This is a genomic window from Enterobacter genomosp. O (assembly GCF_001022965.1).
Lineage (GTDB): Bacteria > Pseudomonadota > Gammaproteobacteria > Enterobacterales > Enterobacteriaceae > Enterobacter > Enterobacter cloacae_L.
The window spans coordinates 1-57,398 of the sequence record NZ_LECZ01000026.1; the positions used below are offsets into that span (position 1 = coordinate 1).

Annotated in this window: 55 protein-coding genes (1 of these 55 running past the window's edge); 36 read left to right on the plus strand and 19 right to left on the minus strand. The window is 55.3% G+C overall.

The window, feature by feature from the left end; genetic code table 11:
- From ABR39_RS26090 to mdtD, 3 genes are all read left to right on the plus strand, one after another.
- Nucleotides 1-215: hypothetical protein (locus ABR39_RS26090; RefSeq protein ID WP_131701696.1), on the plus strand; the 215-nt coding region annotated here is incomplete at its 5' end.
- A gap of 170 nt (nt 216-385) precedes the next feature.
- Nucleotides 386-1,093, plus strand: coding sequence for a FadR/GntR family transcriptional regulator (locus ABR39_RS13790; protein ID WP_047347397.1), 708 nt, complete (start codon nt 386-388; stop codon nt 1,091-1,093).
- Nucleotides 1,090-2,523 (plus strand): multidrug transporter subunit MdtD, encoded by a 1,434-nt coding sequence (gene mdtD / locus ABR39_RS13795; RefSeq protein WP_047347398.1) that lies wholly within the window; start codon nt 1,090-1,092, stop codon nt 2,521-2,523. Before ABR39_RS13790 ends, mdtD begins: the two co-directional genes overlap by 4 nt.
- Here the strand turns inward: mdtD and rbsR are convergent.
- From rbsR to kup, 7 genes are all read right to left on the minus strand, one after another.
- Nucleotides 2,489-3,481 (minus strand): ribose operon transcriptional repressor RbsR, encoded by a 993-nt coding sequence (rbsR, locus tag ABR39_RS13800; protein ID WP_123156789.1) that lies wholly within the window; start codon nt 3,479-3,481, stop codon nt 2,489-2,491. The two genes, mdtD and rbsR, sit on opposite strands and share 35 nt — an antisense overlap.
- A 3-nt stretch (nt 3,482-3,484) precedes the next feature.
- On the minus strand, nt 3,485-4,414 hold the full coding sequence (rbsK, locus tag ABR39_RS13805; protein ID WP_047348153.1) for a ribokinase: 930 nt from the start codon (nt 4,412-4,414) through the stop codon (nt 3,485-3,487).
- A gap of 106 nt (nt 4,415-4,520) precedes the next feature.
- Nucleotides 4,521-5,411 (minus strand): ribose ABC transporter substrate-binding protein RbsB, encoded by an 891-nt coding sequence (gene rbsB, locus ABR39_RS13810; RefSeq protein WP_047347400.1) that lies wholly within the window; start codon nt 5,409-5,411, stop codon nt 4,521-4,523.
- A 27-nt stretch (nt 5,412-5,438) separates the two neighbouring features.
- Nucleotides 5,439-6,404, minus strand: a complete 966-nt coding sequence (rbsC, locus tag ABR39_RS13815) for a ribose ABC transporter permease (protein ID WP_047347401.1) — start codon at nt 6,402-6,404, stop codon at nt 5,439-5,441.
- A 4-nt stretch (nt 6,405-6,408) separates the two neighbouring features.
- Nucleotides 6,409-7,914 carry a ribose ABC transporter ATP-binding protein RbsA gene (gene rbsA, locus ABR39_RS13820; RefSeq protein WP_047347402.1) on the minus strand — a complete coding sequence of 502 codons (1,506 nt, stop codon included), beginning with the start codon at nt 7,912-7,914 and terminating at the stop codon, nt 6,409-6,411.
- A gap of 7 nt (nt 7,915-7,921) precedes the next feature.
- A complete protein-coding gene (rbsD, locus tag ABR39_RS13825; protein WP_047347403.1) occupies nt 7,922-8,341 on the minus strand; it encodes a D-ribose pyranase in 420 nt (139 codons plus the stop codon).
- 194 nt (nt 8,342-8,535) lie between these two features.
- Entirely contained in the window at nt 8,536-10,404 is a 1,869-nt protein-coding gene (kup, locus tag ABR39_RS13830) for a low affinity potassium transporter Kup (protein ID WP_047347404.1), read from the minus strand.
- Between the two features lie 222 nt (nt 10,405-10,626).
- Between kup and ravA the strand changes: the two genes are divergently transcribed.
- Together ravA and viaA are read left to right on the plus strand one after the other, a co-directional pair.
- Entirely contained in the window at nt 10,627-12,123 is a 1,497-nt protein-coding gene (ravA, locus tag ABR39_RS13835) for an ATPase RavA (protein ID WP_047347405.1), read from the plus strand.
- Nucleotides 12,117-13,568: an ATPase RavA stimulator ViaA gene (gene viaA / locus ABR39_RS13840; protein ID WP_047347406.1), complete on the plus strand. Its 1,452-nt coding sequence runs from the start codon at nt 12,117-12,119 to the stop codon at nt 13,566-13,568. Before ravA ends, viaA begins: the two co-directional genes overlap by 7 nt.
- On the opposite strand, the gene asnA is transcribed toward viaA, so the two are convergent.
- Nucleotides 13,569-14,561 (minus strand): aspartate--ammonia ligase, encoded by a 993-nt coding sequence (asnA, locus tag ABR39_RS13845; protein WP_047347407.1) that lies wholly within the window; start codon nt 14,559-14,561, stop codon nt 13,569-13,571.
- A gap of 151 nt (nt 14,562-14,712) precedes the next feature.
- Between asnA and asnC the strand changes: the two genes are divergently transcribed.
- The 20 genes from asnC (at nt 14,713) to phoU (ending at nt 34,694) form a co-directional block, all read left to right on the plus strand.
- Nucleotides 14,713-15,171: a transcriptional regulator AsnC gene (gene asnC, locus ABR39_RS13850; protein WP_008500198.1), complete on the plus strand. Its 459-nt coding sequence runs from the start codon at nt 14,713-14,715 to the stop codon at nt 15,169-15,171.
- A 90-nt stretch (nt 15,172-15,261) separates the two neighbouring features.
- On the plus strand, nt 15,262-15,711 hold the full coding sequence (mioC, locus tag ABR39_RS13855) for an FMN-binding protein MioC (RefSeq protein WP_047347408.1): 450 nt from the start codon (nt 15,262-15,264) through the stop codon (nt 15,709-15,711).
- A 374-nt stretch (nt 15,712-16,085) separates the two neighbouring features.
- A complete protein-coding gene (gene mnmG / locus ABR39_RS13860) occupies nt 16,086-17,975 on the plus strand; it encodes a tRNA uridine-5-carboxymethylaminomethyl(34) synthesis enzyme MnmG (protein ID WP_047347409.1) in 1,890 nt (629 codons plus the stop codon).
- Nucleotides 17,976-18,082: 107 nt separating this feature from the next.
- Entirely contained in the window at nt 18,083-18,706 is a 624-nt protein-coding gene (gene rsmG / locus ABR39_RS13865; RefSeq protein WP_047348154.1) for a 16S rRNA (guanine(527)-N(7))-methyltransferase RsmG, read from the plus strand.
- A 616-nt stretch (nt 18,707-19,322) separates the two neighbouring features.
- Nucleotides 19,323-19,703, plus strand: coding sequence for a F0F1 ATP synthase subunit I (gene atpI / locus ABR39_RS13870; RefSeq protein WP_008500194.1), 381 nt, complete (start codon nt 19,323-19,325; stop codon nt 19,701-19,703).
- Between the two features lie 8 nt (nt 19,704-19,711).
- Nucleotides 19,712-20,527 carry a F0F1 ATP synthase subunit A gene (gene atpB / locus ABR39_RS13875; RefSeq protein ID WP_023309789.1) on the plus strand — a complete coding sequence of 272 codons (816 nt, stop codon included), beginning with the start codon at nt 19,712-19,714 and terminating at the stop codon, nt 20,525-20,527.
- 49 nt (nt 20,528-20,576) lie between these two features.
- Nucleotides 20,577-20,816 (plus strand): F0F1 ATP synthase subunit C, encoded by a 240-nt coding sequence (gene atpE, locus ABR39_RS13880; protein ID WP_000429386.1) that lies wholly within the window; start codon nt 20,577-20,579, stop codon nt 20,814-20,816.
- A 48-nt stretch (nt 20,817-20,864) separates the two neighbouring features.
- The gene (atpF, locus tag ABR39_RS13885) at nt 20,865-21,335 is read left to right on the plus strand and encodes a F0F1 ATP synthase subunit B (RefSeq protein WP_014072436.1); all 471 of its coding nucleotides are present in this window, start codon (nt 20,865-20,867) and stop codon (nt 21,333-21,335) included.
- 14 nt (nt 21,336-21,349) lie between these two features.
- The gene (gene atpH, locus ABR39_RS13890) at nt 21,350-21,883 is read left to right on the plus strand and encodes a F0F1 ATP synthase subunit delta (RefSeq protein ID WP_047347410.1); all 534 of its coding nucleotides are present in this window, start codon (nt 21,350-21,352) and stop codon (nt 21,881-21,883) included.
- A gap of 12 nt (nt 21,884-21,895) precedes the next feature.
- Nucleotides 21,896-23,437: a F0F1 ATP synthase subunit alpha gene (atpA, locus tag ABR39_RS13895; protein ID WP_003862367.1), complete on the plus strand. Its 1,542-nt coding sequence runs from the start codon at nt 21,896-21,898 to the stop codon at nt 23,435-23,437.
- A 51-nt stretch (nt 23,438-23,488) separates the two neighbouring features.
- Entirely contained in the window at nt 23,489-24,352 is an 864-nt protein-coding gene (gene atpG, locus ABR39_RS13900; protein WP_008500191.1) for a F0F1 ATP synthase subunit gamma, read from the plus strand.
- Between the two features lie 31 nt (nt 24,353-24,383).
- Complete coding sequence (gene atpD / locus ABR39_RS13905; protein ID WP_006177559.1) at nt 24,384-25,766, plus strand: F0F1 ATP synthase subunit beta; 1,383 nt, start codon at nt 24,384-24,386, stop codon at nt 25,764-25,766.
- 20 nt (nt 25,767-25,786) lie between these two features.
- Complete coding sequence (locus ABR39_RS13910; protein ID WP_006177560.1) at nt 25,787-26,206, plus strand: F0F1 ATP synthase subunit epsilon; 420 nt, start codon at nt 25,787-25,789, stop codon at nt 26,204-26,206.
- Between the two features lie 138 nt (nt 26,207-26,344).
- Nucleotides 26,345-27,715: a bifunctional UDP-N-acetylglucosamine diphosphorylase/glucosamine-1-phosphate N-acetyltransferase GlmU gene (gene glmU / locus ABR39_RS13915; protein ID WP_047347411.1), complete on the plus strand. Its 1,371-nt coding sequence runs from the start codon at nt 26,345-26,347 to the stop codon at nt 27,713-27,715.
- 237 nt (nt 27,716-27,952) lie between these two features.
- Nucleotides 27,953-29,782, plus strand: a complete 1,830-nt coding sequence (gene glmS / locus ABR39_RS13920) for a glutamine--fructose-6-phosphate transaminase (isomerizing) (RefSeq protein WP_047347412.1) — start codon at nt 27,953-27,955, stop codon at nt 29,780-29,782.
- Between the two features lie 320 nt (nt 29,783-30,102).
- Entirely contained in the window at nt 30,103-31,143 is a 1,041-nt protein-coding gene (gene pstS, locus ABR39_RS13925; RefSeq protein ID WP_008500186.1) for a phosphate ABC transporter substrate-binding protein PstS, read from the plus strand.
- A 128-nt stretch (nt 31,144-31,271) separates the two neighbouring features.
- Complete coding sequence (pstC, locus tag ABR39_RS13930) at nt 31,272-32,231, plus strand: phosphate ABC transporter permease PstC (RefSeq protein ID WP_047347413.1); 960 nt, start codon at nt 31,272-31,274, stop codon at nt 32,229-32,231.
- Entirely contained in the window at nt 32,231-33,121 is an 891-nt protein-coding gene (pstA, locus tag ABR39_RS13935) for a phosphate ABC transporter permease PstA (protein WP_047347414.1), read from the plus strand. Before pstC ends, pstA begins: the two co-directional genes overlap by 1 nt.
- Before the next feature lie 47 nt (nt 33,122-33,168).
- Nucleotides 33,169-33,942, plus strand: coding sequence for a phosphate ABC transporter ATP-binding protein PstB (pstB, locus tag ABR39_RS13940; RefSeq protein ID WP_008500183.1), 774 nt, complete (start codon nt 33,169-33,171; stop codon nt 33,940-33,942).
- A 26-nt stretch (nt 33,943-33,968) separates the two neighbouring features.
- Nucleotides 33,969-34,694 (plus strand): phosphate signaling complex protein PhoU, encoded by a 726-nt coding sequence (phoU, locus tag ABR39_RS13945; RefSeq protein WP_008500182.1) that lies wholly within the window; start codon nt 33,969-33,971, stop codon nt 34,692-34,694.
- 90 nt (nt 34,695-34,784) lie between these two features.
- Here phoU and yieH read toward each other — a convergent pair whose 3' ends face one another.
- Nucleotides 34,785-35,450 carry a 6-phosphogluconate phosphatase gene (gene yieH, locus ABR39_RS13950; RefSeq protein ID WP_047347415.1) on the minus strand — a complete coding sequence of 222 codons (666 nt, stop codon included), beginning with the start codon at nt 35,448-35,450 and terminating at the stop codon, nt 34,785-34,787.
- A 165-nt stretch (nt 35,451-35,615) separates the two neighbouring features.
- Between yieH and adeP the strand changes: the two genes are divergently transcribed.
- Nucleotides 35,616-36,953, plus strand: coding sequence for an adenine permease AdeP (adeP, locus tag ABR39_RS13955; protein WP_165587288.1), 1,338 nt, complete (start codon nt 35,616-35,618; stop codon nt 36,951-36,953).
- Nucleotides 36,954-37,046: 93 nt separating this feature from the next.
- Here the strand turns inward: adeP and ABR39_RS13960 are convergent, their stop codons facing one another.
- From ABR39_RS13960 to rpmH, 9 genes are all read right to left on the minus strand, one after another.
- Nucleotides 37,047-37,613: an NADPH-dependent FMN reductase gene (locus tag ABR39_RS13960; RefSeq protein ID WP_014833835.1), complete on the minus strand. Its 567-nt coding sequence runs from the start codon at nt 37,611-37,613 to the stop codon at nt 37,047-37,049.
- A gap of 36 nt (nt 37,614-37,649) precedes the next feature.
- Complete coding sequence (locus tag ABR39_RS13965; protein WP_047347417.1) at nt 37,650-38,396, minus strand: 4'-phosphopantetheinyl transferase family protein; 747 nt, start codon at nt 38,394-38,396, stop codon at nt 37,650-37,652.
- Between the two features lie 122 nt (nt 38,397-38,518).
- Nucleotides 38,519-39,490 (minus strand): HTH-type transcriptional regulator YidZ, encoded by a 972-nt coding sequence (gene yidZ, locus ABR39_RS13970; RefSeq protein ID WP_047347418.1) that lies wholly within the window; start codon nt 39,488-39,490, stop codon nt 38,519-38,521.
- Entirely contained in the window at nt 39,459-40,634 is a 1,176-nt protein-coding gene (locus ABR39_RS13975) for an MFS transporter (protein WP_047347419.1), read from the minus strand. Before ABR39_RS13975 ends, yidZ begins: the two co-directional genes overlap by 32 nt.
- Before the next feature lie 111 nt (nt 40,635-40,745).
- Entirely contained in the window at nt 40,746-42,110 is a 1,365-nt protein-coding gene (mnmE, locus tag ABR39_RS13980) for a tRNA uridine-5-carboxymethylaminomethyl(34) synthesis GTPase MnmE (protein WP_047347420.1), read from the minus strand.
- A gap of 72 nt (nt 42,111-42,182) precedes the next feature.
- Nucleotides 42,183-43,826, minus strand: a complete 1,644-nt coding sequence (yidC, locus tag ABR39_RS13985) for a membrane protein insertase YidC (protein ID WP_047347421.1) — start codon at nt 43,824-43,826, stop codon at nt 42,183-42,185.
- Between the two features lie 2 nt (nt 43,827-43,828).
- The gene (gene yidD / locus ABR39_RS24880; protein ID WP_001307474.1) at nt 43,829-44,086 is read right to left on the minus strand and encodes a membrane protein insertion efficiency factor YidD; all 258 of its coding nucleotides are present in this window, start codon (nt 44,084-44,086) and stop codon (nt 43,829-43,831) included.
- Nucleotides 44,050-44,409 (minus strand): ribonuclease P protein component, encoded by a 360-nt coding sequence (gene rnpA / locus ABR39_RS13990; protein WP_032640303.1) that lies wholly within the window; start codon nt 44,407-44,409, stop codon nt 44,050-44,052. Before rnpA ends, yidD begins: the two co-directional genes overlap by 37 nt.
- 16 nt (nt 44,410-44,425) lie before the next feature.
- Complete coding sequence (rpmH, locus tag ABR39_RS24175; protein ID WP_000831330.1) at nt 44,426-44,566, minus strand: 50S ribosomal protein L34; 141 nt, start codon at nt 44,564-44,566, stop codon at nt 44,426-44,428.
- Between the two features lie 637 nt (nt 44,567-45,203).
- On the opposite strand from rpmH, the gene dnaA reads away from it, so the two are divergent.
- From dnaA to gyrB, 4 genes are read left to right on the plus strand one after another with little or no spacing between them, the layout of a single operon-like run.
- Nucleotides 45,204-46,598, plus strand: coding sequence for a chromosomal replication initiator protein DnaA (gene dnaA, locus ABR39_RS13995; protein ID WP_047347422.1), 1,395 nt, complete (start codon nt 45,204-45,206; stop codon nt 46,596-46,598).
- 4 nt (nt 46,599-46,602) lie between these two features.
- A complete protein-coding gene (dnaN, locus tag ABR39_RS14000; RefSeq protein ID WP_010426557.1) occupies nt 46,603-47,703 on the plus strand; it encodes a DNA polymerase III subunit beta in 1,101 nt (366 codons plus the stop codon).
- On the plus strand, nt 47,703-48,776 hold the full coding sequence (gene recF / locus ABR39_RS14005; RefSeq protein WP_047347423.1) for a DNA replication/repair protein RecF: 1,074 nt from the start codon (nt 47,703-47,705) through the stop codon (nt 48,774-48,776). Before dnaN ends, recF begins: the two co-directional genes overlap by 1 nt.
- A gap of 28 nt (nt 48,777-48,804) precedes the next feature.
- The gene (gene gyrB / locus ABR39_RS14010) at nt 48,805-51,216 is read left to right on the plus strand and encodes a DNA topoisomerase (ATP-hydrolyzing) subunit B (RefSeq protein ID WP_047347424.1); all 2,412 of its coding nucleotides are present in this window, start codon (nt 48,805-48,807) and stop codon (nt 51,214-51,216) included.
- Between the two features lie 32 nt (nt 51,217-51,248).
- Here gyrB and ABR39_RS14015 read toward each other — a convergent pair whose 3' ends face one another.
- Nucleotides 51,249-52,184, minus strand: coding sequence for a LysR family transcriptional regulator (locus ABR39_RS14015; protein ID WP_047347425.1), 936 nt, complete (start codon nt 52,182-52,184; stop codon nt 51,249-51,251).
- 110 nt (nt 52,185-52,294) lie between these two features.
- Between ABR39_RS14015 and ABR39_RS14020 the strand changes: the two genes are divergently transcribed.
- From ABR39_RS14020 to dgoD, 6 genes are all read left to right on the plus strand, one after another.
- Nucleotides 52,295-53,320: a zinc-dependent alcohol dehydrogenase family protein gene (locus ABR39_RS14020; RefSeq protein WP_047347426.1), complete on the plus strand. Its 1,026-nt coding sequence runs from the start codon at nt 52,295-52,297 to the stop codon at nt 53,318-53,320.
- Between the two features lie 114 nt (nt 53,321-53,434).
- Nucleotides 53,435-54,247 (plus strand): sugar-phosphatase, encoded by an 813-nt coding sequence (gene yidA / locus ABR39_RS14025; protein WP_047347427.1) that lies wholly within the window; start codon nt 53,435-53,437, stop codon nt 54,245-54,247.
- Between the two features lie 226 nt (nt 54,248-54,473).
- Nucleotides 54,474-55,163 carry a D-galactonate utilization transcriptional regulator DgoR gene (gene dgoR, locus ABR39_RS14030; RefSeq protein ID WP_003861109.1) on the plus strand — a complete coding sequence of 230 codons (690 nt, stop codon included), beginning with the start codon at nt 54,474-54,476 and terminating at the stop codon, nt 55,161-55,163.
- The gene (locus ABR39_RS14035; protein WP_047347428.1) at nt 55,160-56,038 is read left to right on the plus strand and encodes a 2-dehydro-3-deoxygalactonokinase; all 879 of its coding nucleotides are present in this window, start codon (nt 55,160-55,162) and stop codon (nt 56,036-56,038) included. Before dgoR ends, ABR39_RS14035 begins: the two co-directional genes overlap by 4 nt.
- Nucleotides 56,022-56,639 carry a 2-dehydro-3-deoxy-6-phosphogalactonate aldolase gene (locus ABR39_RS14040; protein WP_047347429.1) on the plus strand — a complete coding sequence of 206 codons (618 nt, stop codon included), beginning with the start codon at nt 56,022-56,024 and terminating at the stop codon, nt 56,637-56,639. The genes ABR39_RS14035 and ABR39_RS14040 overlap by 17 nt, the downstream gene beginning before the upstream one ends.
- On the plus strand, nt 56,636-57,398 hold the 5' portion of the coding sequence (dgoD, locus tag ABR39_RS14045) for a galactonate dehydratase (protein ID WP_047347430.1). Its footprint extends 386 nt past the window's final position; the window shows 763 of its 1,149 coding nt (coding positions 1-763); it begins with the start codon at nt 56,636-56,638; its stop codon lies beyond the right edge, outside the window. Before ABR39_RS14040 ends, dgoD begins: the two co-directional genes overlap by 4 nt.

The following is a 57,398-nucleotide window of genomic DNA, read 5'->3' on the forward strand; positions in this document are numbered from 1 at the left end:
TATTGTCCGAAGACATTAAGAATCCATGTCACTTTGAGTGCCCACACAGATTGTCTGATAAATTGTTAAAGAGCAGTGCCGCTTCGCTTTTCGCTGCGGCGCGGGGTGTGCATATTACGCTTTCCCGCTTCAGAGTCAAGCGTTTATTTTCGCTTTTCTCTGCTGACCCGGCGGCGTGTGTGCCGTTGTTCCGTGTCAGTGGAGGCGCATTATAGGGAGTTATTCCGGTGTGACAAGAGGAAATTTAAAAAAAGTTTCTATCCGTGTTTTTTTTCACCAATAGCGGTGAAATCAAGCTACAAATTGTTCTATTTGATGTATCTGCAACCACAATCACATACGAGATGGCATAATTATCAGCATGAATCATTAAGGAATAAAAGCGATGCCATTAAGCGCACAACAGCTGGCCGCCCAAAAAAACCTGTCGTATGTGCTGGCAGAAAAGCTGGCTCAGCGAATTTTAGCGGGTAAATATGCCCCGGGCAGCATCCTGCCGGGTGAAATGGAGCTGGGTGAGCAGTTTGGGGTGAGCCGTACCGCCGTGCGCGAAGCGGTCAAAACCCTAACGGCAAAAGGTATGGTGCTTCCACGTCCTCGTATTGGCACACGCGTGATGCCCCAAAGTAACTGGAATTTTCTCGATCAGGAGCTGCTCTCCTGGTGGATGACGGAAGATAACTTTCATCAGGTCGTCGATCACTTTCTGGTAATGCGCAGCAGCCTTGAACCACAGGCATGTCTTCTCGCCGCCACGCTTGGTACGGCAGAGCAGAAAGCGCAGCTTAACGCGTTGATGGAAGAGATGGTGTTCCTGAAAAAACACTTCAACCGTGAACGCTGGGTTGAAGTCGATATGGCCTGGCATGAACATATCTATATGATGAGCGCCAACCCGTTCCTCACCTCTTTTGCCTCTTTATTCCATTCGGTGTACCACACCTACTTTACCTCTATTACACAAGACGAAGTGGTAAAACTGGATTTGCATCAGGCGATAGTGGATGCGATTCAGGAAAGCGACGGGCAGCGAGCCCTGAATGCGTGCCAGGCATTGCTGGCCGCACCAAACCACCAGCAGGTAAATAAATGACAACGAAAAAAGCGCGCAGCATGGCCGGATTGCCGTGGATTGCAGCCATGGCGTTTTTTATGCAGGCACTGGATGCCACCATCCTCAACACAGCGCTTCCCGCTATTGCGCAAAGCCTTAACCGCTCCCCGCTGGCAATGCAGTCCGCCATTATCAGCTATACCCTGACGGTCGCGATGTTAATCCCGGTCAGCGGCTGGCTGGCCGACCGCTTCGGCACCCGCAGAGTTTTCATGCTGGCCGTGACGCTCTTTACGCTCGGTTCGCTGGCCTGTGCGCTCTCTTCATCCCTGACGGAGCTGGTAATCTTCCGCGTATTACAGGGCATTGGCGGCGCGATGATGATGCCCGTGGCGCGTCTTGCATTGCTGCGAGCCTACCCCAGAAGCGAACTGCTTCCCGTGCTTAACTTCGTCACTATGCCGGGTCTGGTCGGCCCGATACTCGGCCCGGTACTCGGTGGCGTGTTTGTCACCTGGGCAAGCTGGCACTGGATCTTCCTGATTAATATTCCGATTGGCGTTGCGGGGCTTCTATACGCCCGCAAATATATGCCGAACTTCACCACGCCAAGGCGCAGCTTCGACATGGGCGGCTTTTTCCTGTTTGGCCTGAGCCTGGTTCTGTTCTCCAGCGGGATGGAATTGTTCGGTGAGAAAATCGTGGCGACATGGCTGGCCCTGTCCGTCATCCTCAGCGGAATTCTGCTGTTCCTTCTTTATATACGTCACGCGCGCCGTCACCCGACGCCGTTAATCTCCCTCGGGCTATTTAACACCCGAACGTTTTCAGTCGGGATTGCGGGCAACATTGCGTCACGTCTGGGGACGGGTTGCGTACCGTTCCTGATGCCGTTGATGCTGCAGGTGGGTTTCGGCTATCCGGCCCTGATAGCTGGCTGCATGATGGCGCCCACGGCAATGGGCTCAATTCTGGCCAAATCAACCGTTACGCAAGTACTGCGCTGGTTTGGCTATCGTAAGACGCTGGTTGGCGTGACGGTCTTTATCGGTTTGATGATTGCGCAATTCTCGCTGCAATCCGCCTCGCTTCCCGTCTGGATGCTGATCCTGCCGTTGTTTGTTCTGGGCATGGCGATGTCGACGCAGTTCACATCAATGAACACCATCACCCTCGCCGATCTGACTGACGAGAATGCCAGTAGCGGCAACAGCGTGCTGGCAGTAACGCAGCAGCTGTCGATCAGTTTAGGAGTTGCAGTAAGTGCAGCGGTGCTGCGTTTTTATGAAGGCTTTGACAGCGCGAATACCGTTGAGCAGTTCCACTATACCTTTATTACCATGGGTGCGCTCACCGTGGTTTCGGCGCTGGTCTTTATGCTGTTAAAACCGAAAGATGGGCGCAACCTGATCAAAGAACGCCACAAAGCAAAGGCTAAACCGAACCCCGTTCCATCAGAACAGGAGTAAGCTGCAGACGTTGCTGCTGAAGCGTGGGCTGCGCCATACGGTGAATCAGTACATCGATGGCCAGCTCGCCCAGTTCATCCTTCGGCTGATGGATGGTGGTCAGCGGCGGCGTCATGTAGCTTGCCAGCTCAATATCATCGTATCCGATCACCGCCATATCGTCCGGCACGCGCAGGCCTGCCTGGTACAACGCCTGATAGGCACCAAACGCCATCGCATCGTTACCGATAAAGACCGCCTGCGGGCGCTGCGCTTGCGCCAGCAGTGTCTGCATTGCCTCGAAGCCACCGTTAAATTCGAAATCGCCGGTGATTCGGTAGCCTTCTGGAATGGCAAGCCCCGCCCGCGCCATCGCCGACAGATATCCCTCCAGACGCAAACGCGCGGGGGTTTTATCGAGCGGACCGGTAATACAGGCGATGCGGGTATGGCCTTTATCAATCAGATACTGGGTTGCCATGTCCCCACCCAGCAGGGAGTTATCCTGAATAAGATCGCTGGTGCCGTCGAAGGGCGCCCAGTCCATCATCACCGTAGGAATAGAAGGATAGCGCTGAATAATCTCTTTTGAGGGCTGATGCGTTTCGGTGCAGAGCAGCAGTAACCCGTCGACGCGTTTTTGCATCAGCGTTTCCAGGTTACGGTTCATGCGCTGCTCGTCCCCTTCGGTATTGCACAGCACCAGGCTGTAGCCACGCTCGAAGCAGCTGCGCTCTACGCCACGAACCAGCTCAGAATAAAAGGGGTTGGTACTGGCGGTGATGAGCATGCCGATGGTACGCGTCTGGTTCAGCTTGAGGCTGCGCGCCAGCGCCGACGGCGCATAGTTGAGATCTTTAACTGCCGCTTCGACCTTCTCCCGAATCGCCTCGCTGACGAAGCGGTCGTTATTAATCACGTGAGAGACTGTCGAGGTAGAAACACCCGCCAGGCGGGCGACATCTTTCATTGTGGCCAAGCGTTACCCCTGCTGACTTAAGAATTCATCGATCTCTTTACGCCACGGAACGGAAGGCTGGGCACCTTTGCGCGTCACCGCAATCGCCGCGGCAGCGTGCGCGAAGCGGATCGCATCATCCATTCTCTTGCCTTCCAGCAGCGCGGTCACCAGAGCACCATTGAAGGTATCTCCCGCCGCGATGGTATCAATCGCCTTCACCTTAAAGCCCGGCACGCGACGGCCTTCACCGTTTACGCTTGCCCACACCCCACGGCTGCCCAGGGTGATAATCACGGTATCGATGCCTTTATCGTGCAGCGCTTTTGCCGCACGCGCCGCGTCGTCATCATTTTCAACACGAATGCCCGTCAGCTTTTCTGCTTCGGTTTCGTTAGGCGTGATGATGTCCACCAGCGCCAGCAATTCGTCTGATAATACACGGGCAGGCGCAGGATTAAGTACGACGGTGGTATGATTTTGATGCGCAATTTTGGCGGCGGCCAGCACGCTTTCGACCGGCGATTCCAGCTGCATCAGTAGCGCTTCGGCATTCGCAATACACTCACGCTGCGCTTCAACACGTTCGGTGGTTAATGCGGCGTTGGCGCCTGCATGAATACCGATGACATTCTCACCTTCCGCATTGACGAAAATCAGCGCAACGCCGGTCGATTCCCCTGAAACAACGCTGACCGGTGCGATATCAATGTTATCGCTGGCGAGCTGTTTGCGCACTCGCTCACCGGTATCGTCATCCCCCGTGCAGGCGATAAACGCGATATTCGCCCCGCTGCGCCCGGCTGCGACGGCCTGGTTGGCACCTTTACCGCCGAAGGCCACCTGATACTGGTTACCCGTGACGGTTTCGCCCGGCGTCGGGAACGATTCAAGGTTAAGAATGTGATCGGCATTGATACTGCCAAGGACGACGAGGTTGCCTGCGGTTTTCATGGTTGGGTTGTCCATCTGAGAGCGCCACCGGTGTTACCCGGTGGCGTATGCCACACTTTTCTTTATTGGTGTCCCTCAGGCAGCCAGCGACTGCCTGAATCGCCTTTTACTGCTTAATAACCAACTTCAGGTCAACAGGGTATTTGGCCTGAACTTTTTCGCCCTTCAGCACTTTGTCGGCAGTTTGCACGCCAGTCGCGCCAATCTGCTCAGGCAGCTGAGCGATGGTCGCAGCCAGTTTGCCATCATTTACCGCTTTTTCACCATCCGGCGTGCCGTCAAATCCGACAACCATCACATCAGATTTACCTGCAGTCTGCAGGGCACGCAGCGCGCCCAGCGCCATTTCGTCGTTCTGCGCGAACACAGCCTGCACGTCAGGGTGTGCGGTCAGCAGGTTCTGCATGACGTTCAGACCTTTAGTACGGTCGAAGTCTGCTGGCTGGCTCGCCAGCACGTTGAATTTGTGCGCCGCCACAGCCTGCTGGAAGCCTTCGCCACGCTCGCGGGCTGCAGACGTACCGGCAATCCCCTGCAGTTCGATAACTTTCGCGCCTTCGCCTGCTTTCTTCGCGATGTAATCACCGGCGATTTTGCCGCCCAGCACGTTATCAGACGCAATGTGGCTCACGACTTCGCCTTTCGTTGCCTGACGGTCCAGGGTGATTACCGGGATCTTCGCCTGGTTTGCCATTTTAACGGCGTTACCGACGGCGTCAGAGTCGGTTGGGTTGATCAGCAGAATTTTGGTACCACGAACGGTTAAGTCCTGAACGTTAGCCAGCTCTTTCGCCGGGTTGTTCTGTGAATCCAGTACCACCAGGTTGTAGCCCAGCTTGTCCGCTTCTTTCTGCGCACCGTCCTTCAGGGAGACGAAGAACGGGTTGTTCAGGGTAGAGACAACCAGCGCGATGGTGTCTTTCGCCATGGCGTTAGCACTTACGGTTGCGCTCAGCGCGACAGCAGAAACCAGGGTAGCCAGTTTTTTCATGTTCATATCTAAGATGTCCTGTAGTGTCGTCAGTTACTGTTTTTTGTTGTCTACCAGTACCGCCAGCAAAATCACCACTGCCTTAACGATCATCTGGTAATAGGAGGAAACACCTAACAAATTCAAACCATTATTCAGGAAACCGAGAATCAGTGCGCCGATCAATGTCCCAACAATGCGACCTTTACCGCCCGCAAGGCTCGTACCGCCCAGAACCACTGCCGCAATGGCATCCAGCTCATAACCCGTACCCGCCGTTGGCTGCGCGGAGGAGAGGCGCGCCACTTCGATAATGCCCGCCAGAGACGCCAGCAGACCGCACAGCGAGTAAACGATAATTTTGACTTTATTAACGCTAATCCCGGACAGTCGCGTTGCCGCTTCGTTACCGCCCAGCGCATAGATATAACGACCCAGACGGGTGTGATGCAGCATGTACCACGCCGCCAGGAAGACGATAGCCATGATCCAGACCGGCGTAGGGACACCCAGCGGACGACCGATACCGAACCAGCCAAACAGATCGGCGTTGTCGGTAAAGCCCGTGTTCACCGGGCTGCCGTTGGTATAAACCATGGTCACACCGCGCAGCAACAGCATCATCACCAGCGTTGCGATGAACGCCTGAACGCGGCCTTTCGCTACAATCACGCCGGTCACGGCACCGATTGCTGCCCCAGCAGCCAGCGCTGCAGCCACTGCCACCAGCGCGTTGACTTCAACTCCGACAAGGGAAGCGGCGATCGCACCGGTGAGCGCCAGCAGGGAACCGACGGACAGATCGATCCCTGAGGTCAGAATCACCAGCGTCATCCCGACCGCCATAATGGCGTTCACGGACGTCTGCTGCAGGATGTTGAACAGGTTATTAACGGTGAAAAAATTCGGGCTCATGGTCGACACAATCGCGATCAGCACCAGCAGGGCAATCAGCGATTTTTGTTCCATCAGCCATGCCTTTGTGAAATAGCGGCGACCAGAAACAGCCTGGGTAGTCATCTTCTTACTCCTGATTCACGCGATTAAGCTTGCCCACAGCGGCAGCCATCAGAACTTCCTGGGTGGCCTGCTCGCGAGTGAATTCACCGCCGAGATGCCCTTCATGCATGACGATAATGCGATCGCTCATGCCTAATACTTCTGGCATCTCGGAAGAGACCAGAATGATGCTCAGGCCGTCGGCCTTGAACTGGTTAATCAGCTGATAGATCTCTTTCTTCGCGCCCACGTCTACGCCGCGTGTTGGCTCGTCGAGGATCAGGACTTTCGGGCGCGTCATCAGCCCGCGCGCAATGGCCACTTTCTGCTGATTACCACCGGACAACAGGCCAATCGCCTGCTCCATCGACGGGGTTTTGACGTTAAAGAGACGGATAAAATCGCTGACCGCCTGCTGCTCATCTTTATGCTTCAGGCTCCCGCCGCTGCGGCTGAAATAGCGCAGCGCCGTAAGCGACATGTTCTCTTTTACCGACATCCCCAGCACTAAGCCGTCGCGCTTGCGGTCTTCGGAGATATAGACGATGCCGTTCGCCAGGCCATCCTGCGGCGAGCGAGTCACCACTTCATGACCGTCGAGGGTGACATACCCGCTGGATCGCGGCAGCGCACCGTAAAGCACCTTCATCAGCTCGGTACGGCCGGCGCCCATCAGGCCCGCCACACCCAGGATCTCGCCCTGGCGCAGGGTAAAGGTCACGTCGTTCACGCCCGGACCGCAGAGATTGTCCACCTTCAGGCGGATATCGCCCGGCGCTTTGTCCAGGTGCGGGTATTGATCTTCAAGCTTACGCCCCACCATCATTTCGATAAGCGTATCTTCGGTCAGCGTGGCCACTTCACGCTCGGCAATAAACTGCCCGTCGCGGAAGACGGTGACGTCGTCGCAAATTTCGAAGATCTCTTTCATGCGGTGAGAGATATAGACAATCCCGCGCCCCTGCGATTTCAGCTCGCGGATGACGCGGAACAGGGATTCGGTTTCGGTATCGGTCAGGGCGTCAGTCGGTTCATCCATAATGATGACCTTCGACTCAAAGCTTAGCACCTTCGCGATTTCCACCATCTGCTGATCGCCAATCGAGAGATCGCCGACCAGGCGGTCGCTCTTAAAGCGCAGGTTCAGCTTCGCCAGCAGCTTGTCCGCTTCGGCATACATGGTTTTCCAGTCAATTTTGCCGAACCGGTTTACGAACTCGCGGCCGAGGAAGATGTTCTCCGCAATGGTAAGCTGCGGGATCAGGTTCAGCTCCTGGTGGATAATGCCAATACCGGCTTCCTGAGAAGATTTCGGGCCGTTGAAGGTGGTCTCTTTACCCAGCCAGACGAGTGAGCCGGCATCGCGTTGATAGATACCGGTCAGCACTTTCATCATGGTGGATTTGCCGGCGCCGTTCTCACCCACCAGCGCCATCACGCGCCCGGAGTAGACGTTCAGCGCCGCACCGGAGAGGGCTTTTACGCCCGGGAACGACTTATCGATCCCTTTGAGTTGCAGTAATGCGTCCATGATGGCCTCAGAAGGTGACGCCAGCACAGAGAATAATATTCGCATACGGGGAACACTCCCCGCTGCGAATCACCGCCTGACTGTCTGCGGTTTGTTGTTTGAATTGTTCGTGCGTTGTGTAACGAATTTCTATGGTGTTTCCCTGGTGTTGTTGCAGCTGCTCAAGGTGGCTGAGCAACGTTTCGTGGAGTTGCGGATTATGTTGTTTGATTTCCGCTGCGAGAATGGCCGCCTCAACCTGCATCTCCGCGGTCACCACGTCCAGTACCTGCATAAACGAGGGTACGCCCTGCGTTAACGCCATATCGATACGGGCTGTGCTGCGCGGAACCGGTAAGCCTGCATCGCAAACCACCAGCGTATCGGTATGCCCAAGACGGGAAATAACCGATGAGATTTCTGAGTTGAGTACCGTGCCTTTCTTCATTTTCTTGCTCCACTAGCGAAACGTTTCGCTGATGTCAGTTTAATCTCAAGAATGTTCAGAAAACCATCATGACGTAACAGATTTGTGATCGACGTCGAAACGTTTCGCTAAGTGAAATGCAGAGTAAATTTAGGCGGGGATATTGAGTATGAGTAGGCCGGGTAAGCGAAGCGCCACCCGGCATATTAAGGAGCTTAAATCTCGACCTGCGTCCCCAGCTCAATCACGCGGTTAGGCGGGATCTCAAACTGATCAGGCGCGCGCAGGGCGTTACGCTGCAGGATAAGGTACAGCTTGCCGCGCAGGCGCAGATACCACGGGCGCTTGCCGATAATCAGCGACTCGTGGGACATAAAGAATGACGTCTCCATCATCCGGCAGCTCAGCCCTTCCAGGCCGCAGCGGTGGAACACCTCTTCCACGTTCGGCGTTTCACGCCAGCCGTAGCTCGCCACCACGCGCCAGAATGTCGGCGACAGCTGCTCGATTTGCACGCGGCGCACGTTGTGAACATACGGCGCATCTTCGGTGCGCAGCGTCAGCAGAATGACGCGTTCATGCAGGACCTTGTTGTGCTTGAGGTTATGCATCAGCGCAAACGGGATCACGTTCAGGGCACGAGACATATACACCGCGGTGCCGGGCACGCGGACCGGTGGTGATTTCTCCAGAGAAGCGATCATCGCCTCGAGAGAATTACCGTGCTCATGCATGCGGCGCAGCAGGCGGAAACGCTCGCTTTTCCATGTGGTCATGACGATAAACATCACCAGACCCAGCGTCAGCGGCAGCCAGCCCCCGGAGACAATCTTGTCGAGGTTCGCCGAGAACAGCGGCACGTCGATGCACAGGAAGCCCACCAGAATCATCGCCACGAGGAATTTATTCCAGTGCCAGTTTCGGTACGCCACCGTGGTGGAGAGAAGCGATGTCAGCACCATCGTACCGGTTACCGCAATGCCGTACGCCGCCGCCAGGTTGCTGGAGTGCTCGAAGCTGACGATAACAATGACAACAGCGAAATAGAGCAGCCAGTTAATGAACGGGATGTAGATCTGGCCCGACTCCATCTCTGAGGTATGGATGATGCGCATCGGTGAGAGGTAACCCAGACGCACGGCCTGGCGCGTCAGAGAGAACACGCCGGAAATCACCGCCTGGGAGGCAATAACGGTCGCCAGCGTTGCCAGAATCAGCATCGGCACCAGCGCCCAGTCAGGCGCCAGCAGGAAGAACGGGTTCTTAATCGCTTCCGGGCTTTTGAGCAACAGCGCGCCCTGACCAAAGTAATTCAGCACCAGCGACGGCAGCACCACAATAAACCATGCCACGCGGATAGGCAGTTTCCCGAAGTGGCCCATATCAGCATACAGCGCTTCAACCCCGGTGATGGAGAGCACGACCGCACCCAGCGCCACGAAGGAAACCACTTTGTACTCAAGGAAGAAATGCACTGCCCAGTAAGGGTTCAGCGCGTGGAGCACTTCCGGGTTCGCGATAATGCTGCGCAAACCAAGCGCCGCGAGGATCAGGAACCAGGCCAGCATAATCGGTGCAAACAGTTTGCCCACCAGCCCAGTACCGTGCTTCTGGATCATAAACAGCAGCGTCAGGACAATAATGGCCAGAGGAACAACCCAGGAATCAAGCTGCGGGGCAATAATCTCCAGCCCCTCTATCGCCGAGAGCACCGAAATAGCAGGCGTTATCACCACTTCCCCGTAGAAGAAGCTGCCGCCAATCAGGCCGATAATGACCAGCACGGACGTCATTCTGGCTGAGGTATTGCGTCCTGCCAGGGACATCAGGGTCAGGATACCGCCTTCGCCCGCGTTATCAGCACGCATCACGAAAGAGAGATATTTAACGGAAACCACCAGGATCAGCAGCCAGAAGATGAGTGACAGGAAGCCAAATACGGCGTCACGTTCAACACCAAAGCCAAACTGGCCGGACAGACATTCACGAAGCGTATAAAGCGGGCTGGTGCCGATATCACCGTAGACAACCCCGATCGCCGCAAGCGTTATTGCGGGTAATGATTGCTTATTATCAGTGCTCATAGACTAGTCTTTTCGTTTAAATAACAAATGTGTGCCTAGTCCCTTGGCCCACAAAAAGCGCACAGTATGCACGATTCATTGCAAAATCGTACCCCTAAATGCAACCGCATTAATGTAGCGCAAAGAAAATTGCGCCGCACTTCAGTCTATTACCAGCCCTGACTGAAACGTCTATACTCGCTTCAATTGGCCGCCACGACGGCGAAAGGATGCAAAACTATTATGGCTCACTCACATTTATTAGCAGAAAGAATTTCCCGCCTCAGCAGCGCGCTGGAGAAAGGCCTTTTCGAGCGTAGCCACGCCATTCGCCTCTGTTTACTGGCGGCGTTGAGCGGTGAAAGCGTATTTTTGCTGGGCCCACCGGGCATTGCCAAAAGCCTGATTGCCCGCAGGTTAAAGTTTGCGTTTCAGAACGCCCGCGCCTTCGAATACCTCATGACCCGGTTTTCTACCCCGGAAGAAGTTTTTGGCCCGCTCTCTATTCAGGCGCTGAAAGACGAAGGGCGCTATGAGCGTTTGACGGCGGGGTATTTGCCTGAGGCAGAGATTGTTTTTCTCGATGAGATCTGGAAAGCGGGGCCGGCTATTCTGAACACCCTGCTCACGGCGATAAACGAACGGCGCTTCCGCAACGGCGCCAGCGAAGAGAAAATCCCGATGCGCCTGCTGGTGGCCGCGTCAAACGAACTGCCTGAAGCCGACAGCAGCCTGGAAGCGCTGTATGACCGCATGCTGATCCGCCTGTGGCTGGACAAAGTACAGGATAAATCCAACTTCCGCTCTATGCTGGTCAGCCAGCAGGATGAAAGTGAAAACCCGGTATCCGCTTCGCTGCAGGTCACGGATGAGGAGTATCACCAGTGGCAGCAGGATATTGGCAAAATCAAATTGCCGGACGCGGTCTTCGAGCTGATCTATCAGCTGCGCCAGCAGCTCGATCTGCTGCCTTCCGCGCCCTATGTCTCCGATCGCCGCTGGAAAAAGGCGATCCGCCTGCTGCAGGCCAGCGCCCTGTTCAGCGGGCGCGATGCCGTAGCGCCAATCGATCTGATCCTGCTGAAAGATTGCCTCTGGCACGACGCGGAAGGCATGAACCTGATGCAGCAGCAGCTTGATGTTTTGATGACCGGACACGCCTGGGGGCAGCAGGCGATGCTCAACCAGCTGGGGGCGATTGCCCAGCGGCGCATTCAGCTCCAGCAGCAGCAAAGCGATAAAACCGCGCTGAAAGTGAATCGCCTCGGGGGAATGTTCGCCCGCAAACCGCACTATGAATTACCCGCTGAACTGACCAGTCCGACGCTGACGCTGTTGCTCCAGCAACCGCTCAAACTTCATGATATGCAGGTGGTGCACGTTTCCATTGAGCGCGAGGCACTGGCGCAGTGGCTGGATAAAGGCGGTGAGATCCGTGGAAAGCTCAACGGCATCGGTTTTGCGCAGCCGCTGAATATGGAAGTGGACAGCAGCCAGCACCTGGTGATCCGCGACGTAAGCCTGCAGGGCTCGCGTCTTGCTCTGCCGGGAACCGCTTCCGACAGCGTTCCCGAAGTGATTAAGCAGCAGCTGGAAGCGCTGGACACAGAATGGCACCAGCAGCACACCCGCTTTAGCGAGCAGCAAAAATGCCTCTTTATTCATAGCGACTGGTTAGGTCGCATCGAAGCCAGCCTGCAGGATGTAAGCGCACAGATTAAACAGGCGCGTCAATGCTAACCCTGGATACACTTAACGTTATGCTGGCCGTCAGCGAGGAAGGGTTGATCGAAGAGGTGGTCATAACCCTTCTGGCTTCGCCGCAGCTGGCAGCCTTCTTTGAAAAATTCCCGAAGCTTAAAAAAGCGATGACGGACGATCTGCCGCGCTGGCGGGAAAATCTGCGCCAGCGGTTCAAAGAGACCGAGGTTCCGCCAGAGTTAACGGAAGAGGTGGCCTGCTATCAGCAGTGCCAGCGGCTCTCCACCTCGCAGTTTATCGTCCAGCTTCCGCAAACCCTGACGCTGCTCGACAAGGTCCACTCTCCGTTTGCCAGCCAGGCCCGGGCGCTGGTCACGGATAACGCCACGTTTACCCCCGCATTGCATACCCTATTTCTACAGCGCTGGCGCCTGAGCCTGGTGGTTCAGGCCACGACGCTAAACCAGCAGCTGCTGGATGAAGAGCGCGAACAGCTGCTCAGTGAAGTTCAGGAGCGCATGACCTTAAGCGGCCAGCTCGAACAGGTGCTGGTGGAAAATGAGAACGCCGCAGGGCGTCTCTGGGACATGAGCGCCGGCCAGCTTCGCCGCGGGGATTATCAGCTGATCGTCAAGTACGGCGATTTTCTGGCGCAGCAGCCCGAGCTGATGAAGCTTGCAGAACAATTGGGGCGATCAAGGGAGGCAAAGTCGGTCCCAAAGAAAGATGCCCCAATGGAAACCTTCCGCACCCTGGTGCGCGAACCGGCTACCGTGCCCGAACAGGTCGACGGGCTCCAGCAGAGCGATGACATTTTGCGCCTTCTGCCCACGGAGCTGAGCACGCTCGGGATGACCGAGCTGGAATATGAGTTTTACCGTCGACTGGTGGAAAAGCAGCTCCTCACCTACCGGCTGCACGGCGAAGCCTGGCGCGAGAAGCTCAGCCAGCGGCCGGTTATTCATCAGGATTTTGATGAACAGCCGCGTGGGCCATTCATTGTTTGCGTGGATACGTCCGGATCGATGGGCGGGTTTAACGAACAGTGTGCAAAGGCGTTCTGCCTGGCGCTGATGCGCGTGGCGCTCGCCGATCGCCGTCGCTGCTATATCATGCTTTTCTCCAGCGAGGTAGTGGGCTATGAGCTAACCAACCAGCAGGGGCTCGAACAGGCGATCCGCTTTTTAAGCCAGCGTTTTCGCGGCGGTACCGATCTGGCCAGCTGTTTTCGCAGCATCGTTGAGCGGATGCAGGGGGGAGACTGGTACGACGCTGATGCGGTGGTGATTTCTGATTTTATTGCCCAGCGGCTGCCGGATGACGTAGTAAATAAAGTGAAGGAGCTGCAGCGGGTGCATCAGCACCGTTTCCATGCGGTGGCGATGTCCGCCCATGGAAAACCCGGCATCATGCGCATCTTCGATCATATCTGGCGCTTTGATACCGGGTTGCGTAGCCGCCTGCTCAGACGCTGGCAGCGTTAATTACAAAAGAGAGCCAACGCTTTCGCGCACCTGCTGCGGCCAGACACCACACTGAACCTGGCCGATATGCGGCAGCTGAAGCAGCAGCATGGTCAGTCGGGACTGGCCGATACCGCCGCCGATGGTCTGCGGCATTTCCCCGCGCAGCAGCGCCTGGTGCCACTCTAGTTTGAGACGATCTTCATCGCCGGTGACCGCCAGCTGGCGCTTCAGCGCGTCAGCATCCACGCGGATCCCCATAGAAGAAAGTTCGAATGCGTCTTCCAGTACCGGGTTCCAGACCAGAATATCGCCGTTCAGACCGGCATAGTCGCGCTCGCCCAGCGTGCTCCAGTCATCATAATCCGGTGCACGAACGTCGTGGCGTTTGCCATCAGACAGCTTGCCGCCGATACCCATCAGGAACACTGCCCCCAGCTCTTTGGCGATCGCACGTTCACGACCTTTGGCATCCAGATCCGGGAAACGGCTCAGCAGCTCCTGGCTGTGCACAAAGTGGATCGATTCCGGCAGGAACGGTGCCAGACCAAACTCTTTGCTTACTGCCGCTTCGGTAGCTTTGATCCCGGCGTAAATCGCCTCAACGGTAGCTTTCAGCGTACCCACGTGACGCTCGCCATCCCCCATTACGCGCTCCCAGTCCCACTGGTCAACGTAAACGGAGTGAATCGGAGACAGGCGGTCTTCGTCGGGGCGAAGAGCTTTCATGTGCGTGTAGAGCCCTTCGCCCGCGCTGAAGTCGTGTTGTCCCAGGGTTTGACGCTTCCATTTCGCAAGGGAGTGAACCACTTCGAACTGGGCGTCTGGCAATGTTTTCACTTTTACCTGTACCGCTTTTTCGCATCCAGAGAGGTTATCCTGCGTCCCATCACCCACGCGGCTGAGAATAGGTGCCTGAACTTCAATCAGACCCAGCTTGTCTTCCAGCTGGCGGGAAAAATGGGATTTAACGAAACTGATCTGGCGTTGTTTTGCGATGTAAGCGGTTTTCATTATTTATACTCCTGCGTCCTGTTGGTATTGATTAAGCAACAGAAATGGCACCTGATTCAATAACCCATCAACAAAAAGCCGCCTTCACTTTTGATTCGATAAAATTAGGCGCTAGAATAGAGTGATTCATTAATCTTCATAAGAAAAAGCTATGGAAAATTATCAGATCGACAATCTCGACCGCGGCATTCTGGAGGCGTTAATGGCCAATGCCCGTACCGCCTACGCCGAACTGGCGAAACAGTTTGGCGTCAGCCCGGGAACCATTCACGTTCGCGTAGAGAAGATGAAGCAGGCGGGGATCATTACCGGTGCACGCATTGACGTCAGCCCTAAGCAGCTGGGTTACGACGTCTGCTGCTTCATCGGCATCATTCTAAAAAGCGCAAAAGACTACCCTTCCGCCCTGGCGAAGCTAAACGCGCTGGATGAAGTCACCGAGGCGTACTACACCACCGGGCACTACAGCATCTTTATTAAGGTCATGTGCCGATCCATCGACGCACTCCAGCAGGTACTTATCAACAAGATCCAAACAATCGATGAAATTCAGTCCACCGAGACGCTGATCTCCCTGCAAAACCCGATCATGCGTACCATCCGCCCGTGATCGGGCAAATTCATTCCCACATTTTCCACAGGTAGATCCCAGCTCGTTCACAGCGTACAATGGCCATCTCTTTATCTGGACGAGCGATCAATGGCGGACATTACCCTTATCAGCGGCAGCACCCTTGGCGGTGCGGAATACGTAGCGGAACATCTGGCTGAAAAGCTGGAAGATGCGGGCTTTTCCACACAAACCCTGCACGGCCCGTTGCTTGAAGATCTCCCGACTGACGGGGTCTGGCTGCTGATCACCTCCACGCACGGCGCGGGCGATCTGCCGGATAATCTGCAACCTTTATACGACGAACTGCTGGAACAGCAGCCCGACCTGTCAAACGTCCGTTTTGGCGCAGTGGGGATCGGCAGCCGCGAATATGACACTTTTTGCGGGGCAATAGAGAAAGTCGAAGCCGCTGTCACCTCTTGCGGAGCAAAACAGCTGGGTGAAACGCTCAAGATCAACATCCTCGATCATGACATTCCGGAGGATCCGGCCGAGATCTGGGTCGCGGAATGGAAAAATTTACTCAAAAACGATTAAAGATCGCGCGAACGGATGTGGATAACTCTGGTTAAAAGCTCGTATTAACCCGTAGTTATCCAAAGAACAACTGTTGTTTAGTTTTTGCCCTGTGCATAAAGTCGCGATCTGATCCCAGCTTATACTGTCCAGGATCACCGATCATTCACAGCAAACGATCCTTTCTAACCGTATGATCTTCTTTATGAGATCGGACTTATCCACACAGGTTCGCGATCCTAATAAGAGATCACAATAGAACAGATCTCTAAATAAAAAGATCTTCTTTTTAATAGCCCAGGATCCCAATGCTTTCTCGAAAGACTAAAGTTGAGTAGAATCCACGGCCCGGGCTTCAATCCATTTTCATACCGCTTTACGCGAGGCAGACCACCATGTTTTATCAGGATCCTTTTGACGTCATCATCATTGGCGGGGGTCATGCAGGCACTGAGGCCGCAATGGCCGCAGCGCGTATGGGTCAGCAGACCCTGCTTTTGACACACAATATCGACACGCTGGGACAAATGTCCTGTAATCCGGCGATTGGCGGCATTGGGAAAGGACACCTGGTAAAAGAAGTGGATGCACTTGGCGGCCTGATGGCGAAAGCGATCGATCATGCAGGCATCCAGTTTAGGATACTAAACGCGAGTAAAGGGCCTGCTGTTCGTGCGACCCGTGCACAGGCAGACCGCGTGCTTTACCGCCAGGCTGTGCGCACTGCGCTGGAGAACCAGCCGAACCTGATGATCTTCCAGCAGGCTGTTGAAGATCTTATCGTCGAGAACGATCGCGTCGTGGGTGCCGTGACCCAGATGGGTCTCAAGTTCCGCGCAAAAGCAGTTGTGCTGACCGTCGGGACATTCCTGGACGGAAAAATTCATATCGGTCTGGATAACTACAGCGGTGGCCGCGCTGGCGATCCGCCGTCTATTCCACTGTCTCGCCGTCTGCGCGAACTGCCGCTGCGCGTTAGCCGCCTGAAAACAGGCACGCCTCCGCGTATTGATGCGCGCACCATTGATTTCAGCGTGCTGGCGCAACAGCACGGCGATAACCCAATGCCGGTCTTCTCGTTTATGGGCAATGCGGCGCAGCATCCGCAGCAGGTGCCGTGCTACATCACGCACACCAACGAGAAAACCCATGACGTGATCCGCAATAACCTCGATCGTAGCCCAATGTACGCAGGGGTGATCGAAGGGATCGGACCACGCTACTGTCCGTCGATCGAAGACAAAGTTATGCGCTTTGCCGATCGTAACCAGCACCAGATCTTCCTGGAGCCGGAAGGGCTGACGTCCAACGAAATTTACCCGAACGGTATCTCCACCAGCCTGCCGTTCGACGTGCAGATGCAAATAGTTCGCTCAATGCAGGGGATGGAGAATGCGAAAATCGTTCGCCCTGGCTACGCTATTGAGTACGATTTCTTCGATCCGCGTGACCTGAAGCCGACCCTCGAGTGCAAATTCATCCACGGTCTGTTCTTCGCGGGTCAGATTAACGGCACCACCGGTTACGAAGAAGCGGCTGCACAGGGCCTGCTTGCCGGTCTGAACGCCGCACGTTTCTCAGCCGAGAAAGAGGGCTGGGCACCAGGCCGTTCTCAGGCGTATCTGGGCGTGCTGGTTGATGACCTCTGCACCCTGGGGACCAAAGAACCGTACCGCATGTTTACCTCTCGCGCGGAATATCGCCTGATGCTGCGCGAAGATAACGCCGACCTGCGCCTGACCGAAATGGGGCGTGAGCTGGGTCTGGTTGATGACGAGCGCTGGGCGCGCTTCAACGAGAAGCTGGAGCGTATTGAACAGGAACGTCAGCGCCTGAAAACGACATGGGTGAATCCACAGGCGGAAACCGCAGCTGAAGTGAACGCTCACTTGACTGCACCGCTCTCGCGTGAAGCCAGCGGTGAAGATTTGCTGCGTCGTCCTGAAGTTACCTACGAGAATCTGGTGAAACTGAGCGCATTCGCGCCGGGCCTGGAAGACGCTGAAGCGGCAGAGCAGGTTGAGATCCAGGTGAAATACGAAGGCTACATCGCGCGTCAGCAGGATGAGATTGAAAAACAGCAGCGCAACGAAAACACGCTGCTGCCGGAACTGCTGGACTACCGTCAGGTAACGGGCCTTTCCAATGAAGTAATCGCCAAGCTTAACGATCATAAACCGGTGTCGATCGGCCAGGCGTCCCGCATCTCGGGCGTTACCCCAGCGGCGATTTCGATCCTGCTGGTTTGGCTGAAAAAGCAAGGTATGTTGCGCCGCAGCGCGTAATTGACATTGTTTTTGGCGGGTGGCGCTTCGCTGACCCGCCCTACTTATTCGTAGGCCCGGTAAGCGGCAGCGCCATCGGGCGAAAAATCTCTAAACAGGTACCCACCGTGCTCAATAAACTCTCTCGTCTGCTGGATCAGGCAGGTATTTCGCTCACCGATCACCAGAAAAATCAGCTGGTGGCCTATGTCGATATGCTGAACAAATGGAACAAAGCGTACAACCTGACGTCGGTACGCGACCCCAACGAGATGCTGATTCGCCATATTCTCGATAGCATCGTGGTTGCGCCGTATCTGAAAGGTGAGCGTTTTATCGACGTGGGGACGGGCCCTGGTCTGCCGGGCGTTCCGCTGTCGATTGTTCGCCCTGAGAGTCATTTCACGCTGCTGGACAGCCTTGGCAAGCGCGTACGCTTTTTACGTCAGGTGCAGCATGAGCTGAAGCTTGAGAACATCACGCCCGTGCAGAGCAGGGTAGAGGAGTTCCCGGCGGAGCCGCCGTTTGACGGTGTTATCAGCCGCGCGTTTGCTTCACTCAATGATATGGTGAGCTGGTGTAAGCATTTACCCGCAGAGAATGGCCGCTTTTATGCGCTGAAAGGGCAGCTGCCAGGCGATGAAATTGAACAGCTTCCGGACGGTTTTGTTGTTGAATCCATCGAGAAATTAAACATTCCTCAGCTCGATGGGGAACGTCATCTGGTGATAATTAAGCCAAACAATTTTTAAAAATTTAATAAAAAATGTGGAATTTGTGCTGTTCTTACCATGTTAAAAAACAGCACAACTACCGGGGTTTTACCGGTGAGCTTTTAACCTCTTTTTCACTAAGGTTTTTCTTACGGTTAACGTAGCGCCTGTTATTTACCGTGAAGATAGTCATCTGTGAAAATATAAGTCTGCTAAAAGTGGGATGCAGCAACCAGAATGCAATGTTAATTATTTATTAAGAATGTCAATAAAAGGTTTTTATTGTGTACCGGGCTGTTTTGAAAATAGTTACGACGTTTTGCGTTTAATTTCATAAAGATAAAATTATGCGATTTGCGTCTTTGATAAATACAACCTTATCGCAAATGTGTGTTTTGTGATCTCGTGCACGCTTTATCGTCAACGTTTTCGCGCTGTTTGCAGTTTTGGTCGAAGGTTTGCGCTTTCAGCGAAAGTTAAAAAATAGCGGTGGGGAAAAATATTTAAACATTTATTCACCTTTTCGCTACTTAATGTTTGAAATCACGGGTGCGCACCGTATAATTTGACCGCTTTTTGATGCTTGACTCTGAGCCTTAAAGGACGTTTTATACGACACGCGGCATACCTCGAAGGGAGCAGGAGTAAAAACGTGATGTCTGTGTCGCTCTTGAGTAGAAACGTTGCTCGTAAGCTTCTGTTCATTCAGTTTCTGGCTGTGATAGCAAGTGGACTGCTGTTTAGCCTCAAAGACCCCTTCTGGGGCATCTCCGCCGTGTGCGGGGGTTTGGCGGTTGTGCTGCCAAACGTGTTGTTTATGATTTTTGCCTGGCGTCATCAGGCGCATACACCCGCCAAAGGCCGCGTGGCCTGGTCCTTCGCCCTCGGCGAAGTGTGTAAGGTGTTGCTGACCTTTGCTCTACTGGTGATGGCGCTGGCGGTTTTGAAAGTGGTCTTCATGCCGCTGATAGCAACGTGGGTTTTGGTGCTGGTGGTACAAGTTCTGGCTCCAGCTGTAATCAATAACAAAGGGTAAAAGGCATCATGGCTTCAGAAAATATGACGCCGCAGGATTACATAGGTCACCATCTGAATAACCTTCAGCTGGACCTGCGTACATTCTCGCTGGTGGATCCACATAACCCCCCGGCCACCTTCTGGACGATCAACATCGACTCCATGTTCTTCTCGGTGGTTTTGGGTCTTCTGTTCCTGGCCATGTTCCGCGGTGTTGCTAAAAGAGCGACCAGCGGTGTACCAGGGAAATTCCAGACCTTCATCGAAATGATCATCGGCTTCGTCCATGGCAGCGTCAAAGACATGTACCATGGTAAGAGCAAGCTGATTGCTCCGCTGGCCCTGACCGTGTTCGTTTGGGTCTTCCTGATGAACCTGATGGACCTGCTGCCAATCGATCTGCTGCCGTTTATCGGCGAGCACATCTTCGGCCTGCCTGCGCTGCGTGTTGTACCGTCTGCTGACGTGAACATCACCCTGTCGATGGCCCTGGGCGTGTTTATCCTGATTCTTTTCTACAGCATCAAAATGAAAGGCGTAAGCGGCTTTGTGAAAGAGCTTACCTTGCAGCCGTTCAACCACTGGGCGTTTATTCCGGTCAACTTGATCCTGGAAGGCGTTAGCCTGCTGTCCAAACCTGTTTCACTGGGTCTGCGACTGTTCGGCAACATGTATGCGGGTGAGCTGATTTTCATTCTGATCGCGGGTCTTCTGCCGTGGTGGTCACAGTGGATTCTGAATGTGCCATGGGCCATTTTCCACATCCTGATCATTACGCTGCAAGCCTTTATCTTCATGGTTCTGACGATCGTCTATCTGTCGATGGCGTCTGAAGAGCACTGATTTTTTACCAACACTACTACGTTTTAATTGAAACAAACTGGAGACTGTCATGGAAAACCTGAATATGGATCTGCTGTACATGGCTGCCGCTGTGATGATGGGTCTGGCGGCTATCGGTGCTGCGATCGGTATCGGCATCCTCGGGGGCAAATTCCTGGAAGGCGCAGCGCGTCAACCTGATCTGATTCCTCTGCTGCGTACTCAGTTCTTTATCGTTATGGGTCTGGTGGATGCTATCCCAATGATCGCTGTAGGTCTGGGTCTGTACGTGATGTTTGCTGTCGCGTAGTAGTAGTTTTAAAACCCTAAGCCACAGAAATTAAAGAGGTATTGTGCTGTGAACATGAACGCAACAATCCTCGGCCAGGCCATCGCGTTTATTCTCTTTGTCTGGTTCTGCATGAAGTATGTATGGCCGCCTTTAATGGCTGCCATCGAAAAACGTCAGAAAGAAATTGCTGACGGTCTGGCTTCTGCAGAACGCGCTAAGAAAGATTTGGACCTTGCACAGGCCAACGCGACAGACCAGCTGAAAAAAGCGAAAGCGGAAGCTCAGGTTATCATCGAACAGGCTAACAAACGCCGTTCGCAGATCCTGGACGAAGCCAAAGCTGAAGCAGAACAGGAACGTACTAAGATCGTGACACAAGCTCAGGCTGAAATTGATGCCGAGCGTAAACGTGCTCGCGAAGAACTGCGTAAGCAGGTTGCGATTCTGGCTGTTGCTGGCGCCGAGAAGATCATCGAACGTTCCGTGGATGAAGCTGCTAACAGCGACATCGTGGACAAACTTGTCGCTGAACTGTAAGGAGGGAGGGGCTGATGTCTGAATTTGTTACGGTAGCTCGCCCCTACGCCAAAGCAGCTTTTGACTTTGCTGTCGAACACCAAAATGTCGATCGCTGGCAGGATATGCTGGCGTTTGCCGCTGAGGTGACGAAAAACGAACAAATGGCCGAGTTGCTGTCTGGTGCTTTAGCGCCTGATACCCTCGCCGCGTCGTTTATCGCCGTGTGCGGAGAGCAACTGGATGCCAATGGCCAGAACCTGATTAAGGTCATGGCTGAAAATGGTCGTCTCCGTGTGCTCCCGGATGTTCTCGAGCAGTTTGAGCACTTACGTGCGCTGAGTGAAGCTACTGCCGAAGTCGAAGTGACTTCTGCGACTGAACTGAGTAATGAACAGCTTGCGAAAATCACCGCCGCGATGGAAAAACGTCTGTCACGCAAAGTTAAGCTGAATTGCAAAATCGATAAGTCTGTAATGGCAGGCGTAATCATCCGTTCGGGTGATATGGTCATTGATGGTAGCGTACGCGGCCGTCTTGAACGCCTTGCAGACGTCTTGCAGTCTTAAGGGGACTGGAGCATGCAACTGAATTCCACCGAAATCAGCGAACTGATCAAGCAGCGCATTGCTCAGTTCAATGTTGTGAGTGAAGCTCACAACGAAGGTACTATTGTTTCTGTAAGTGACGGTGTTATCCGCATCCACGGCCTGGCCGATTGTATGCAGGGTGAGATGATTTCCCTGCCGGGTAACCGTTACGCTATCGCACTGAACCTGGAGCGCGACTCCGTAGGTGCAGTTGTTATGGGTCCATACGCTGACCTCGCCGAAGGCATGAAGGTTAAGTGTACTGGCCGTATTCTGGAAGTGCCGGTTGGCCGTGGCCTGCTGGGTCGCGTTGTTAACACCCTGGGTGCGCCAATCGACGGTAAAGGTCCGGTTGAGCACGATGGCTTCTCCCCAATCGAAGTTATCGCACCAGGCGTTATCGACCGTCAGTCCGTAGATCAGCCTGTTCAGACAGGTTATAAGTCCGTTGATGCCATGATCCCAATCGGTCGTGGTCAGCGTGAACTGATCATCGGTGACCGTCAGACCGGTAAAACCGCAATGGCTATCGACGCCATCATCAACCAGCGTGACTCCGGTATCAAATGTGTGTACGTGGCCATCGGCCAGAAAGCGTCCACCATTTCTAACGTGGTTCGTAAACTGGAAGAGCACGGTGCACTGTCTAACACCATCGTTGTGGTAGCAACTGCTTCTGAATCTGCTGCACTGCAATACTTGGCACCATACGCAGGTTGCGCAATGGGCGAATACTTCCGTGACCGCGGTGAAGATGCGCTGATCGTATACGATGACCTGTCTAAACAGGCTGTTGCTTATCGTCAGGTTTCCCTGCTGCTCCGTCGTCCACCTGGACGTGAAGCGTTCCCTGGCGACGTATTCTACCTCCACTCTCGTCTGCTGGAGCGTGCTTCCCGCGTTAACGCGGAATACGTCGAGAACTTCACCAAAGGTGAAGTGAAGGGTAAAACGGGCTCTCTGACCGCTCTGCCGATCATTGAAACCCAGGCGGGTGACGTTTCTGCGTTCGTTCCGACCAACGTAATCTCCATTACCGATGGTCAGATCTTCCTGGAAACCAACCTGTTTAACTCCGGTATTCGTCCGGCAGTTAACCCAGGTATCTCCGTATCCCGTGTTGGTGGTGCTGCTCAGACCAAGATCATCAAGAAACTGTCCGGTGGTATCCGTACCGCGCTGGCACAGTATCGTGAACTGGCTGCGTTCTCTCAGTTCGCATCCGATCTGGACGAAGCAACCCGTAAACAGCTGAGCCACGGTCAGAAAGTGACCGAGCTGCTGAAGCAGAAACAGTACGCTCCAATGTCTGTTGCTCAGCAGGGCCTGGTGCTGTTCGCGGCTGAACGCGGTTACCTCGAAGATGTGGAACTGGCGAAAATCGGTAGCTTCGAAGCCGCTCTGCTGGCTTACGTCGACCGTGATCACGCTCCGCTGATGCAAGAGATCAACCAGACCGGTGGCTATAACGACGAAATCGAAGGCAAGCTGAAAGCTATCCTCGATTCCTTCAAAGCAACCCAATCCTGGTAATCGTCCGGCGGCTTGTCTCAGGACAAGCCGCCTGGCATTGAGGAGAAGCTCATGGCCGGCGCAAAAGAGATACGTAGTAAGATCGCAAGCGTCCAGAACACGCAAAAGATCACTAAAGCGATGGAGATGGTCGCCGCTTCCAAAATGCGTAAATCGCAGGATCGCATGGCGGCCAGCCGTCCTTATGCAGAAACCATGCGCAAAGTGATTGGTCACCTTGCGAACGGTAATCTGGAATATAAGCACCCTTACCTGGAAGAACGCGACGTTAAGCGCGTGGGCTACCTGGTGGTGTCGACCGACCGTGGTCTGTGTGGCGGCTTGAACATTAACCTGTTCAAAAAACTGCTGGCGGATATGAAAGCATGGTCCGAGAAAGGCGTTCAGTGCGATATCGCAATGATCGGCTCTAAGGGCGTGTCTTTCTTTAACTCCGTGGGTGGCAACATTGTCGCTCAGGTGACCGGTATGGGTGATAACCCGTCCCTGTCCGAACTGATCGGCCCGGTTAAAGTGATGTTGCAGGCTTATGATGAAGGCCGTCTGGACAGACTGTACGTTGTCAGCAACAAATTCATTAACACCATGTCTCAGGTTCCAACGCTCACTCAGATGCTGCCGTTACCGGCATCAGAAGATGACGAGCTGAAACAAAAAGCCTGGGATTACCTGTATGAACCCGATCCGAAACCGCTGCTGGATACCCTGCTGCGTCGTTACGTTGAATCACAGGTTTATCAGGGCGTTGTAGAAAACCTGGCCAGCGAGCAGGCCGCACGAATGGTGGCGATGAAAGCCGCGACCGATAATGGCGGCAGCCTGATTAAAGAGCTGCAGTTGGTTTACAACAAAGCTCGTCAGGCCAGCATTACTCAGGAACTCACCGAGATCGTCTCGGGGGCCGCCGCGGTTTAACCAGGTTTACGAATTACGTAGAGGATTCAAGATGGCTACTGGAAAGATTGTCCAGGTAATCGGCGCCGTGGTGGACGTCGAGTTCCCTCAGGACGCCGTACCACGCGTGTACGACGCGCTTGAGGTACAGAATGGTAACGAGAGCCTGGTGCTGGAAGTTCAGCAGCAGCTCGGCGGCGGTATCGTGCGTACCATCGCGATGGGTTCTTCCGACGGTCTGCGTCGTGGTCTGGAAGTAAAAGACCTTGAGCACCCGATCGAAGTCCCGGTAGGTAAAGCAACACTGGGTCGTATCATGAACGTATTGGGTCAACCAATCGACATGAAAGGCGACATCGGTGAAGAAGAGCGTTGGGCTATCCACCGCGCAGCACCTTCCTACGAAGAGCTGTCCAGCTCTCAGGAACTGCTGGAAACCGGTATCAAAGTTATCGACCTGATGTGTCCGTTTGCGAAGGGCGGTAAAGTTGGTCTGTTCGGTGGTGCGGGCGTAGGTAAAACCGTAAACATGATGGAGCTGATCCGTAACATCGCGATCGAGCACTCCGGTTACTCCGTGTTTGCGGGCGTGGGTGAACGTACTCGTGAGGGTAACGACTTCTACCACGAAATGACTGACTCCAACGTTCTGGACAAAGTATCCCTGGTTTACGGTCAGATGAACGAGCCACCAGGAAACCGTCTGCGCGTTGCGCTGACCGGCCTGACCATGGCTGAGAAGTTCCGTGATGAAGGCCGTGACGTTCTGCTGTTCGTCGATAACATCTACCGTTACACCCTGGCCGGTACTGAAGTATCAGCACTGCTGGGTCGTATGCCTTCAGCGGTAGGTTACCAGCCTACGCTGGCGGAAGAGATGGGTGTTCTTCAGGAACGTATCACCTCTACCAAAACCGGTTCTATCACCTCCGTTCAGGCGGTATACGTACCTGCGGATGACTTGACTGACCCATCACCAGCCACCACCTTTGCGCACTTAGATGCAACCGTGGTACTGAGCCGTCAGATCGCGTCTCTGGGTATCTACCCGGCCGTTGACCCGCTGGACTCCACCAGCCGTCAGCTGGATCCACTGGTTGTTGGTCAGGAACACTACGACACCGCGCGTGGCGTACAGTCCCTGCTGCAGCGTTACCAGGAACTGAAAGACATCATCGCCATCCTGGGTATGGATGAACTGTCTGAAGAAGACAAACTGGTGGTAGCACGTGCGCGTAAGATCCAGCGCTTCCTGTCCCAGCCGTTCTTCGTTGCGGAAGTATTCACCGGTTCTCCGGGCAAATACGTTTCCCTGAAAGACACCATCCGTGGCTTTAAAGGCATCATGGAAGGCGAATACGATCACCTGCCAGAGCAGGCGTTCTACATGGTTGGTTCCATCGACGAAGCCGTGGAAAAAGCCAAAAAACTTTAACGCCTTAATCGGAGGGTGATATGGCAATGACTTACCACCTGGACGTCGTCAGCGCAGAGCAACAAATGTTCTCTGGTCTGGTCGAGAAAATCCAGGTAACGGGTAGTGAAGGTGAACTGGGTATTTTCCCGGGTCACGCACCGCTGCTCACCGCCATTAAGCCTGGTATGATCCGCATCGTTAAACAGTTCGGTCACGAAGAGTTTATCTATCTGTCCGGCGGCATTCTTGAAGTGCAGCCTGGCAGTGTGACCGTTCTGGCCGATACCGCTATTCGTGGCCAGGATCTCGACGAAGCGCGAGCCCTGGAATCGAAGCGTAAGGCTGAAGAGCACATTAGTAGCTCTCATGGTGACGTGGATTACGCTCAGGCGTCTGCGGAACTGGCCAAAGCGATCGCGAAACTGCGCGTTATCGAGTTGACCAAAAAAGCGATGTAACACCGGCTTGAAAAGCACAAAAGCCAGTCTGGTTCCCAGGCTGGCTTTTTTTTTGATCCTTAATTCATGATGAAAAAGATGTAGAATTTTAAGCATCAAACGTTTTTACTTCTCACTCAAATTACAGTCAGGACGCGTATGTTGAACAATACGATGAGCGTGGTCATCCTTGCCGCTGGTAAAGGCACCCGCATGTATTCCGATCTTCCTAAGGTGCTGCACACCCTGGCAGGAAAGCCGATGGTGCAGCATGTCATTGATGCCGCTAATGAACTGGGCGCCCGTCAGGTACATCTGGTTTACGGCCACGGCGGCGATCTGCTTAAAAAGACGCTGAGTGATGACAACCTCAACTGGGTGCTTCAGGCAGAACAACTGGGTACCGGACATGCGATGCAGCAGGCTGCCCCGTTCTTTGCCGATGACGAAGACATTCTGATGCTCTACGGCGACGTCCCGCTGATTTCCGTGGAAACGCTGACTCGCCTGCGTGAAGCCAAGCCGCAGGGCGGCATCGGCTTGTTAACCGTTGTGCTGGACGATCCGAGTGGGTATGGCCGCATTACGCGTGAAAACGGCAAGGTAACCGGGATTGTTGAGCATAAAGATGCCAGCGATGAACAGCGTCAGATTCCGGAGATCAACACCGGTATCCTGATTGCCAACGGCGCAGACATGAAGCGCTGGCTGTCGAAGCTCAACAACAACAACGCGCAGGGTGAATACTACATCACCGACATCATTGCGATGGCGCATCACGAAGGTCGTGAAATTGCCGCCGTTCATCCGGCGCGCATCAGCGAAACGGACGGCGTCAATAACCGTCTGCAGCTCTCCCGTCTTGAGCGCATTTACCAGTCCGAGCAAGCAGAAAAACTGCTGCTGGCGGGCGTGATGCTGCGCGATCCGGCACGTTTCGATCTGCGCGGCACCTTGTCGCACGGGCGTGACGTTGAGATTGATACTAACGTTATCGTTGAAGGCAACGTCACGCTGGGCAACCGCGTCAAAATTGGCACCGGCTGCGTGATTAAAAACAGCGTTATCGGTGACGATTGCGAAATCAGCCCATACAGCGTGGTCGAAGATGCCCGCCTGGACGCGGCGTGTACCATCGGCCCGTTTGCGCGTTTACGCCCGGGTGCCGAGCTGCTGGAAGGCGCTCACGTGGGCAACTTCGTTGAGATGAAAAAAGCGCGTCTGGGTAAAGGTTCCAAAGCGGGCCATTTAACCTATCTGGGCGATGCGGAAATTGGCGACAACGTGAATATTGGTGCAGGGACCATTACCTGTAACTATGACGGCGCGAATAAGTTTAAAACCATCATCGGTGATGATGTGTTCGTCGGTTCCGATACCCAGCTGGTGGCGCCTGTTACCGTGGGTAATGGGGTGACTATTGCCGCCGGAACAACCGTTACGCGCGATGTGGCCGAGAACGAGCTGGTGTTAAGCCGTGTGCCGCAGATAAATAAGCAGGGCTGGAAACGCCCGGCGAAGAAAAAGTAACGGATTTACCCCTCACCCTAACCCTCTCCCCAAAGGGTGAGGGGATCGTTCGGTGCGGTGTTTTTCTCCCTCGCCCCTTTGGGGAGAGGGCCGGGGTGAGGGGATAATATAATCCTCCCCCCACAAGCAGTACCCATAAAAATAACCCCACTCTCTACAAGGCTCGGGGTGCCCGGAAAGGGCAAATACAGGTCAGCGACAACGCAGGCATCATGCCTAAATTCGGAATCTAAAACTATGTGTGGAATTGTTGGCGCAGTTGCGCAGCGTGATATTGCTGAAATCCTTCTCGAAGGTTTACGTCGTCTGGAATACCGTGGTTACGACTCTGCCGGTCTGGCTGTCGTCGATGCAGAAGGTCATATGACCCGTCTGCGCCGTCTCGGTAAAGTGCAGATGCTGGCTCAGGCCGCGGAAGAACATCCGCTGCACGGTGGTACCGGTATTGCGCACACCCGCTGGGCGACGCACGGCGAACCGTCTGAAGGCAACGCGCACCCGCATGTGTCTGAACACATCGTGGTGGTGCATAACGGCATTATCGAAAACCACGAACCGCTGCGCGAAGAACTGAAAGCGCGCGGCTATACCTTCGTCTCTGAAACCGACACCGAAGTGATTGCTCACCTGGTTCACTGGGAGCTGGAGCAGGGCGGCACGCTGCGTGAAGCAGTGCTGCGCGCTATCCCTCAGCTGCGCGGTGCGTACGGTACGGTGATCATGGACTCACGCGATCCGTCCACGCTGCTGGCCGCACGTTCCGGTAGTCCAATGGTTATCGGTCTGGGCATGGGTGAAAACTTTATCGCCTCTGACCAGCTGGCGCTCCTGCCGGTGACCCGTCGCTTTATCTTCCTGGAAGAGGGTGATATCGCGGAAGTGACTCGCCGCAGCGTGACCGTATTCGATACCAAAGGCGAGCAGGTTAAACGCCAGGAGATCGAATCTAACCTGCAGTACGACGCGGGCGACAAAGGCGCTTACCGTCATTACATGCAGAAAGAGATTTACGAGCAGCCAAACGCCATCAAAAACACCCTCACCGGGCGCATCAGCCACGGCGAGGTTGACCTCAGCGAGCTGGGTGCAAACGCGAACGAACTGCTCGGCAAGGTTGAGCATATTCAGATCGTGGCCTGCGGCACCTCCTACAACTCCGGTATGGTCTCTCGCTACTGGTTTGAATCCCTGGCGGGCGTGCCGTGCGACGTGGAAATCGCGTCTGAATTCCGCTATCGCAAATCCGCGGTGCGTCGTAACAGCCTGATGATCACCCTTTCCCAGTCTGGTGAAACGGCGGATACCCTGGCCGCGCTGCGTCTCTCGAAAGAGCTGGGTTACCTGGGTTCTCTGGCCATCTGTAACGTCCCGGGCTCCTCGCTGGTGCGTGAATCCGATCTGGCGCTGATGACCAAAGCGGGCACCGAAATCGGCGTGGCCTCCACCAAAGCGTTTACCACTCAGCTGACCGTACTGCTGATGCTGGTGGCGAAGCTGGCGCGTCTGAAAGGTGAAGACGCCTCTGTTGAGCATGACATCGTTCATGGTCTGCAGGCGCTGCCGAGCCGTATTGAGCAGATGCTGTCTCAGGACAAACGCATTGAAGCGCTGGCGGAAGATTTCTCCGACAAGCATCACGCCCTGTTCCTGGGCCGTGGCGATCAGTATCCGATTGCGCTGGAAGGCGCGCTGAAGCTGAAAGAGATCTCATACATTCACGCAGAAGCCTATGCGGCAGGCGAGCTGAAACACGGCCCGCTGGCGCTGATTGACGCCGATATGCCGGTCATCGTTGTGGCTCCTAACAACGAACTGCTGGAGAAACTGAAATCTAACATCGAAGAAGTGCGCGCCCGCGGTGGTGTTCTGTACGTCTTCGCCGATAAAGATGCCGGTTTTGTCAGCAACGACAACATGCACATCATTGAGATGCCGCATGTGGAAGAGGTGATTGCGCCAATCTTCTACACCGTTCCGCTGCAGTTGCTGGCCTATCACGTGGCGCTGATCAAAGGCACCGACGTTGACCAGCCGCGTAACCTGGCGAAGTCTGTCACCGTAGAATAATCCCTTCAGGCTCCACCTTCGGGTGGAGCTTTTTTACCCCGCCCGGTTTGTTTTTAATCAATTCCTTCACGTTTTTATTGATGACAATTTGTCATCTTCAGCTATTTTTTCAGTGTCACATAAAGAAAATATTTCTGAAAACGCCCTGTCATAAAACTGGCTAAGCCGATGAAAGTTAAGCATTGTTTTGCGAGTTTTTAAGTTAAATTTTCACTGTCATAAAACTGTCATAATTCGTACATTTATCTGTCACCTGTTTGTCCTATTTTGCTCATCGTAGCCACTAAACAACGATTTACGAAAATCTTGCAGGAGACATTATGAAAGTTATGCGTACCACTGTCGCAACTGTTGTCGCCGCGACCTTATCTCTGAGCGCGTTCTCTGTTTTTGCAGAAGCAAGCCTGACTGGCGCTGGTGCAACCTTCCCTGCGCCGGTGTATGCCAAATGGGCGGATACCTACCAGAAAGAAACCGGTAACAAGGTTAACTATCAGGGTATCGGCTCCTCCGGTGGCGTTAAACAAATTACCGCGAACACGGTTGATTTCGGCGCATCCGACGCTCCGCTGTCTGATGACAAACTGGCTCAGGAAGGCCTGTTCCAGTTCCCTACCGTGATCGGTGGTGTGGTTCTGGCCATCAACCTGCCGGGCGTGAAGTCGGGCGAGCTGGTGCTGGACGGCAAAACCCTGGGTGACATCTACCTGGGTAAAATCAAAAAATGGGATGACGAAGCGATCGCTAAACTCAACCCAGGCCTGAAGCTGCCTTCTCAGAACATCGCTGTGGTTCGCCGCGCGGATGGTTCCGGTACCTCTTTCGTGTTCACCAGCTACCTGGCGAAAGTGAACGAAGAGTGGAAATCTAAAGTCGGTTCCGGCTCTACCGTTAACTGGCCAACCGGTCTGGGCGGTAAAGGTAACGACGGTATCGCTGCGTTCGTACAGCGTCTGCCGGGCTCAATTGGCTACGTAGAGTATGCGTACGCTAAGCAGAACAACCTGTCCTACACCAAACTGGTTTCAGCCGATGGCAAACCGGTTAGCCCGACCGAAGAAAACTTTGCTAACGCCGCGAAAGGCGCTGACTGGAGCAAATCCTTCGCGCAGGACCTGACTAACCAGAAAGGCGAAGGTGCATGGCCAATCACCTCTACCACCTTCATTCTGGTTCACAAAGAGCAGAAGAAACCTGAGCAGGGCGCTGAAGTGCTGAAGTTCTTCGACTGGGCGTACAAAAACGGCGGCAAACAGGCTAACGCCCTGGATTACGCCACCCTGCCGGACAACGTGGTTGAGCAGATTCGCGCTGCATGGAAAACCAACGTGAAAGACAGCAGCGGTAAAGCGCTGTACTAACAGGATATTTTTGACGAAGATGGCGGGTGGCGCTGACGCTTACCCGCCCTACGGTTCATCCTGTAGGCCCGGTAAGCGCCAGCGCCACCGGGCATATTCGTAAGACGTCTCATAAAGAAGAGTAATTTATGGCTGCAACCAAGCCTGCATTTAACCCTCCGGGTAAAAAAGGTGACATGATTTTCAGCGCGCTGGTAAAACTGGCTGCGCTGATTGTGCTATTGCTGCTGGGCGGCATTATCGTGTCTCTGATTTTCTCCTCCTGGCCGAGCATCCAGAAATTCGGTTTCTCCTTCCTGTGGACCAAAGAGTGGGATGCGCCGAACGATATCTACGGTGCGCTGGTGCCGATTTACGGCACGTTGGTTACCTCGTTTATCGCCCTGCTGATTGCGGTTCCGGTAAGCTTTGGTATTGCCCTGTTCCTGACGGAGCTGGCGCCGGGCTGGCTGCGTCGTCCGCTGGGGATCGCCATCGAACTGCTGGCGGCTATTCCGAGTATCGTATACGGCATGTGGGGTCTGTTTATCTTTGCACCGCTGTTCGCAACGTACTTCCAGGTGCCGGTGGGTAACGTTCTTTCCGCCATTCCGTTTGTGGGTGCCCTGTTCTCTGGCCCGGCGTTCGGTATCGGTATTCTGGCGGCAGGTGTGATCCTCGCCATCATGATTATTCCGTACATTGCGGCGGTTATGCGCGATGTCTTCGAACAAACGCCGGTGATGATGAAAGAGTCGGCCTATGGCATCGGCTGCACCACCTGGGAAGTTATCTGGCGCATTGTCCTTCCGTTCACCAAAAATGGGGTGATCGGGGGCGTGATGCTGGGATTAGGCCGTGCGCTGGGTGAAACCATGGCGGTGACCTTTATTATCGGCAACACCTATCAGCTCGACAGCGCATCGCTCTACATGCCGGGTAACAGTATTACCTCTGCGCTGGCGAACGAATTTGCGGAAGCGGAATCGGGTCTGCACGTCGCGGCACTGATGGAGCTGGGGCTGATTCTGTTCGTTATCACCTTCATCGTTCTGGCAATTTCCAAGCTGATGATTATGCGCCTCGCTAAAAATGAGGGGGCACGCTAATGGCAACTCTCGAAATGCAAGCTACCGCTGAGCTGGCGGAGTCCCGCCGCAAAATGCAGGCCAGACGCCGCATAAAAAACCGCATTGCGCTGACGCTCTCAATGGCGACGATGGCGTTCGGTCTGTTCTGGCTGGTCTGGATCCTGTTCTCAACCGTCGTGCGCGGGATTGACGGGATGTCGCTGGCGCTGTTCACCGAAATGACCCCGCCGCCGAATACAGCGGGTGGTGGCCTGGCGAATGCCCTGGCGGGCAGCGGGTTGCTGATCCTGTGGGCGACGGTCTTCGGTACGCCGCTGGGCATCATGGCGGGTATCTACCTGGCGGAATACGGTCGTAAATCCTGGCTGGCGGAAGTTATTCGTTTCATCAACGACATTCTGCTCTCAGCCCCGTCTATCGTAGTAGGTCTGTTTGTTTACACCGTGGTGGTGGCGCAAATGGAACACTTCTCCGGCTGGGCGGGTGTGATTGCACTTGCGCTGCTGCAGGTGCCGATCGTTATTCGTACCACCGAGAACATGCTGAAACTGGTGCCGGACAGCCTGCGTGAAGCGGCTTACGCGCTGGGTACGCCGAAGTGGAAGATGATCTCTGCGATTACGCTCAAAGCGTCCATCTCCGGGATCATGACCGGTATCCTGCTGGCGGTTGCGCGTATCGCAGGCGAAACGGCGCCGCTGCTGTTTACGTCCCTCTCCAACCAGTTCTGGAGCACGGACATGATGCAGCCGATCGCCAACCTGCCGGTAACGATCTTTAAGTTTGCGATGAGCCCATTCGCGGAATGGCAGCAGCTGGCCTGGGCCGGGGTGCTGATCATTACCCTTTGCGTACTGTTGCTGAACATTCTGGCGCGCGTCATTTTCGCGAAGAAGAAACACGGTTAATTTTTTACGGCGCGGCAGCTCGCGGCGCCGAATGAGGAAATGAGTCAATGAGTATGGTTGATACTGCCCCGGGTAAGATTCAGGTTCGTGATTTGAACTTCTACTACGGCAAATTCCATGCCCTGAAGAACATCAACCTGGATATTGCGAAGAACCAGGTCACGGCGTTTATCGGTCCATCCGGCTGTGGAAAATCCACGCTGCTGCGTACCTTTAACAAAATGTATTCGCTCTATCCGGAGCAGCGTGCTGAAGGTGAAATCATCCTGGACGGCGAAAACATTCTGACCCAGGCCCAGGATATCGCCCTGCTGCGTGCCAAAGTAGGTATGGTGTTCCAGAAACCGACGCCGTTCCCGATGTCCATTTATGACAACATCGCGTTTGGCGTGCGCCTGTTTGAAAAGCTCTCCCGTGCCGATATGGACGAGCGCGTGCAGTGGGCGTTGACCAAGGCCGCATTATGGAACGAAACCAAAGATAAGTTACACCAGAGCGGGTACTCTCTATCCGGTGGTCAGCAGCAGCGTCTGTGCATTGCGCGCGGTATTGCCATTCGCCCGGAAGTGTTGCTGCTGGATGAGCCGTGTTCAGCGCTGGACCCTATTTCAACCGGTCGTATTGAAGAACTGATCACCGAGCTGAAGCAGGATTACACCGTGGTTATCGTGACCCATAACATGCAGCAGGCTGCGCGTTGTTCCGATCACACGGCGTTTATGTACCTGGGTGAATTGATTGAGTTCAGTAACACGGACGATCTGTTCACTAAGCCCGCGAAGAAACAAACCGAAGATTATATTACTGGCCGCTACGGTTGATTTGCCTTAGTGCATGTGGAGAAACCATGGACAACCTCAATCTTAATAAACACATTTCCGGCCAGTTCAACGCAGAGCTGGAAAGCATTCGCACCCAGGTGATGACCATGGGCGGCATGGTCGAGCAGCAGCTTTCTGATGCGATTACGGCAATGCACAACCAGGACAGCGAGCTGGCGAAGCGCGTCATTGAAGGCGACAAAAACGTCAACATGATGGAAGTGGCTATCGACGAAGCCTGCGTACGCATTATCGCGAAACGTCAGCCGACGGCGAGCGACCTGCGTCTGGTGATGGCAATCATTAAAACCATCGCCGAGCTGGAACGTATTGGTGACGTTGCGGATAAAATCTGCCGCACTGCGCTGGAGAAGTTCTCTCAGCAGCATCAGCCGCTGCTGGTGAGCCTCGAGTCGCTGGGCCGTCACACCGTGCAGATGCTGCACGACGTGCTGGATGCCTTTGCGCGTATGGATCTTGACGAAGCGGTGCGTATCTACCGTGAAGACAAGAAGGTCGACCAGGAGTATGAAGGCATCGTGCGCCAGCTGATGACCTACATGATGGAAGATTCACGTACCATCCCAAGCGTACTGACGGCCCTGTTCTGCGCGCGCTCTATCGAGCGTATCGGTGACCGCTGCCAGAACATTTGCGAATACATTTTTTACTTCGTGAAAGGTCAGGACTTCCGTCACGTGGGCGGCGACGAGCTGGACAAGCTGCTGGCGGGTAAAGATCCGAAAGAGTGATTTTTACCCTCCCCCTAACCCTCTCCCTATGGGAGAGGGAACCACTCGGTTTTCTCTCCCATAGGGAGAAGGCCGGGGTGAGGGGAAAACTCAGCGAGTAATATCCCACCCGCGCGCCTTCCACAGTTGCGGCAGCTGTGCCAGATCGGTAAACGTCGTCACTTTAGGATGTTCGATCGGCTTGTTGTGCGGATCGGCGCAGAAGTAAAACACCTCCATCCCCGCATCAATCCCAGACTGCGCGCCCGCAGACGAGTCGTCCACCAGAATGCAGTTTTCTACATTAACGTTCATCGCTTTTGCCGCATGGAACATCAGCGCCGGGTCGGGCTTCCAGCGCTGGATATCGTAGCCGCTGAACAGCTTTTCCGGGAAATGGTGCAACATCCCGAGCTTGCCCAGCGAATGCTGCATTTTGCTGACCGGGCCGTTAGAGACCACGCAGATGGGCACCGTCATCGCATCCAGCAACGCGTTAGCCCCGGCGATAACTTCCAGCTCGGAGTCGAACAGGCGTGCGACCTCGGCGCGGTATACCGGTTCCAGATCGGCTTTCGCCAGATCCACACCGTGTTCCTGGTTAATGATGTCGATGATCTCGTATAGCTTCACGCCCTTAAAGCGTTTAAACACCTCTTCGAGTTCCAGCGTAATGCCAAATTCCTGGAACATGGTGACATACGCGCGGGAACAAATGACCTCACTGTCGACCAGCGTTCCGTCGCAGTCGAAAAATACCGCTTCAATTCCGGACATGCCTTTCCCTTTTAACAAGTTTAACGTTTACGTACGGCAGTTTAACGAGACGCAATCGTTGCCGTATAAGCAAAATCAATGAAAAAAGTATCTCATAACCGCCACTATTGTCGCATTTTGGTATAGGATAGCGACGAATTTTCCCTCCTTGTTCGGAAATTGATGATGAGTCAACAACACACTACCCAGACATCTGGTCAGGGTCTGCTTGAGCGAGTGTTTAAGCTGCGCGAGCACGGCACAACGGCACGCACCGAAGTGATCGCCGGTTTCACCACCTTCCTGACGATGGTCTATATCGTTTTTGTTAACCCACAAATTCTGGGCGTTGCTGGCATGGATACCAGCGCCGTCTTCGTGACCACCTGTCTGATTGCCGCCCTTGGCAGCATCCTGATGGGCGTGTTCGCTAACCTGCCGGTTGCGCTGGCACCGGCAATGGGTCTGAATGCGTTCTTCGCGTTCGTGGTCGTTCAGGCGATGGGCCTGCCGTGGCAGGTTGGCATGGGCGCGATCTTCTGGGGCGCAGTTGGTCTGCTGCTGCTGACCATTTTCCGCGTGCGTTACTGGATGATTGCGAACATTCCTGTCAGCTTGCGCGTGGGCATCACCAGCGGTATTGGTCTGTTCATCGGTATGATGGGGCTGAAAAACGCCGGTGTCATCGTGGCGAACCCGGATACGCTGGTGAGCATCGGTCACCTGACCTCTCATAACGTGCTGCTGGGCGTGCTGGGCTTCTTTATCATCGCGATCCTGGCTTCCCGCAATATCCATGCGGCGGTGCTGGTGTCTATCGTGGTCACCACGCTGCTGGGCTGGATGCTGGGCGACGTTCACTATAACGGTATCGTCTCTGCGCCGCCGAGCGTCTCTACCGTCATTGGCCACGTCGATCTGGCCGGTTCCCTGAACCTGGGCCTGGCGGGCGTGATTTTCTCCTTCATGCTGGTCAATCTGTTTGACTCCTCCGGTACGCTGATTGGCGTAACCGACAAAGCGGGTCTGGCAGATGAGAAAGGGAAATTCCCTCGCATGAAGCAGGCGCTGTTTGTGGACAGTATTTCCTCTGTGACTGGTGCTTTTATCGGGACCTCGTCTGTTACCGCTTACATTGAATCCTCTTCCGGGGTTTCCGTGGGCGGACGCACCGGTCTGACGGCGGTGGTGGTGGGGATTCTGTTCCTGCTGGTGATCTTCCTCTCTCCGCTGGCGGGCATGGTTCCACCGTATGCGGCTGCGGGCGCGCTGATCTACGTGGGGGTGCTGATGACCTCCAGCCTGTCGCGCGTGAAGTGGGATGATTTAACCGAAGCGGTGCCGGCGTTTATTACCGCCGTGATGATGCCGTTCAGCTTCTCGATTACCGAAGGTATCGCGCTGGGCTTTATCTCCTACTGCGTAATGAAGATTGGCACCGGTCGCTTCCGCGACCTCAGCCCGTGCGTCATCATTGTGGCGCTGCTGTTTGTGCTGAAGATTGTGTTCATCGACGCCAAATAAACAGCAAGCCCTTTTCGAAGAAAAGGGCTTTAGTGTTTGTACCCTCTCCCCGTGGGAGAGGGCCAGGGTGAGGGCATCAGCCCGCACTTCACCTTACGCCTTCACCCGCTTAATATAATCCCCAAACGCCGTCAGCTGGCCAGAGAGATGGTCGCGCGTGCTCTGATCCACCACTTCACCCGTTTGCGGGTCGACCTTGTTCTGAATCACTCCGCCCATAAATTCCGGCTTGTTCATCACCATCGCATCCAGGAATACCAGGATCTGGCGCAGGTGATACTGACAGCGTGCGCCACCAATGGCCCCCATTGAACTGGTCTGTATCAGCACCGGTTTGCCCGAGAGCGGCTGCTCCGGTAAACGCGACAGCCAGTCAATGGCGTTTTTCAGGCCACCCGGAACCGAGTAGTTATACTCCGGCGTGACGATGACCACGCCGTCGGCCTGGCGAATCTGCTCTGCCAGGGCCTCAACGCTCTGCGGGAAACCCTCTTCCTGCTGCACGTCTGCATCATAGAGCGGAATATCGCCAATAGACGGCAGGGCGCTAATTTCCATACCTGCCGGTGCCAGCTGAGGCAGCGTGCGGGCAACCATCCCGTTAAATGAACCTTTGCGCAGGCTTCCCAGTAACGTAACTACTTTCAACGTATCAGACATGATTACTCCTGTTTCATCATGATGACCCTGATCGGATCAGCTAAGGGTATATGCTTTTTCTGCCGGTAAACTGGTTAAACGCATCAGGCGTGCGGCGGGCTCGTTGGCGCGCTCGGGCACATCAGGAAGGCTACGCCATCCCTGTTGACTGTCAAATTCCCAGATTTTCATGCGTTCGATGGCGGGGGTCACCGCAATGGACCAAATGAGCACATCCTCTGCGTCACTGAGCGCCTCTACCAGCGTGGCTTTGGCGGCACGCAGGCGTCCGGAGCCTGGCAGCAGCTGCAGCAGACTGGCGTCGTCTGACGCGCAGCCGCAGAGCTTGCGAATGCTCTGGCGCAGGGTGATGAGCTGGGTTCTGGCCTCGATGGGATCGTTCTGGTTGCGCACCCACAGCTGTTCATTGCTTGAGAGCGGGTAGTCATCGTGCGGGTTTGCACCGTGGAAGCCCCGCGTCGCGCGCTGAAGTTCCATATCCAGCCCGCAATCCCCTTCGGTGGCCAGCGCGACGCCAATGATATTGCCCGTGTAGGCAATGGAAAATCGCGGGAGCTCCGGGTCGGCAAAGACCGGGCGGCCTTCTGGTTGGGTAATGATGTCCGGCAGTTCGGTGGTGCCGTACAGCATAAACAGCAGTTCCGCGAGAAGCGCCCGGGACGCTAAAAAGCGCGTCCTGCGGTGTTCCGGGAGAGTGAGTGCTTCACTGTGGCAGGATGAAGATAGTCTGGCCGATACGAGACGTCCTTCTGTAAGTATCCCTCTTGCAAAGTGCGTAGCCATTGTTCGCTCCTTGATAATGGTCGTAATCGGTTAAACGGTTACATGATTATCGCTTAACTTGACTCCTGTTTTAATCAGTAAATGGGAGTAAGAGAAGCCTTAGGACCGAACTTTACATTTTCTTAGGCAAAAATTGGATCGTTCGCACCGTACAGCGCCTTGATGGTCTCCCGCAACCAGAGGATTTTCGGATTATGGCTGTTCCGTTTATGCCAGATTAGCGTGAAGGGAACGGTGAGCTTTTCAGCCTGCGCTTCGTCAATGGGAATGGGCAGCGCGATTAGCTTCCGCTGGTGGAGTTGATTGTAGTGGTGGCAGTAGTGCGGAGCCGTGGCGATATAGTTATGCCCGGGCTGCGCTGCCATAAACATCGACTGCTCAAAGCCCGGCACGCACATGGCAATGTTTCTCTCTCGACCCATCTCCTTTAGCACTTCGTCCAGCGCCCAGGTGTCGCTGCGTTCCCAGAAGATACTGATATGCGGATAGCGCAGGAAGGTTTCGAGGTTCCATTCATCCTGAAGCGCGGGGTGATCCTCACGCAGATACACGCACGGACGGTCGCTGAACAGGATCTCGTAGTCGATAAACCACGGCAACAGCTTCAGCAGCTCGCGAGAACGCGGATGCGTTTCGCGTCCGGTAAAGCCCAGATCCACCTCTCCACGCGTAATAGCGTCCAGCGAGTCGTAATCCCAGTGGCGCATCTTCACCGTAGCCTGTGGATAGCGCTGATTCACCTGCTCCAGCAGGGCATTAAAGCGGATCAGCATCAGCGGCGTTTCGGCGGCCAGCACGAACGTCAGCCCGCCGGGGGAGTCATGGTGGAATTTATCGAGGATCTGGTTGCCGATTTGCATCCAGTCGGCCAGATCCTGCTCCAGGCTTACCGTCAGCGGCGTCGGCAGCAACCCTAACGGCGTTTTGACAAACAGCGGGTCGTCGAACCAGTCACGCAGTTTAGCCAGCGATTTACTCACTGCCGACGGTGTCACGTTCATCCGCTTCGCCGCTTTGGTGACGCTGCGCTCCTGCAGCAAAAGCTGCAGGCAAAGCAACAGGTTAAGATCGAGACTGCTGATGGGCTTCTTCATAATGCGCCGCGGGCTGAATGGCCATAAGTAAGATGATGCAGAGCATGCTACAGCCAATCAGAATCCCGATCAGCATATTGAGGGCGTTAAGTCCGATAACTGCCGCCAGCCATATCCACAGGGACGAGCCGCAGACCTGCGCGATACCCAGCGCCGAGCTTGCCACGCCTGCCCGTAGCGAGAACGGACCGAGCGCCTGACTCATCGCTACGCCAAAGCCAACCGAGAACCCGGCGCAAATGAGGGTAATCCCCACCAGCATTACCGCATGTGAGCTGGTGGTCGCCAGGATAACGCCTGCGGTGAGGAATAAAACCTGTGAGGTCAGCATCAGCGTGCGCTGGCTGAAAATATTTAGCGCAAACGGTGTAGAGAACGAGACTGCCATACTGACCATTGCGGTTAACGCCATCACGGTAGAATACTCGCCGCGGTCGAAGCCCATGGTCTCCATTAGTAAAACCGGGGAAACGTTTACATAGGTCAGGATCACCGCCACGCTTAACGTCGTCACGGCCAGGCGGCTGAGGAAGAAGCGGTTAAGCAGCTTCTCGGCCGGGTGAATCGTTGGGGTATGAGCGGTATTCTGCGAGCCGGGGTGGGTCTCTTTCAGCACGGCGATCGAAAGGACAAATACCAGCGCGCCCATGGCCGCCATGGTCCAGAACAGGCTCTGCCACGGGAATTTCAGCATGATCAGATAGCCCACGACCGGAGCCAGCACCGGGATGATGCAGGTAATGCCGTTCAGCATCGACAGCACCTTAGCGCGACGCTGGGCGCTTAAGGTATCGCGCAAAATCGCAAAGGCGACGACGTAGCAACCGCCCGCGCCAGTCCCCTGGATAAACCGTCCTGCCAGGAACAGAGTGCTGTTCTCTGCCTGCGAGCAGAGAAGGGATGCCAGGGCAAAAATGATGGCACCCGTTATGGCGACAGGCTGACGGCCTGCCTTGTCCGCTATTTTTCCGGCAAAAACCATCGACGATGCCATCCCCGCGAGGTAGGCCGAAAACGCAATGTGCAGCTGCGCTTCGCTGGCACCCAGATCGCGGGCGATGTGCGGTAATCCCACCAGATACATATCAATGCCTGATGGATAAAGCAGAACCAGCGCAAAACTACAAAACAGAAAACGAGCCATAAATCCCCCATAGATGCAGGCAAGCAGGATAGGGGGTGACGAGGGATTAGGCGAGTTGCCATTTGGACAATGGTGATTTCCTGAGAGGAAATCACCATTAATCAGCGGTAGTTATTTACCAATGCAGAAGCTTGAGAAGATCCTTCCGAGCAGATCGTCCGACGTAAACTCCCCGGTGATCTCGCTCAGATTCTGCTGCGCCAGGCGCAGCTCTTCCGCCAGCAGTTCACCCGCCCACGCGCCAATCAGCTGCGCTTTACCCTGGACAAGGTGGTTTGCCGCCTCTTCCAGCGCCTGCAGGTGACGACGACGCGCCAGGAAGCCGCCTTCCATGCTGGTATCAAAACCCATGCTCTGTTTGAGGTGGTTGCGCAGGTCGTCCACGCCCTCACCGGTACGCGCCGACAGGCGAATAAGTGAGTGACCATTCACATCGCTGATGCCCAGCGTTTCGCCCGTCACGTCTGCTTTGTTACGCACTACGGTGATTGGCAGCTTAGCCGGCAGTCGGGCGATAAAGTCCGGCCAGATGTCAGCCGGGTTAACGGCGTCGGTGGTGGTGCCGTCCACCATAAACAGCACGCGGTCAGCCTGCTCGATTTCCTGCCAGGCGCGCTCGATACCGATGCGTTCAACTTCGTCGCTGGCATCGCGCAGACCGGCGGTATCGATGATGTGTAGCGGCATCCCGTCGATATGAATATGCTCGCGCAGCACGTCGCGGGTGGTTCCGGCGATATCCGTCACGATTGCCGCTTCACGGCCCGCCAGGGCGTTCAGCAGGCTCGATTTCCCGGCGTTAGGACGTCCGGCAATCACTACCTTCATCCCTTCACGCAGCAGGCTGCCCTGGCGCGCTTCGGCGCGAACGGCGTCGAGATCGCTCATCACCTGGTTGAGCTGGGCTTCGATTTTGCCGTCAGAGAGGAAGTCGATCTCCTCGTCCGGGAAGTCGATAGCCGCTTCGACGTAGATTCGAAGGTGAGTGAGTGCTTCCACAAGATGATTCACGCGCGCGGAGAATGCCCCCTGCAGTGAGTTCAGGGCGGAGCGGGCCGCCTGCTCTGAACTGGCGTCGATCAGGTCAGCAATCGCCTCGGCCTGTGCCAGGTCAAGTTTGTCGTTGAGGAAGGCACGCTCGGAGAACTCGCCCGGCTTTGCAATGCGCAGGCCCGGCAGGGTCAGAATACGTTTTAACAGCAGGTCGAGAATGACCGGGCCGCCGTGGCCCTGCAGCTCCAGCACGTCTTCGCCGGTAAAGGAGTTCGGGCCGGGGAACCACAGCGCAATGCCCTGGTCCAGCGGCGTGCCGTCGGTATCTTTAAACGGCAGGTAATCAGCGTAGCGCGGCTTTGGCAGCTTACCCAGCACCGCTTCAGCAACCTCGCGCGCCTTCAGGCCGGAGATACGCAGAATGCCTACACCACCGCGTCCCGGTGGGGTTGCCTGGGCGACGATAGTGTCGTTATGGCTCATGGTTGGTCTCGTTCAATACAAATAAAAAAGGCGGTCAATCGACCGCCCTTATTTTAGCGTTAACTTACCGAATCAGGACTTTTTCTTTTCGCGGCTATGCAGGCCACGTTTTTCCAGACCACGGTAAATCAGCTGCTGCTGGATGATGGTCACCAGGTTGCTGACGATATAGTACAGCACCAGACCTGACGGGAACCACAGGAAGAACACGGTGAAGATGACCGGCATAAAGGTCATGATCTTCTGCTGCATCGGGTCGGTCACGGTGGTTGGCGACATCTTCTGGATGAAGAACATCGTCACGCCCATCAGGATCGGCAGGATGTAGTACGGGTCCTGTGCAGACAGGTCATGGATCCACAGTGCGAACGGCGCATGGCGCAGTTCAACGGAGCCCATCAGCATGTAGTACAGCGCAAGGAAGATTGGCATCTGAATCAGCAGCGGGAAGCAGCCACCCAGTGGGTTCACTTTCTCTGCTTTATACAGGGCCATCATTTCCTGGCTCTGACGCTGTTTGTCATCGCCCAGACGCTCACGCATCGCCGCAATCTTCGGCTGCAGCATACGCATCTTCGCCATGGAGGTGTACTGCGCTTTAGTCAGCGGGTACATGATGCCACGTACGATGAAGGTGATAACGATGATGGAGAAGCCCCAGTTACCCAGGAAGCTGTGGATGAACTTCAGCAGCTTAAACAGCGGCTGAGAGATGAACCACAACCAACCGTAATCGACGGTCAGATCCAGGTGCGGCGCAACAGCGGCCATTTTGTCCTGAATTTCCGGGCCGACCCACAGGGTGCTTGCCATCTTACCGGTTTGACCCGGCTGAACCAGAACCGGCTGAGATTTGTAGCCGATGGCTGCAAGACCGTTACCCAGGTTCGCGGTATAGAAGTTGTTGGTACCGTCGTTATTTGGCACCCACGCAGTGGCGAAATACTGCTGCAGCATTGCCACCCAACCGCCTTTAGCGCTGACGTTCAGGTTTTCGTTATCGGCAATGGTGTCGAATTTGTATTTCTCATACTTCGCGTCAGGCGTGGAGTACGCCGCGCCACGGAAGGTATGCAGCGCAAAGTTGCTGCTTCCGGTGTCACGGTGAGACGGCAGATTGATGGACTGCTTCAGCTGGCCAAAGGTCGACAGTTCCAGCGGTTTCGCACTGGCGTTCTGTACGTTATAGCCCACGTTCACCGCATACTCACCGCGTTTCAGGGTGAAGGTTTTGGTGAAGGTGTTGCCTGCGGCGTCAGTGTAAGTCATCGGAATAACGAGTTCGTTCTGACCATCAGCCAGCACAAAGGTGTCGTTCTCGACGTTATACAGTGGACGCGCACCGTTAGCCGGGTTATCCGGGCCATCACGACCGGTCAGGCCGCTTTGCGCCTGGTAGATAAACTCAGGCGTGGTTTCCAGTAACTGGAACGGTTCGGAAGACTTCAGCTCTTTCGGGTAGGTCAACAGCAGTGCCTGCTCAACATCACCACCACGGGTGTTGATTGTCAGCTCAAGCACATCGGTCTTAACCGTAATCTGTTTCCCCTGGCCACTGGCCGGTACGCCCTGGTCGGCGGCGCTACCCGCTGCGGTGGTCGTAGTCTGCGTGGTCTGCTGCTGGGGTTGAGGATTTTTATCCTGCTCCCATGCCTGCCAGATCATGAAAGACACGAACAACAAAGCGATGATAAGAAGATTGCGTTGCGAATCCATCGTTAGTGTTCTCTGGTATCAAAGGGTCCTGGGGGGACGGGGTCGTCTCCACCGGGGTGTAAAGGGTGGCATTTTAATACGCGTTTCACCGTCAACCAACTGCCTTTTATCACTCCAAACCTGCGCAATGCCTCAATTCCGTAGCTTGAGCATGTTGGTGTGAAACGGCAGTGCGGCCCGAGTAGCGGACTAATCAGGCGTTGATAGACCCGAATGAGGGCTATCAGGACCCGTGAGCCAGGCGACAGTGGCGGCGCCATAATTTTTCCAACGCTTCCGAGAGAGCACGGTTATCGAGGTCGGCAACCCCTTTTTTAGCCACCACCACGAAATCCATAGAAGGCAGTTCGTGCTGACGTAAACGGAAGCTTTCACGCGTCAGACGTTTAATCCGATTGCGTTCATGCGCACGCTTAACATTTTTCTTGGCGACTGTGAGACCGATGCGGGGATGCCCCAGCGAATTTTGGCGGCCGAGGATGGTGATTTGCGGCGTGCCAGCCCGTAATGGCTGCTGGAAGACGAAAGTGAAATGAGCGGGAGTTAACAAACGTAACTCCCTGGGAAATGCTAGCTTAACCACTCAGGGGTTAGCTTTATTACTTGGAAACGGTCAGACGAGCGCGGCCTTTAGCACGACGACGTGCCAGAACCTGACGACCATTTTTAGTAGCCATACGAGCACGGAAGCCGTGAGAACGGTTGCGCTTCAGTACAGACGGTTGAAAAGTGCGTTTCATGGCGATTTCTACCTAAACTTGAATAAATTCACTGACTTTTGCGTATACCCGAACGAGTTTCGAACGACTAACGCCTCAGCGTGGGTGATTAAAGAGGCCGGATTGTAATAATTGTACACTCCGGAGTCAATTCTCTTTCCTTATTTCCCGCGTATTTCCGCACGTTTTCGCGTGGAAAATGAGCAACGGACGACGCAGGAAGATGAGCATCACGCGCCGGGTCGAGGATTATACGGCCTCGCCAACAAAGCGCAAGGATCGTCCCGGATCTTCGTTAGATCATTTAAGCAATAAATTGTCTGTGCTCATTAATTTTTCCAATATGCGGACTAAATCGCGGGGCACTCGCGCCAGGATCGTTTACACTTACCCGGTTCCGGATCTTCCTGTGGATAAATCGGGAAGAATCTGTGAGAAACAGAAGATCTCTGGCTCAGTTTAGGCTATGATCCGCGGTCCCGATCGGGATCCAGCGATCCAGGCCGGGCATAAACACAACATCGTTCAGATTGTATCAACGATGGCGTGTATAACCGCAGATAGCGGTTCGCACATCCCCCTCTTTGGGTCATGTCGATGTGCGCCAACAATCATGAATATTCAATAGTTTTCTTTTATTGTTCGAGTGGAGTCCGCCGTGTCACTTTCGCTTTGGCAGCAGTGTCTTGCCCGATTGCAGGATGAGTTACCAGCCACAGAATTCAGTATGTGGATCCGCCCGTTGCAGGCGGAACTGAGCGATAACACGCTGGCTTTGTATGCGCCAAACCGTTTTGTGCTCGATTGGGTAAGGGACAAATACCTTAATAACATCAATGGACTGCTGAACGATTTCTGTGGGACAGACGCCCCGCAGCTGCGCTTTGAAGTGGGCACAAAGCCGGTCACCCAAACCGTACGTGAAACCGTGAACGTGGCTGCGCCTGCCCAGGCCGCACCCGCGCCGGCTCCTCGCGTCGCACCCGCTCGTCAGGGCTGGGATAATGTCCCTGCACCGGCTGAGCCAACCTACCGCTCTAACGTTAACGTGAAACACACGTTCGATAACTTCGTTGAAGGTAAGTCGAACCAGCTGGCGCGCGCGGCGGCTCGCCAGGTTGCTGATAACCCCGGTGGGGCCTATAACCCGCTGTTCCTTTATGGCGGCACGGGTCTGGGTAAAACACACCTGCTGCATGCGGTGGGTAACGGCATTATGGCGCGCAAGCCCAATGCCAAAGTGGTGTATATGCACTCCGAGCGCTTCGTTCAGGACATGGTAAAAGCCCTGCAAAACAATGCGATCGAAGAGTTTAAACGCTACTATCGTTCCGTTGACGCCCTGCTGATCGATGACATTCAGTTCTTTGCCAATAAAGAACGATCGCAGGAAGAGTTTTTCCACACCTTCAATGCGCTGCTGGAAGGCAATCAGCAGATCATTTTGACCTCGGATCGTTATCCAAAAGAGATCAACGGCGTTGAAGATCGTCTGAAATCCCGCTTCGGCTGGGGCCTGACCGTGGCGATCGAGCCACCGGAGCTGGAAACCCGCGTTGCGATCCTGATGAAGAAAGCCGATGAAAACGACATTCGCCTGCCGGGTGAAGTGGCGTTCTTCATTGCCAAGCGTCTGCGCTCCAACGTGCGTGAGCTCGAAGGGGCACTGAACCGCGTTATCGCCAATGCCAACTTTACCGGTCGTGCGATCACCATCGATTTTGTACGTGAAGCGCTGCGTGATTTGCTGGCATTGCAGGAAAAACTGGTCACTATCGACAATATTCAAAAGACGGTGGCTGAGTACTACAAGATCAAAGTGGCAGATTTACTGTCTAAACGTCGTTCCCGCTCGGTGGCGCGCCCGCGTCAGATGGCGATGGCGCTGGCAAAGGAGTTAACCAACCACAGTCTGCCGGAAATCGGGGACGCGTTTGGTGGCCGTGACCATACGACCGTGCTGCACGCCTGTCGCAAGATTGAGCAGTTACGCGAAGAAAGCCACGACATAAAAGAAGATTTTTCCAATCTAATCAGAACATTATCATCGTGACGCTATGAAATTTACCGTTGAACGTGAACATTTATTAAAACCGCTGCAACAGGTGAGTGGCCCATTAGGTGGCCGCCCAACGCTGCCTATTCTCGGAAACCTGCTGCTTCAGGTCGCGGACGGTACGCTGTCGCTGACCGGTACAGATCTGGAAATGGAAATGATCGCGCGCGTTACGCTGACTCAGCCGCACGACGCAGGCGCGACCACGGTTCCGGCACGTAAATTCTTTGATATCTGCCGTGGGCTGCCGGAAGGCGCCGAGATCGCCGTGCAGCTGGAAGGCGACCGTATGCTGGTGCGCTCTGGCCGCAGCCGTTTCTCGCTCTCCACGCTGCCCGCTGCCGACTTCCCGAACCTGGACGACTGGCAGAGCGAAGTTGAATTCACCCTGCCGCAGGCGACGATGAAGCGTCTGATTGAAGCCACGCAGTTTTCCATGGCGCATCAGGACGTTCGTTACTATTTAAACGGCATGCTGTTCGAAACCGAAGGTGAAGAGCTGCGTACCGTGGCAACCGACGGCCACCGTCTGGCGGTCTGTTCAATGCCGATTGGCGACTCGCTGCCAAACCATTCGGTGATCGTGCCGCGTAAAGGGGTGATTGAGCTGATGCGTATGCTCGACGGTGGCGACACGCCGCTGCGCGTGCAGATCGGCAGCAACAACATCCGCGCACACGTGGGCGATTTTGTCTTCACATCGAAGCTGGTTGACGGTCGTTTCCCGGATTATCGCCGCGTATTGCCGAAGAACCCGGACAAAACGCTGGAAGCAGGCTGCGATAGCCTCAAGCAGGCCTTTGCCCGTGCCGCGATCCTCTCCAACGAGAAATTCCGCGGTGTGCGCCTGTACGTGAGTGAAAACCAGATCAAAATCACCGCCAACAACCCGGAGCAGGAAGAGGCAGAAGAAATTCTGGACGTCACCTACGCCGGAACCGAGATGGAAATCGGCTTTAACGTCAGCTACGTGCTGGATGTGCTGAATGCGCTGAAGTGCGAGAACGTGCGTATCCTGCTGACCGACTCCGTTTCAAGCGTACAGATTGAAGATGCCGCATCACAGTCGGCTGCCTATGTTGTCATGCCAATGAGACTGTAATGTCGCTCACCCGTCTGTTGATCCGCGACTTTCGCAATATCGAAAGCGCGGATCTCGCTTTATCCCCCGGCTTTAACTTCCTGGTTGGCGCAAACGGCAGCGGCAAAACCAGCGTGCTTGAGGCCATCTACACGCTCGGCCACGGTCGGGCGTTTCGCAGTTTGCAGATTGGTCGCGTCATTCGCCACGAACAGGAATCATTTGTTCTGCACGGGCGTTTGCAGGGGACGGAGCGGGAAACCGCCATCGGCCTGACCAAAGACAAGCAGGGCGACAGCAAGGTGCGCATCGACGGTACCGACGGTCACAAAGTGGCCGAGCTGGCATTACTGATGCCGATGCAGCTGATTACGCCAGAGGGGTTTACTTTACTCAACGGCGGCCCCAAATACAGAAGAGCGTTCCTCGACTGGGGTTGCTTTCACAACGAAGCCGGTTTCTTTAACGCCTGGAGCAACCTGAAGCGCCTGCTCAAGCAGCGTAACGCCGCGTTGCGCCAGGTGACGCGTTACGCCCAGCTGCGTCCGTGGGATATGGAACTCATTCCTCTTGCGGAACAAATCAGCCGCTGGCGTGCCGAATACAGCGCGGGTATTGCCGAAGACATGGCCGATACCTGCAAACAGTTTTTACCCGAATTCTCTCTCACCTTCTCCTTCCAGCGCGGCTGGGAGAAAGAGACGGATTATGCCGAGGTGTTAGAGAGAAACTTCGAGCGCGACCGCATGTTGACCTATACCGCGCACGGTCCGCACAAGGCGGATTTCCGCATTCGTGCCGACGGTGCGCCGGTGGAAGATACGCTGTCGCGCGGGCAGCTCAAGCTCCTGATGTGCGCGCTGCGCCTGGCGCAGGGGGAGTTTCTCACCCGCGAGAGCGGGCGACGCTGCCTGTACCTGATAGATGATTTTGCCTCGGAACTTGACGACGCGCGGCGCGGGCTGCTTGCCAGCCGCTTAAAAGCCACGCAGTCGCAGGTTTTCGTCAGCGCCATTAGCGCTGAACACGTTATGGACATGTCGGACGAAAATTCGAAGATGTTTACCGTGGAAAAGGGTAAAATAACGGATTAACCCAAGTTGAAATGAGCGAGAAACGTTGATGTCGAATTCTTATGACTCCTCCAGTATCAAAGTCCTGAAAGGACTGGATGCGGTGCGTAAGCGCCCGGGTATGTATATCGGCGACACGGATGACGGCACCGGTCTGCACCACATGGTATTCGAGGTGGTAGATAACGCTATCGACGAAGCGCTCGCGGGTCACTGTAAAGACATCGTGGTCACCATCCATGCGGACAACTCCGTCTCCGTCACCGATGATGGACGCGGCATCCCAACCGGCATTCACCCGGAAGAGGGCGTATCTGCGGCGGAAGTGATCATGACCGTCCTGCACGCAGGCGGTAAGTTCGACGATAACTCCTATAAAGTTTCCGGCGGCCTGCACGGCGTAGGCGTTTCAGTGGTTAACGCCCTGTCGCAGAAGCTGGAGCTGGTTATCCAGCGCGAAGGCAAAATTCACCGTCAGCTGTATACCCACGGCGTGCCGCAGGCACCGCTAGCGGTTACGGGCGATACCGACAAAACCGGTACCATGGTGCGTTTCTGGCCAAGCCTCGAAACCTTCACCAACGTCACCGAATTCGAGTACGACATTCTGGCGAAACGCCTGCGTGAACTGTCGTTCCTGAACTCCGGCGTATCTATTCGCCTGAAAGACAAGCGTGACGGCAAAGAAGACCACTTCCACTACGAAGGCGGGATCAAGGCGTTCGTTGAGTATCTGAACAAGAACAAAACGCCTATTCACCCGAATATCTTCTACTTCTCCACCGAAAAAGACGGTATCGGCGTAGAAGTGGCGCTGCAGTGGAACGACGGTTTCCAGGAAAACATCTACTGCTTTACCAACAACATTCCACAGCGCGACGGCGGTACGCACCTGGCAGGCTTCCGTGCGGCGATGACCCGTACCCTGAACGCCTACATGGACAAAGAAGGCTACAGCAAAAAAGCGAAGGTCAGCGCCACCGGTGACGATGCCCGTGAAGGCCTGATTGCCGTTGTCTCCGTGAAGGTACCGGATCCGAAGTTCTCCTCGCAGACCAAAGACAAGCTGGTCTCTTCTGAGGTGAAATCGGCGGTTGAGCAGCAGATGAACGAACTGCTGAGCGAATACCTGCTGGAAAACCCGTCCGACGCGAAAATCGTGGTGGGCAAAATTATCGATGCGGCGCGTGCTCGTGAAGCGGCGCGTAAAGCCCGCGAAATGACCCGCCGTAAAGGCGCGCTGGATCTCGCAGGCCTGCCGGGCAAACTGGCTGACTGTCAGGAACGCGACCCGGCGCTGTCCGAACTGTACCTTGTGGAAGGGGACTCCGCGGGCGGTTCTGCGAAGCAGGGCCGTAACCGTAAGAACCAGGCGATTCTGCCGCTGAAGGGTAAAATCCTCAACGTTGAGAAGGCGCGCTTCGACAAGATGCTCTCTTCTCAGGAAGTGGCGACGCTCATCACCGCGCTGGGCTGCGGCATCGGTCGCGACGAGTACAACCCGGACAAACTGCGCTATCACAGCATCATCATCATGACCGATGCGGACGTCGACGGCTCGCACATCCGTACGCTGCTGTTGACCTTCTTCTATCGTCAGATGCCTGAAATCGTTGAGCGTGGCCACGTCTACATTGCACAGCCGCCGCTGTACAAAGTGAAGAAAGGCAAGCAGGAGCAGTACATTAAAGACGACGAAGCGATGGATCAGTACCAAATCGCGATCGCGCTTGATGGCGCTACCCTGCACGCGAACTCTCACGCCCCTGCGCTGGCCGGCGAACCGCTGGAGCGTCTGGTGTCCGAGTTCAACGCTACGCAGAAAATGATCACCCGTATGGAACGCCGCTATCCGAAAACGCTGCTGAAGGAGCTGGTCTATCAGCCAACCCTGTCCGAAGCCGATCTGAGCGACGAACAGACCGTAACCCGCTGGGTGAACGCCCTGGTGACCGATCTGAACGAGAAAGAGCAGCACGGCAGCATGTGGAAATGCGATATTCAGCAGAACGCTGACGGGCAGTTCGAGCCGATTATTCGCGTGCGTACCCACGGCGTCGATACCGACTACCCGCTGGAGCACGAGTTTGTGACCGGTCCGGAATACCGTCGTATCTGCGCGCTCGGCGAGAAGCTGCGCGGCCTGATCGAAGACGATGCGTTCATCGAACGTGGCGAACGTCGTCAGCCGGTAGCCAGCTTTGAGCAGGCGCTCGAATGGCTGGTGAAAGAGTCCCGTCGTGGCCTCGCGATCCAGCGTTATAAAGGTCTGGGTGAAATGAACCCGGACCAGCTGTGGGAAACCACCATGGATCCGGAAAGCCGTCGCATGCTGCGCGTCACCGTTAAAGACGCCATTGCTGCCGACCAGCTGTTCACAACGCTGATGGGCGATGCGGTTGAACCGCGCCGTGCCTTCATCGAAGAGAACGCGCTGAAAGCGGCGAATATCGATATTTAATGTCGTTTCACTGCAAAACACAGGCCGCGCTTTTAGCGCGGCTTTTTTGTGGACGCAGGCATATCCAGTGACAGCATTGACGGTAAACGGCTGGCGAGCGTATCGACGGCAATCCTGACTCTCAGCGGCAGATGCGGCGTCTGCCGCCAGACCGCATGAACGTCGAAGCGCACATCCGGCGCCTGCTTTAGCAGCGGGACAAGTTTTCCCTGATGGATCTCTCTGCTGGCCATCCAGCAGGGCAACCATGCAATGCCGTGTCCGGCCAGCGCCGCGTCGCAGATCGCCTGCAAATCATCCATATTGAGCGATGAGCGGGGAGTAAAGGTGTGCGACGCCCCTTCGGAATCCATCAGCTGCCAGGACAACACTCTGCCTGCGCTCAAATAGTTAATGGCCGTATGGTGGGGTAAATCAGTAACGGTTTCTGGCTGACCTCTTTTCTGCAGATAATCCGGCGCGGCGCACAGCACCATGCGGTGCTCCCCCAGCCTTCTGGCGACCAGAACGCTGCTGTCCTGAAGCGTGCCGTTACGCACCGCCATATCAAACCCTTCCTCGACGAGATCCACCACGCGGTCGCTGAATGACATCTCCAGTTCAAGGCCGGGATGTTCCTGCGCCAGTTCTATCAGCAGCGGGGCGACACACTGGCGACCAAACAGCACCGGCATGGCAACGCGCAGGCGGCCGCTGACCTGCTGTTTGCCTGTTTCAAGCAGCGACTCAGCGCCCCGAATCTCCTCCAGCGCGCGCTGGCAGCGCTCATAAAAAAGCGCGCCGTTATCGGTCAGGCTCTGGCTGCGGGTGGTGCGTTGAAACAGGCGTACCCCCAGCCGCTGCTCAAGGCGAGCGATGCTTTTTCCTACCGCCGAGCGTGACAAATGCAGACGAATGGCGGCCTGAGCAAAACTTCCCGCCTCAACGGCGGCCACAAATACGGGAATATCCTTCAGCGTATCGGTCATGGATTGTATCTATTATGGCATCAATTAAGAGAAAACTTATCGCCACTGGTGACCGGACGTCAACGGTAGACTGTCAGTACTAAAGCTTAATTGATGGCAGAAGAGAAAAAATGACAGAGACAATGCAGCGCTGGTCCATGAGCGCCCTCGGGCGCGAGAGCCTCAAACTCATTCAGGAACCTGTTCCACAGCCTGGCCCGGGCGAAGTGCGCGTACGGGTGAATGCCGTTGCGCTCAACTATCGCGATAAAATGGTGATTGAAGGCACGATGCCGATTCCGCTTTCCTTCCCGTTTACGCCGGCGTCTGACATGGCGGGCGTGGTGGACAGCATCGGCGAAGGCGTTACGCGTTTCAAACCCGGCGCGCGCGTCATCTCAACCTTCTTCCCTGAGTGGATCGACGGTAAGCCCCAGGCGGACGCGCGCAATCTGCCCTATAAAACGTCCGGTGGCTACTTCCAGGGTATGCTGGCCGAGTATGTGATTGTGAAGGAAGATGCGCTGGCGGCCTCCCCGGAGACCCTGAATGACGCAGAGGCCAGCACCTTACCCTGCGCAGGGCTAACCGCATGGTTCGCGCTGGTGGAGCGCGGACATTTACGCGCCGGGCAATCGGTGCTGGTGCAGGGCACGGGCGGCGTGGCGCTCTTTGCTTTGCAAATCGCAAAAGCGCACGGCGCAGAGGTGTTTGTCACCTCGGGAAGCGATGAAAAACTGGCGCAGGCCAAAAAACTGGGGGCTAATCAGGGCATCAATCGTCTGAAGGGCGACTGGGCTGAAAATACGCTGGCGCTCACGCAGGATCGCGGCATCGACCATATTATCGAAACCGTGGGTGGGGAGAACCTGAAGCATTCCCTGCGCGCCGTTGCCGTTCATGGACGTATCTCGGTCATTGGCGTGCTGGCCGGAACGGACATTTCGCTGTCCGCTGGCGAGCTGTTGCTGAAATCCCCGGTTATTCAGGGGATTGGCGTTGGTCATCGCCGGGCGCTGGAAGATTTCGTCCGTGCCGTTGACGTCACGGGTCTTAAACCGGTGATTGAGCATCGCTACCGCTTTGATGAACTCGAACAGGCGTTCGAACATCTGGATCGCGGCGCGTTCGGTAAAATCGTTCTCACCCGCGAGTGAGTCGTCGTTCCCCGGGATGCGCGTAAAAGGGGTATTTTGTTGCGCAAGGTAGCTCTATTTTTGTGGGCTTAATCGCGTTAGCATGAGGCAGCACTCATTTATCCCGGGGAACTCATGGCTATCAAACTCATTGCAATCGATATGGACGGCACGCTGCTGCTGCCAGACCACACTATCTCTCCAGCCGTTAAAAACGCGATCGCCGCGGCGCGCGCAAAGGGCGTGAATGTGGTTCTGACCACGGGGCGTCCGTATGCCGGCGTGCACAGCTACCTGAAAGAGCTGCACATGAATCAGCCTGGCGACTACTGCATCACCTATAACGGCGCGCTGGTGCAGAAAGCCGCGGACGGCAGTACCGTTGCGCAAACCGCGCTGAGCTACGACGACTACCTGTTCCTGGAAAAACTGTCCCGCGAAGTGGGTTCACACTTCCACGCGCTCGATCGCAATACGCTCTACACCGCCAACCGTGATATCAGCTACTACACGGTACATGAATCCTATGTGGCAACCATTCCGCTGGTGTTCTGCGAAGCCGAGAAGATGGATCCGGCAACGCAGTTCCTGAAAGTGATGATGATCGACGAACCCGAGATCCTGGATAAAGCGATTGCGCGCATTCCGGCCGAGGTAAAAGAGAAGTACACCGTGCTGAAAAGCGCGCCGTACTTCCTCGAAATCCTCGATAAACGCGTTAATAAAGGCACGGGCGTAAAATCGCTGGCCGATGCTTTAGGCATTAAGCCTGAAGAGATCATGGCGCTGGGTGACCAGGAAAACGACATCGCGATGATTGAGTTCGCGGGCATGGGCGTGGCGATGGATAACGCCATTCCGTCGGTGAAAGAAGTGGCTAATTTTGTGACCAAATCTAACCTGGAAGACGGCGTTGCCTACGCGATTGAGAAGTTTGTCCTGCAATAATCGTTTTTTCATTTCATCAGCCTCGGTTATTAACCGGGGCTTTTTTTTACGCTGAATTTATTGAATTGTTCTTTTTGTGATCTATATTGTAGTACAACATTATTTGATTGTACTACATTGTCACCACAGCAAAGACGAACTCCCTCACGTTTGTACTGCAAAAGTGAGGTGAAATTCAGCGGTCGCGGTAAAGTAGTGATGGACATACAGAGCACAAGGACTCTCCATGACTCTCAATAAAACCGATCGCATCGTCATCACGCTGGGCACCCAGATTGTGGGCGGGAAATACGTTCCCGGTTCGCCGCTACCGGCAGAGGCTGAACTGTGTGAGGAGTTTGAAACCTCGCGCAACATCATCCGGGAAGTCTTCCGCTCGCTAATGGCGAAGCGGCTGATTGAAATGAAACGGTACCGCGGCGCGTTTGTCGCCCCGCGCAACCAGTGGAACTACCTCGATACCGACGTGCTGCAGTGGGTGCTGGAAAACGACTATGACCCGCGGCTTATCGGCGCGATGAGCGAGGTGCGAAACCTGGTTGAACCGGCCATCGCCCGCTGGGCGGCGGAACGCGCAACCTCCGGCGACCTGGCGCAGATTGAGTCGGCTTTAAACGACATGATCGCGAATAACCAGAACCGGGAGGCGTTCAACGAGGCGGACATTCGCTACCACGAAGCGGTGCTGCAGTCGGTGCATAACCCGGTGCTACAGCAGCTTAGCGTGGCGATTAGCTCGCTACAGCGGGCGGTATTTGAACGTACCTGGATGGGCGATGAGGCCAACATGCCGAAAACGCTCCAGGAACATAAAGCGCTGTTCGATGCGATACGGCATCAGGATGGCGATGCGGCAGAGCAGGCGGCACTTACCATGATTGCCAGCTCGACACGAAGGCTGAAGGAAATCACATGACATCTCGCTACATCGCAATTGACTGGGGATCGACCAATCTGCGCGCCTGGCTTTATCAGGGCGAGCAGTGCCTGGAGAGCAGGCAATCGGAAGCAGGCGTTACGCGCCTGAACGGTAAATCTCCCGAGGCGGTGTTAGCTGAGATAACCCAAAACTGGCGCGATAGCGCCACGCCGGTAGTGATGGCGGGCATGGTCGGCAGCAACGTAGGCTGGAAAGTTGCGCCTTATCTGCCGGTTCCCGCCCATTTCTCCACTATTGGCGAGCAGTTAACGTCCGTTGGCGACAATATCTGGATTATTCCCGGTTTGTGCGTCTCTCGTGACGATAACCACAACGTGATGCGCGGCGAAGAGACGCAGCTCCTTGGCGCGCGCGCGCTTTCTCCTTCTTCTGCCTACGTTATGCCCGGCACGCACTGCAAGTGGGTCCAGGCTAACGCTGAGCAAATCCACGATTTTCGCACCGTGATGACCGGCGAATTACACCATTTGCTGCTCAATCACTCGCTGGTGGGCGCGGGGTTGCCCGAGCAGAAAACGTCCCCTGAGGCCTTTACCGCCGGTCTTGAGCGTGGCCTCGCCTCGCCTGATGTTCTGCCGTCTCTTTTTGAGATTCGCGCCTCGCACGTGCTGGGAAGCCTCCCGCGCGAGCAGGTTAGCGAGTTTCTTTCTGGCCTGCTGATTGGCGCAGAGGTCGCCAGCATGCGTGATTTTGTCGCGCAGGGGCAGGCTATCACGATTGTCGCAGGCGCATCGCTGACCTCGCGCTACGAACAGGCGTTCCGAGCCAGTGGGCGTGATGTTTCAACGGTATCCGGCGACACGGCATTTCAGGCAGGAATAAGGAGCATCGCTCATGCAGTGGCAAACTGATCTTCCCCTTATCGCTATCTTGCGCGGCATTACGCCCGGCGAAGCGCTGGAGCACGTTGGCGCGGTTATCGACGCCGGGTTCGACGCGGTAGAAATCCCGCTCAACTCCCCGGAATGGGAAAAAAGCATTCCGGCCGTGGTGGAGGCCTTCGGTGAGAAGGCGCTGATTGGCGCGGGAACCGTGTTACAGCCGGAGCAGGTGGATGAACTGGCGAAGATGGGCTGCAAGCTTATCGTCACGCCCAACATTCAGCCTGAGGTGATCCGCCGCGCGGTGGGTTACGGCATGACCGTCTGCCCGGGATGCGCCACCGCCACGGAAGCCTTTACTGCCCTCGATGCGGGCGCGCAGTCGCTCAAAATTTTCCCGTCGTCGGCCTTTGGCCCGGACTACATCAAAGCGCTGAAAGCGGTCTTACCCGCCAGCGTGCCGGTCTTTGCCGTGGGCGGCGTAACGCCAGAAAACCTGGGCCAGTGGATGAGCGCTGGCTGCGTGGGCGCGGGGCTGGGCAGCGATCTCTATCGCGCCGGACAGCCCGTGGAACGTACCGCACAGCAGGCGAGAGCATTTGTGAAAGCGTATCGAGAGGCAGTGAAATGAGAATAACCAAACTTACCACGTACCGTTTACCCCCGCGCTGGATGTTCCTGAAAATCGAAACCGATGAAGGGGTTGTGGGCTGGGGCGAACCGGTGATTGAAGGGCGTGCGCGCACCGTTGAAGCCGCGGTGCATGAGCTGGGCGAGTACCTGATTGGTCAGGATCCGGCGCGCATTAACGACCTTTGGCAGGTGATGTACCGCGCGGGTTTCTACCGCGGGGGCCCGATCCTGATGAGCGCCATCGCAGGCATCGACCAGGCGCTGTGGGATATCAAAGGCAAAGTGCTGAACGCGCCGGTCTGGCAGCTAATGGGCGGCCTGGTGCGCGACAAAATCAAAGCCTACAGCTGGGTGGGCGGCGACCGTCCTGCGGAGGTGATCGACGGCATCACGCAGCTGCGCAACATCGGCTTTGACACCTTCAAGCTCAACGGCTGCGAAGAGATGGGCGTTATCGACAACTCGCGTGCGGTCGATCGTGCCGTGAATACCGTGGCGCAAATCCGTGAAGCCTTCGGCAACGAGATTGAGTTTGGTCTGGATTTCCACGGCCGCGTCAGCGCGCCGATGGCCAAAGTGCTGATTAAAGAGCTGGAGCCGTATCGTCCGCTGTTTATCGAAGAGCCGGTGCTGGCCGAGCAGGCCGAGTACTATCCGAAGCTGGCAGAACAGACCCACATTCCTATCGCGGCGGGTGAACGTATGTTCTCGCGCTTCGAGTTCAAGCGCGTGCTGGAAGCGGGCGGTATTGCGATTC

What these genes read in the sequence shown, in the direction of transcription:
- ABR39_RS13790 (WP_047347397.1), top strand. Translation starts at nt 386, where the DNA reads ATGCCATTAAGCGCACAACAGCTGGCCGCCCAAAAAAACCTGTCGTAT.
- mdtD (WP_047347398.1), top strand. Translation starts at nt 1,090, where the DNA reads ATGACAACGAAAAAAGCGCGCAGCATGGCCGGATTGCCGTGGATTGCA.
- rbsK (WP_047348153.1), bottom strand. Translation starts at nt 4,414, where the DNA reads ATGAAAACCGCAGGCAACCTCGTCGTCCTTGGCAGTATCAATGCCGAT.
- rbsB (WP_047347400.1), bottom strand. Translation starts at nt 5,411, where the DNA reads ATGAACATGAAAAAACTGGCTACCCTGGTTTCTGCTGTCGCGCTGAGC.
- rbsC (WP_047347401.1), bottom strand. Translation starts at nt 6,404, where the DNA reads ATGACTACCCAGGCTGTTTCTGGTCGCCGCTATTTCACAAAGGCATGG.
- rbsA (WP_047347402.1), bottom strand. Translation starts at nt 7,914, where the DNA reads ATGGACGCATTACTGCAACTCAAAGGGATCGATAAGTCGTTCCCGGGC.
- rbsD (WP_047347403.1), bottom strand. Translation starts at nt 8,341, where the DNA reads ATGAAGAAAGGCACGGTACTCAACTCAGAAATCTCATCGGTTATTTCC.
- kup (WP_047347404.1), bottom strand. Translation starts at nt 10,404, where the DNA reads ATGAGCACTGATAATAAGCAATCATTACCCGCAATAACGCTTGCGGCG.
- ravA (WP_047347405.1), top strand. Translation starts at nt 10,627, where the DNA reads ATGGCTCACTCACATTTATTAGCAGAAAGAATTTCCCGCCTCAGCAGC.
- viaA (WP_047347406.1), top strand. Translation starts at nt 12,117, where the DNA reads ATGCTAACCCTGGATACACTTAACGTTATGCTGGCCGTCAGCGAGGAA.
- asnA (WP_047347407.1), bottom strand. Translation starts at nt 14,561, where the DNA reads ATGAAAACCGCTTACATCGCAAAACAACGCCAGATCAGTTTCGTTAAA.
- asnC (WP_008500198.1), top strand. Translation starts at nt 14,713, where the DNA reads ATGGAAAATTATCAGATCGACAATCTCGACCGCGGCATTCTGGAGGCG.
- mioC (WP_047347408.1), top strand. Translation starts at nt 15,262, where the DNA reads ATGGCGGACATTACCCTTATCAGCGGCAGCACCCTTGGCGGTGCGGAA.
- mnmG (WP_047347409.1), top strand. Translation starts at nt 16,086, where the DNA reads ATGTTTTATCAGGATCCTTTTGACGTCATCATCATTGGCGGGGGTCAT.
- atpI (WP_008500194.1), top strand. Translation starts at nt 19,323, where the DNA reads ATGTCTGTGTCGCTCTTGAGTAGAAACGTTGCTCGTAAGCTTCTGTTC.
- atpB (WP_023309789.1), top strand. Translation starts at nt 19,712, where the DNA reads ATGGCTTCAGAAAATATGACGCCGCAGGATTACATAGGTCACCATCTG.
- atpE (WP_000429386.1), top strand. Translation starts at nt 20,577, where the DNA reads ATGGAAAACCTGAATATGGATCTGCTGTACATGGCTGCCGCTGTGATG.
- atpH (WP_047347410.1), top strand. Translation starts at nt 21,350, where the DNA reads ATGTCTGAATTTGTTACGGTAGCTCGCCCCTACGCCAAAGCAGCTTTT.
- atpA (WP_003862367.1), top strand. Translation starts at nt 21,896, where the DNA reads ATGCAACTGAATTCCACCGAAATCAGCGAACTGATCAAGCAGCGCATT.
- atpG (WP_008500191.1), top strand. Translation starts at nt 23,489, where the DNA reads ATGGCCGGCGCAAAAGAGATACGTAGTAAGATCGCAAGCGTCCAGAAC.
- atpD (WP_006177559.1), top strand. Translation starts at nt 24,384, where the DNA reads ATGGCTACTGGAAAGATTGTCCAGGTAATCGGCGCCGTGGTGGACGTC.
- ABR39_RS13910 (WP_006177560.1), top strand. Translation starts at nt 25,787, where the DNA reads ATGGCAATGACTTACCACCTGGACGTCGTCAGCGCAGAGCAACAAATG.
- glmU (WP_047347411.1), top strand. Translation starts at nt 26,345, where the DNA reads ATGTTGAACAATACGATGAGCGTGGTCATCCTTGCCGCTGGTAAAGGC.
- glmS (WP_047347412.1), top strand. Translation starts at nt 27,953, where the DNA reads ATGTGTGGAATTGTTGGCGCAGTTGCGCAGCGTGATATTGCTGAAATC.
- pstS (WP_008500186.1), top strand. Translation starts at nt 30,103, where the DNA reads ATGAAAGTTATGCGTACCACTGTCGCAACTGTTGTCGCCGCGACCTTA.
- pstC (WP_047347413.1), top strand. Translation starts at nt 31,272, where the DNA reads ATGGCTGCAACCAAGCCTGCATTTAACCCTCCGGGTAAAAAAGGTGAC.
- pstA (WP_047347414.1), top strand. Translation starts at nt 32,231, where the DNA reads ATGGCAACTCTCGAAATGCAAGCTACCGCTGAGCTGGCGGAGTCCCGC.
- pstB (WP_008500183.1), top strand. Translation starts at nt 33,169, where the DNA reads ATGAGTATGGTTGATACTGCCCCGGGTAAGATTCAGGTTCGTGATTTG.
- phoU (WP_008500182.1), top strand. Translation starts at nt 33,969, where the DNA reads ATGGACAACCTCAATCTTAATAAACACATTTCCGGCCAGTTCAACGCA.
- yieH (WP_047347415.1), bottom strand. Translation starts at nt 35,450, where the DNA reads ATGTCCGGAATTGAAGCGGTATTTTTCGACTGCGACGGAACGCTGGTC.
- adeP (WP_165587288.1), top strand. Translation starts at nt 35,616, where the DNA reads ATGAGTCAACAACACACTACCCAGACATCTGGTCAGGGTCTGCTTGAG.
- ABR39_RS13960 (WP_014833835.1), bottom strand. Translation starts at nt 37,613, where the DNA reads ATGTCTGATACGTTGAAAGTAGTTACGTTACTGGGAAGCCTGCGCAAA.
- ABR39_RS13965 (WP_047347417.1), bottom strand. Translation starts at nt 38,396, where the DNA reads ATGGCTACGCACTTTGCAAGAGGGATACTTACAGAAGGACGTCTCGTA.
- yidZ (WP_047347418.1), bottom strand. Translation starts at nt 39,490, where the DNA reads ATGAAGAAGCCCATCAGCAGTCTCGATCTTAACCTGTTGCTTTGCCTG.
- ABR39_RS13975 (WP_047347419.1), bottom strand. Translation starts at nt 40,634, where the DNA reads ATGGCTCGTTTTCTGTTTTGTAGTTTTGCGCTGGTTCTGCTTTATCCA.
- mnmE (WP_047347420.1), bottom strand. Translation starts at nt 42,110, where the DNA reads ATGAGCCATAACGACACTATCGTCGCCCAGGCAACCCCACCGGGACGC.
- yidC (WP_047347421.1), bottom strand. Translation starts at nt 43,826, where the DNA reads ATGGATTCGCAACGCAATCTTCTTATCATCGCTTTGTTGTTCGTGTCT.
- yidD (WP_001307474.1), bottom strand. Translation starts at nt 44,086, where the DNA reads ATGGCGCCGCCACTGTCGCCTGGCTCACGGGTCCTGATAGCCCTCATT.
- rpmH (WP_000831330.1), bottom strand. Translation starts at nt 44,566, where the DNA reads ATGAAACGCACTTTTCAACCGTCTGTACTGAAGCGCAACCGTTCTCAC.
- dnaN (WP_010426557.1), top strand. Translation starts at nt 46,603, where the DNA reads ATGAAATTTACCGTTGAACGTGAACATTTATTAAAACCGCTGCAACAG.
- recF (WP_047347423.1), top strand. Translation starts at nt 47,703, where the DNA reads ATGTCGCTCACCCGTCTGTTGATCCGCGACTTTCGCAATATCGAAAGC.
- gyrB (WP_047347424.1), top strand. Translation starts at nt 48,805, where the DNA reads ATGTCGAATTCTTATGACTCCTCCAGTATCAAAGTCCTGAAAGGACTG.
- ABR39_RS14015 (WP_047347425.1), bottom strand. Translation starts at nt 52,184, where the DNA reads ATGACCGATACGCTGAAGGATATTCCCGTATTTGTGGCCGCCGTTGAG.
- ABR39_RS14020 (WP_047347426.1), top strand. Translation starts at nt 52,295, where the DNA reads ATGACAGAGACAATGCAGCGCTGGTCCATGAGCGCCCTCGGGCGCGAG.
- yidA (WP_047347427.1), top strand. Translation starts at nt 53,435, where the DNA reads ATGGCTATCAAACTCATTGCAATCGATATGGACGGCACGCTGCTGCTG.
- dgoR (WP_003861109.1), top strand. Translation starts at nt 54,474, where the DNA reads ATGACTCTCAATAAAACCGATCGCATCGTCATCACGCTGGGCACCCAG.
- ABR39_RS14035 (WP_047347428.1), top strand. Translation starts at nt 55,160, where the DNA reads ATGACATCTCGCTACATCGCAATTGACTGGGGATCGACCAATCTGCGC.
- ABR39_RS14040 (WP_047347429.1), top strand. Translation starts at nt 56,022, where the DNA reads ATGCAGTGGCAAACTGATCTTCCCCTTATCGCTATCTTGCGCGGCATT.